Consider the following 57,671-nt stretch of genomic DNA (forward strand, 5'->3'; position numbering starts at 1 on the left):
ATCAAACTCTCAATTTAAAAGTTTACACTTTTTTAGTTGAAATAATTAATCTGCGCCAACTGTTAAGTTGGTTAGCAAGCTCATTACATACTTTTTAGTCTTACGACTAAATATTACTTTTACTAAAGTAATTGACTGGTTAAAATAAAATATTATTTCATTTCTTTACCTATTTCTCTGTTTAATTTTCAAAGACCAATTTGCTTTGTCATCATGTGACGACTTCTACTATAATACTAGGTTTTTCTTATTTTGTCAACTACTTCTTTAAAATAAATTTTTATTTAAAATCTATTAAATTGTAATTAACAGTTAGTTTAGTGTGCCACTTCTATGTGACGACAAGGAGTATTCTATCATATACATATAAGGTCACTTTTAACTTAAGTATATTCTAGTAAGATTAACTCTATTTTCCTACATATAGGTCTAAATAATTCAATATACCGCATTCGGATACGCATGGTAAAATGATTTAAATATTTGTAATATTGCTAACATTAAAAAATATCATCATTCAAGTATATACTTAAATGATGATAACCACTAAAATGATTCTATAAGAACTTCCATAACTCCGTCGCATACCATACCCTCCTCTATAACAGTAACAGATAAATTCACTTTTGATACAAATTCAGATAAAGGCATGGCTATGTGCCCACCACAATATTATTTAAATATATTTTATATGTTAACTACTAAAATGCTTTTCCAAAACCACAATTTGGATAAGTACATGTTTCACAATTTCTACATAGACCTCCATGAGCTAACTTCTTAATATCACTTCTAGTAGGCTTATCTCCTGCCATAATTCTTGGTATAATCAAATCAAAAATACTTATCTTATGATACATTACGCATCCTGGCAAACCAACAACAGGAATATCACCAATATATGCAAGCAAAAACATCGCGCCTGGAAGAACAGATGCGCCATAAGTTACAACTTTTCCTCCTGCTTTGCGAATGCCAGAAGGTGTTCTGTCATCTCGGTCTACAGACATACCACCTGTAACTGCTACCATGTCTACTTTTTCGAATAGTAACTGCTTAATAGAATCTGCAATCATATCATCATTATCATCAGATATTATTTGATGAACAACTGTGCTTCCCAATAAACCAAACTTTTTATCTAAAATAGGACCGAAAGCGTCTTTTATTCTTCCATGATAAATTTCGCTTCCTGTAGTTACGAGACCTACCTTAAGTGATTTTAATGGTGTTACTTTAATAATCGCATTATCCAAACATACAGTTTCCGCTGTGCTTACGATTTTTTCACGTATAAACAGTGGTATAACCCTTGTGCCTGCCACTACCTGTCCTTGTTTTACTACTTGATTTTTGTGAAGTGTAGCAAACACAACCTCCTCTTGATCAATAAGTTCCATAAGCTTGTCCACATCAATTTGAAGCAGACCATCATACAATGCTACTAGCTCAATTTTGCCCTCACCTTTAACTTTAAGTTCAATGCCTATGCCTGCCGCTGCTTTTGCTATTCTAATTGCTGCTTCATCCTCATGTACCCCATCATCTTCCAAGTTAATAACGAACAAATTTTCTTTTCCCATCTCAAGAAGTACTGGGATATCTTGCTCCTTAACCACATACCCCTTTTTAAATCGGCTTCCCTTATATTTCCCGGGAATAATTTGTGTCATATCATGTACTAAAACCATACCTACAGAATCATAAACGGAAACTGTCTTCATATTTGTTATCCTCCTATATTTTCTATGGCATACTTTTTCAAAGCCACATTTTTTTTGTTATTCAAAGTTAAAATCCATCAGATTTCTCTGATGGTAAAAATATTCTAACATACTAGACAATACCATATTTTTTCTAAAAATAAGTGTTTGAATTTTTTACATATGTTTTATAGTTATATACTTGCATATGCTCCATCCCAAACTATTTTCTTATAATTAATTGGATCAGTATCTCCCTCTGTACTTATTACAAGTATTTTTGAATCTTTATTTATATTTAATTTCTTAGCTATTTCTTTTAAATTACTATCTCCTAAAATCAAGCTCACCATTCCCAAACAAACTGCGCCAGATTCTCCAGATGTAACTTTAGGATCTCCCTTTAATGGATTCCCAAGTATTCTCATACCCCTCGCTGTTACATAATCAGGACAAGAGATATACATATCAGCATAATCTCTTAAGATTCCCCAGCTAACAATATTAGGTTCTCCACATGCAAGTCCAGCCATTATTGTTGGCATATATCCTGTCACTGCATGAGCTTTTCCATCTCTTTCTTTAACAGAGTTAAATATACATGCTGCTTCGTTTGGTTCAACTATAGTAGTTATTGGTCTATCTGCGCCAAATTCAGCTGCTAAATATCCTTGTATACTTCCAGCAAAAGAACCTACACCTGCTTGCAGAAATACATGAGTAGGAATATCTCCTTGCTCTTTTATCTGCTGCAACGCTTCATCTATAAGTGTTGCATATCCTTGCATAATCCAAGTTGGAATATCTGTATAACCTTCCCATGCACTGTCTTGTACCATTACTCCATTATGCTGATGCGCATATTTATTTGCGAGTCTTACTGCATCATCATAATTTAAATCTGTTATAGAAGCTTCTGCTCCTTCTTTTCTTATATTATTTAGTCTTACCTCTGATGACCCTTTTGGCATAAATACTACTGATTTTTGTCCTAACATCTTTGCTGCCCAGGCAATTCCTCTACCATGATTACCATCAGTTGCTGTAACAAAGGTAATATCTCCCAGTTTTTCTTTGATTTCTTTAGACCTAAGTTTTTCAAAAGAAAGCTCAGAAATATCCATATTTAATTTGTCTGCTAGGTATTTACCAACAGCATATGAACCACCCAGTACTTTAAAAGCATTTAGTCCAAATCTATAAGATTCATCTTTCACCCATATATTACCGACTCCTAACTCTTTAGATAATTCCTTTAAACTATGAAGTGGCGTTACTTTATATTCTAAAAAGCTTTTATGGAAACTTCTAACCTTTTTAACTTCTTTCTTATCAATAAATTCTACAGATGCTTTCTTATTATCTACTTTTCTCGAATCTTCATTAGTAATGTATTTTATTGATTCTACATCTCTCATAACAACCTCTCCTATACAATGTATTTTATTATAAAATCATTTTCTTATAATTTTACCAAATATCATTTTTTCTGCTAAATTAAAATATTCATCTAGATCAAATTTGCCCTCATCAATAAGATATTGCAAAGAAGCTCCTAACATTAAGGACACAGTTAAATATGGCAACATGTCCAAATACTTTTGATCTGTGTCTTCTATTTGATCACCTTTACTTAAAACCTCTCGAATACTCTCACGCCAAATTTCAAACGTATTTTGAAACTTTAATCTTATTTCTTCATTCACTGTTCCTTGAACCCAATAATCAATTTGTGTATAATCAAATTTTTTCTTGTTGAGAATATCATTTTTTTTCTGATCAAAAAAGCCTCTAATATTTTGGTTTACAGTTTTATTTTCCAAACTAATATAATTTTTACGATCATTAGAAAATTCTTCTTGCATCTTATCTAAAAGAGAAATCAATATATCATTTTTTGATGTGAAATGATAATGTAAATTCGATTGACTCATATTAGCCTCCTGCGCAATCATACGCATACGAGTACCACTAATCTTCTCTTTCGACACGATTTCCATTGCAGCATCAAGTATCTTTTGTTTAACATCATTAGACATAAAATAATATCCTCTCTCTCTTGTAATATTTAAAATCGTAAACAAATTTATAATTTTTCTTGCTTTAAATGTTTCAATATTATTATATAATTTTCCAATTTTAATTACAACTTTATTTCCACCACTAAGGCACGATTTTATAATTTTACACAAAAGGAAGTAAAATATATCTTAGAAGGAACAATACGGCAAGTATATATACAATTGGACTCAGTTCCTTTTGCCTACCTGTGGCTATTTTCATTATTGGGTAGAAAATCATAGCAGCTGCAATTCCATTAGCTATACTATAAGTAAAAGGCATTAGTGCTATAGTAAAAAACGCTGGAAGTGCTTCTGTAAAGTCATCGAAATTTATATTTTTAATGGTAGACATCATTAAAACGCCTACTATCACAAGTGCTGGTGCTGTTGCCTGCCCAGGAACCAATCCAACAAGGCCTGAGAAAAATAGTGATAGAATAAACAATACTCCTACTGTTACTGAAGTAAGTCCAGTTCTTCCTCCTTCTGAAACGCCAGCTGTAGATTCAACATATGTTGAAACTGTACTTGTTCCTAAGAAAGCACCTGCAGTTGTTGCTACTGCATCACACAAAAGGGCTTTTTTCATTCTTAGCACCTTACCATTCTCGTCAAGCATCCCTGCTTTTGTAGCAGTTCCAACAAGTGTTCCAATAGTATCAAAAAGATCAACTAAACAAATTGTTATAACAACCATAAAAACGCTAAGAATAGCACCACCTACCGAAGTACCTCCTTTTGATAAGAGACCACTAAAATCAAATGCTGCAAATGTAGGAGCAAGTGATGGAGGTGCACTGAAAACATGTATATTTGCAAGGGATGTAATTCCAAGTGGAATACCTATTATTGTGGTTGAAATTATTCCAATAAGAATTGAACCCTTAACCCCTCTAGCCATCAATATACCCGTTATTGTAATTCCTATTATAGTAAGAAGCGTCCCTGCCTTTGTAAAGTTTCCAAACCCAACTAATGTTGCTTGATTTGCAACTATTACGCCACCAGATTTAAGTCCAATAAGAGCTATATATAATCCAATACCTCCAGATATTGCATACTTTAGATTTTGAGGTATCGCATCAACTATCTTCTCTCGTATCGAAGTTACTGTAATAATTATGAATAATATTCCTGACATTAATACGCATGATAACGCCTGATGCCAAGTAAATCCTAGTGTTAAACATACTGTATAAGTGAAAAACGCATTAAGACCCATCCCTGGAGCCTGAGCAAAAGGCAAATTAGCATAAAATCCCATTATAAATGTACCAATAGCAGCTGCAAGGCAAGTAGCTACAAAAACAGCTGATACTATTGGGTCAGTACCTACAGTAAACTTTGTAGCTGCATCACCTATTGCGTTTGCTGAGTTCATACCAGCTAGTTTTAGAATATTAGGATTAACAAATATAATGTACGCCATTGTAACAAAAGTAGTGATTCCAGCAAGTATTTCTGTCTTTACATTCGATTTATTTTCCTTCAAATGAAAATAAGATTCCAAAAATGAAGATTTCTCTTTAACTATATCGATTTTCATAAAATAACCCCCAAAATTATAATTTATTATCGATTTTTAAAAAAAACATTCCGGTTCTTCTATTTCTCTGCCAGCTACATATCTTACTTTAATGTTTCTATCGTCCCCAGCATAAATAAACCTTTGTAACCTTTCTTCTATTGAAAATGCTTTAAAAGTTGGCATACTACTGTCATCAATAACTAGAGCATCAAATGCGTATCCCTCTTCAAAACTACCCACTTTCCCAAAAAATTCTCCTCCACCTTTTGTTGCAAGATAAAATAATTCTGCTATGTTCAAAGGCTTATCTACTCTACCACTTTCAATCCATTTTATATTTGACACCTGCGCAGCACTTACTATTATATCCATCATTGATAATGAATTTCCTGCTGATATATCACTTGCAAGGCCTACTTTAACTCCTTTTTCAAGCAATTTTCTAATAGGCGCATTGCCACTTGCTAAATTACAATTTGAACTAGGACAATGTGCTATAAATACCTTTTTTCTTGCCAAAAGTTCTATTTCATCTGCATCAACCAAAACACAATGAGCCATTATAGTAGGTACATCTCCAAGTAATCCAACTTCATTATAGACACTCGTATAGTTTTTACAATTTGGGTGAAGTTCTTTAACAAAACTTATTTCACCATAATTCTCACTCAAATGTGACTGTATAGGAGCATTATATTTTTTCGCAAGAATTCCAAGATTTTTTAAAAGATCAAAACTACAGCTTGGAACAAATCTCGGTGTTACTATAGGTTTTACTAACTCATATTTGTTTGTGTATTCTTTAAGTATTTCCTCTGTATCACGAATTGACTCCACTGCTGTTTCTGTTAAATCTTGTGGAGAATTTCTGTCCATATTAACTTTCCCTACATATGCTGATAGGCCAGCTCGCGCAAACATATCCATTAGTAACTTTGTTGACTTTTTATGGATTGTAGCAAAAACACATGACCTTGTTGTTCCAAATTTCCACAATTCTCTTATTAAAGATGAGTATACTTTTTTAGCATAACTAATATCTACATATTTAGCTTCCTCAGGAAAAGTATACTCTTCAAGCCATGGCATAAGTTCCTTATCGAGTCCAAGTCCTAAGTTTGCAAACTGTGATGCATGCAAATGTATATCTACAAATCCAGGTATTATCATTGCATTCCCATAATCTATTACTTTTAAATCACTAAATTCTTCATTAAGTTTTTTATAAACACCTTTTACAAGATTGCCTTGCACTACTATATATCCATTCCTAATTACCTCATATTCACCAAATACTTTAGTAAATATGATATTTCCTTTAACTGCATAATCAATGCGCATTAAAAGCCCCCCACTTTAACTACTACTTAAATAGTGTATTCCCTACTTATTTATCTTTCTAAAAATATATTTACCAAGAGGTTCTTTTTCAACCAGTTCCCCATTAGAAATTACTTTATTTCCTCTTAAAAACTCATGTAGTACTCTACCCTGTTGCTCAAATCCTTCAAAAAGATTGTAATCTACCTTTTGAGTTTGATTAACAGCTGTAATATATGATTTAAAATTAGGATCCCAAACTACTATATCTGCATCACTTCCAATAGAGATTGTTCCTTTTTGTGGAAACATTCCAAATGTTTTTGCTGCATTAGTTGAAGTTATTGCAACCATTTCATTTATACTTATCTTGCCACTTACTACTCCATAAGTATAAATTAGCCCCATTCTATTCTCCACACCTGGCGCTCCATTTGGAATTTTTGTGAAGTCGTTAATTCCAATATCCTTTTGCCCTTTGTAATTAAAAGAACAATGATCTGATCCAATAGTTTTTATTTCTCCCTGGCTTATGCCTTTCCACAATGCTTCCTGATCATAATCTTTTCTAAGTGGAGGTGAGATCACAGATTTTGCTCCCTCAAAACTATCACTCTTTTCTTCTCCATAACATGAATCATTTAAAAGTAAATACTGAGGGCAAGTTTCAACAAAAACTTTTACTCCTCTTTTTTTAGCATCAAGAATACTTAGTAAACCTTCTCTTGAACTTAAATGCACAATATATACTGGTGTATCCATAATCTCTGAAAAATTTAAAAGTCTTGTTATAGCTTCTCTTTCAGCTTCAACAGGTCTAGTCTTAGCATGGTAGTAGGGAGTAGTATGATTCTTAATTTTTGCTTCACTTATAAGTTCATCAATTACATCTCCATTTTCACAGTGAAAGCATATCAATGTTTTGGTTTTTCTGCTTTTATTAAGTGCTTTTAATATTACTCCATCATCCACTTGAAGATTACCCTTGTAAGCCATATATAGCTTAAATGAAGTTACTCCTTCATTGATCATTTCTTCCATTTCAAGTGCTACTTCATCATTCCAATCGGTGATACCCATATGGAAACCATAATCACAGTAACAAACTCCAGCAGATTTTTCATGTTGTGCATGAAGAGCCTCTTTTAAAGACCCTCCCTTATTTTGAGTTGCATAATCGATTATTGTAGTAGTTCCACCAACAATTGCAGCTTTTGTTCCACTTTTGAAATCATCTGCTGTTGTCATAGTGCCCACATTTAAAGCAAAATGTGTATGAGTATCTATTCCACCAGGAATAATATAACAACCATGAGCATCTATTATTTCGTCATCTGTTTTTCCTAAATCACTACCAATTGATCCAATTTTATCGTTTTCTATTCGCACATCTGCATAATAAGCATCCACTGCAGTTACGACTTTACCGCCAATGAGCAAAATACCCAAAAATAAGACTCCCTTCTTAATATACTGTTGTAACTTCTTTTACTATTTATTTAATGTTATAACTGTTCCTGTCTTTCCATCCAAGGCATCAAGTGCACTATAAAGTGAAGTAATTATTGCCTTATGTGATGGGCTTGATTTTGCAAACGCAATAGCTGCCATCATTTTTGGAAGCATTGAGCCTGGTGCAAAGTGACCCTCCTGCATATACTTCTGTGCCTCGAGTACTGTAATGCAGTTAAGGTCTTTTTGACTTGGCTTATTATAGTTAATTGATACCTTTTCAACTTCTGTAAGTATTAATAAAATATCTGCATTTATATCCTCTGCAAGCTTTTCAGCTGCTAAATCTTTGTCTATAACCGCCTCAACGCCCTTAAGTGAACCATCTTTTTCCAGTGTTACAGGTATACCACCCCCCCCAGCAGTTACACAAATAGTTGTATCAAGTAACGTTTCTATAGTTGAGAATTCTACTATTTTTTGAGGAATAGGAGACGCTACCACTCTTCTAAATCCCCTACCTGAGTCTTCCTTCATTATATAACCTTTTTCACTCTCAAGATTCTCAGCTTCTTCTTTTGTGTAAAAAGCTCCTATTGGCTTTGTTGGATTTTTAAATGCTATGTCATCTTTATCAACAATTACCTGGGTTACAATAGTTACCACAGGTACATGCTTATTAACTTTAAGCAATGCATTTCTTAATGATTGCTGTATATGGTATCCTATATAACTCTGGCTCATTGCACCACAAACATCAAGAGGCATCGGTGGAGTAACACTTGCAGAAGACTCAAGTGCCATTACTATTCTTCCAACTTGAGGTCCATTTCCATGAACTATTACAAGTTTATACCCTCTGCATTTTAACTGAGCTATATACTGCGTGGTTTTATCAATTACTTTTAACTGCGCCGCGGATGTTGCAGGCGTTCCTACTTTTTGGAGTGCATTTCCACCTAAAGCAACAACTAATAAGGTTGGTTTCATTTTATATTCCTCCAAAAATTATTTTTTAATTATTTTGTTCATATAAGTTTTAGGTATTAATGCATACATTGCTGCACACTTAACTAATTCATCTTTCCATGTTTTTTCATTTGGTGCATGTGCTTGATCTTCATGTCCTGGTCCAAATCCAATACAAGGTATATTGTATCTACCCATTATTGAAACTGCATTTGTGGAAAATGTCCATTTATCGACTAATGGCTCCTTATTAAAAAGGCCAATATATGATTCTACAAGTGTTTGGCAAGCAACATGCTGCTCTGGCAAAACCCAAGTTGGGAAATAGCACTCCGTTGGATAAATAAGCCCGGTGTATGATGGTCTTTCATAATTGTACATTTCCACTTCAGCTTTTGCTTCTTTTACAGAAGGTAGATCTTTTATCTGCGCAATGGCATATTCCCATGTTTCTTTATCAGTAAGTCTTCTGTCTATTGAAACTGAACATCCATCTGCCACAGCGCATCTTGAAGGTGATGAAAAGAAGATTTCAGATACTGTTAACGTTCCTTTTCCAAGGAAAGCATTATCAATTAATCTCTCATTTAACTCCTTTAATTCATTAAGTATAGGTGCCATTTTAAATATAGCATTATCTCCTCTTTCTGGTGCGGATCCGTGACAGCTAATACCATGTGTTGTAACTTTTATTTCCATGCGTCCTCTATGACCTCTATATATATTACAAGAAGTTGGCTCAGTAATTACTACAAATTCAGGTATTATTTTGCTCTCATTTATTATATACTGCCATGCTAATCCATCACAATCTTCCTCTTGAACTGTACCTGTAACTATTAATGTATAATCATCTTCAAGATGAAGATCCTTAATAATTTTTCCTGCATAAACCATAGAAGCCATTCCGCCTTCTTGATCAGATCCACCTCTACCACCTATCACTTCATCGTCCTCACACCCTTTATATGGATCATTTTTCCATAAATTTATATCACCTATTGAAACCGTATCGATATGTGCATCCATAGCAATAATATGTTTTCCATGTCCTATATAGCCTAATACATTTCCCATAGGATCTATGTCTACCTTATCAAATCCAACCTTTAACATTTCTTCTTTAATTCTCTCAATTACCTTTTTTTCATTAGAGCTTTCACTTGGAATTGCTATCATATCTCTTAAAAACTTAAACATATCCGATTTATTTCTTTCTGCTACCTTTAAAATCTCAGCCTCATTTATAATTGCTCCCATTGATAACCTCCAATATTTTTTTATATTTTAACTATTTATTCAAACTATTTTAATCAATAATTATATTGCTTTCCATACCTTAAAAGCGCTTCCAGACATCACTTGCAAGTTCTCTACTTCTTGCCATAATTTTTTCTTCATCAATGTTAACTAATTTTCTATTTTCCATAACAACCCTGCCGTTAATTATTGTTGTATCAACAGATCGTCCATTAATACCAAAGAGCAAATGACTATTAATATTATTTTCATTAATTGGTGTTGGAGAATTGTAATCTACTACTATGACATCTGCCAATGCCCCTTCTTTTAAAATACCAACTTTTCCATTAATAAATCTCTCGGTAATTATTCTATTGTTATTAAATAGAATATCCGGAATTTCATTCCATGCAACTGTAGAGTCGCCTTTTACGTGTTTATGAATAATATTGGCTACTTTATAAGATTCCATCATATCTGATGTATATCCATCTGTACCAAGCCCTAATAATATACCCTTCTTGTACATTTCAAGAATAGGAGCAACGCCTACTGCATTTCCCATATTAGATTCAGGGTTATGAACAACTATTGTATTTTTTTCTTTTAACAAATCCATTTCTTTTTCTTTAATGTGAATACAATGTACTGCTATTGTCTTATCACATAAAACACCAGCATCATACCATCTCTCTACAATGCCTTTGCCATACTTTTGCATGCAGTCCTTTGCATCTTCAATACCTTCTCCAGTATGAACATGGAATCCAGAATTTAAATTTGCTATTGAATCTAAGCATTTATATAAAGTTTTGTCCGATATAGTCATTGATGCATGAAGTCCAAACATTCCTTTGATCATATCATCATTTTTATTATTACAATACTTAATAAAGGCTACATTTTCTGCAATACCTTCATCGCATTTTTTTTCTCCATCCCTATCCGAAGTTTCATAACATAAATTACTTCGAATTCCTATTTCATACGCCGCATCTGCAATTTTAAATAAGCTTCCAGTAACAGCATTCGGGCTTGCGTGATGATCAAAAACAGTTGTAACTCCATTTCTAACTTGATCAATCATAGGTACAAGCGCACTATAATAAACATCTTCTAAAGTCAATGTCTTATCAAGTCTCCACCACAAGCCTTTAAGTATTTCAGATAATCTTGTTGCTTTCGGACTGTCACTCGCCATTCCTCTAGCAAAAGTACTGTAATAATGCATATGAGTATTTATAAAACCTGGCATAATAAGTTTGCCCTTGGCATCAATAAACCTTGCCTCACTATACTTATTTCTAAGATCCTTAGATATTCCAATTTCAACAATCTTATTTTCTTCAATAGCAATACAACCATCCTCAATAATTGATTTAGCATTATCCCTTGTTATAACTTTTCCTTTCCCAATTAATAGCATACCTTTCCACCCCCACTATATAAAATTTAATACTAAAGTATATACTCATAGTTATTTATACAAGTTTTAATCATACTAGACATTTCTTTAGAAATAGATGTTTTCTGCCCAATAGTATGGCTTATAATATTGTCGTCTTCAGTTCTAACTAGGCAAACACCTTTCCTTAAGTCTTCAATAAAGAATCCTTTGTTTTCACTATTCTCAAAGTCTTCTTTGCTCCAGAAAACCGTTATTTTATCCTTGTATGGGTTTCCCTTGTGAGGACAAAATATACCACAGTTACCACACTCATTACACATACCATCTAAATGTATAATTTGGTGAGTCGAAGCAAAATCTCCCTCTACCTTAACGACTATATTTGCTCTATTAGGGCAAACATCCACGCACAACTCACATATACTGTTACAAGATAAACATCTTTTTGACTCTTTTTCATCTAATTTTGGATCTTTTAATATACCCTTTCTGTTATATATAACTTTTTTATCAACACAAGAATCTTCCAACTTAAAATCTGAACTTAGCCCCTCTTTTATAAGAATATCTTTTGCAACTGTTTTTGCATCTGCTATTGACTTAACAATTGTAGCTGGACCTTTTTTTAGATCACCAATAACATATACATCTGAAATATTTGTACCTAATGTTTCGTTAACAATTGGGAAATTCTTAGCATCCAAGTTTATGCCATTTTCTCTTAACAAATCACTATCAATTTTTTCACCTGTTGCAATAATAACTGTATCTGCATCTATCATTATCATTTCTCCAGTACCAACAGGGGCTCTTCTTCCCGAATTATCCATATTACCTAACTTCATTTTTTCACAAGAAAGTAGACCATCCTTGATAGAAATTGGTGAAAGCAGTTCTTTAAGTAAAATGCCTTCTGAAATAGCAAGTTCTATTTCCACCTTATCAGCTGGCATATATTCTTTAGTCCTTCTATAAATAATTGAAACTTTTTCTACACCAGTCACTCTTTTAGCCACTCTAACTGCATCCATTGCGACATCTCCGCCACCAATGACACAAACATTTTTTCCTATTGATACATTTCCGTTTTCCTTCTTACATTTTTCTAAAAATGAAATAGCATTAATTGCTTTATTGCCCTTATCATCTAGTGAATTTTTTCCAGGTTTCCATGCCCCTATAGCAAGCACTACATAATCATAATCTTTTTTAAGTTTCTCTAATTCAAAGTTTTCATCAATGTTAAATTCAAATTTAACACCTTGACTTTTAATCATTTCAAAGTCTTTTTTTATCATTTCATAAGAAATTCTAAACTCAGGTATAACATAAGTAACTGCTCCTAATGCGCTTTCCCTTTTATCCCTTACGGTCACGTCCACGCCATTTCTTCTAAGAAAAAGTGCTGTAGAAAGTCCTGCTGGACCGGCTCCAATGATCACAACTTTTTTGTTAGTTTTTATATCTGCTGGCTTAATAGCTGCTGTGAATTTATCCTGAGCATTTAAAACAGCAACCTTTTTCAAATCTCTAATTGAAACAGATTCGTCATAATCAAGTCTAGTACATTTATTCTGACACTTATGATTACAAATAGTCGCTGTAATTGCTGGCAGGGCATTATCTATGGCAATTACTGAAAAAGCCTCATCATATTTCTTTTCTCCCACCAATGCTACATATTGTGGAATTTGTTGGTTAATTGGACACCCTATACTGCATGGTGCTATAACACAATCATAAATTGGAAGCTTCGTATCAAGTTTCCTACTCTTTACAAGACGTAGTTCTTTGCGATAGTGCTTATCAGTAAGTGCTTGCTTAGCTAAATTCTCCAGCACTTTTATATTGATTCCTGAGAATTCACCATCAATGTATTTTTCTACTTTCTTAGCCATTTGTGTTATTCGATAGTAGCCACCTGGCTTCAAAATGGAAGTTGCAAATGTTATTGGTCTAATCCCTGTAGACAAAATTTTATCTACATTAAAAAAGTCTGCTCCACCTGAATAAGAAATTTGTAAATCGCCATCAAATTCTATAGCTAATTTACTTGCTAAAGAAATAGATAATGGAAATAGCGCACGCCCTGACATATACATTTCCTCTCCTGGCAATTCGTTATTATTAATGTTAGCCGGAAGTGTATTGGTTAGTTTAACCCCTATTTCTAAATTTAGTTCTTTTGCAAGCGTTTTTAAACGCCTTAACATTGAGACGCCATCTAAGTACTGCAGGTCATTTGTAAAATGTTCTCCATTTAGAGATATATAATCATAACCCATAGTATTTAAGGTTTCACGAACAAACTTTTCGCCAAGAAGTGTTGGATTCATTTTTATATAAGTATAGAGCCCCTTGTCTTTAAGAAAATAAGTAGCAATCCCCTCTATATCGCTCGCAGGGCATCCATGCATAGTAGATATTGTAATAGATTTACAAATAGTATGTGAAATTCTGTCCAAATCTTCCTTTTTAAATTCTGAAAACATGTCCATATGAGAAAGAAGGGTTTGTACGCATTCCTTCCAAATCTTTGTAGAAGATGCATCACGCATCCCTTCAATATAAGCATCTATTTTAGCTGATTTTATTCCACTTAAATTATATCCTACACTCATATTAAACATGAAATCTCTTTCGCCTGAAAATTTAAGTTCTTTCATCAAAACATGAAGTAAAAACCATGCTTTCACATATTCGTCAAATGCTTCTGATACCTTTAGTTCCGTAGACCACTCTACATTGTATCCCTCATCTTGTGCGTTGATACATGGTTTAGCTACTGTTATATCTTCACCATCAATAACCTGTACCGTTTTTAATTCAATAAACCGACTTCCAGTTAAATATGCACAAACAATATTTTGTGCTAATTGAGAGTTTGGACCTGCTGCAGGGCCAATTGGTGAGGTAAGCTTTTCATTAAACAACGTAATTGTCTTTCCCGTTTCATTATAATAAAATTTATCTTTACGCACGCCGAAAATAGATTCCTTTGTCTCTAATTCTTTTGGAATCCAAGTAAGCATTTTTTCAAAAGGAACTAATCTCATCTTATCACTCATAAAAACACTCCCCTAATACATTTTTATTATGTTACCTTACCCCAAAAATCTTCCGTTCTTAGAATTTAAAAGTGTATCTAGTGTTTTCTGTGGGCTTTTAACCTTACTTAAGAATATCATAGCAGCTATTATATAAGGTTTATAGCTAGCCTCTTTATAAAGTGGTGTGCGGTAACGATCAAATACGGAAGCTTCAACTTCTCCAACTTCGCAACTAACTCCAGAGATATCAGCTGGTAGACAGTGAAGATAAAGTGCTTCTCCATCCTTTGTTGTGCTCATAAGTTCCTCAGTGCATTGCCAATCACTATGTTTAGCATTTTGTGCAAGTAATTCTTTTTCAAGTAAATCTATACCAGCCTGGTCACCCTTTGCATATAAATCTGTACGTTTTTCCATAGCAACAAAAGAAGCCCAACTTTTAGGATATACTATGTCCGCGTCTTTAAATGCTTCTTCCATAGAATTTGTTTTTGTAAATGAACCACCAGATTTTATTGCATTTTTCATTGCAATTTCTTCGACTTCACTCATAACTTCATAGCCTTCTGGGTGTGCAAGAACTACATCCATTCCAAAACGAGTTAATAATCCAATTACACCTTGAGGAACTGAAAGTGGCTTACCATAGGATGGAGAATATGCCCAAGACATAGCTATTTTTTTGCCTTTTAAATTTTCAATACCTCCAAATTTATTTATAATATGAAGAGCATCAGCCATACATTGAGTAGGGTGATCTATATCACATTGTAAACTAACAAGCGTTGGGCGTTGCTCTAAAATCCCGTCTTTATAACCATCTTGTACAGCACTCGACACTTCACGCATATAAGCATTGCCTTTCCCAATATACATATCATCACGGATACCAATAACGTCAGCCATAAAAGAAATCATATTAGCAGTCTCTCTTACCGTTTCACCATGAGCAACTTGAGATTTTCCTTCATCAAGATCTTGAACTTCAAGTCCTAAAAGATTACAAGCAGAGGCAAAACTAAATCTTGTACGAGTAGAATTATCACGAAATAACGAAATTCCAAGTCCACTATCAAAAATCCGTGTTGAAATATTTTCTTCTCTCATTTCACGAAGTATATCAGCCACTGTAAATACTGCCTTAATCTCATCGTCTGTTTTTTCCCAAGTCAATAAGAAATCATTATTGTACATGTTTTGATAATCTAATTTTTCTAAACTTTCCATTAACACTTTGATGTCTACCATAAATATCACTCCCTATTATAAATAAATAAACCAAAAATGTAATTTAAAACCAACTGACTAGTTGATCTAATTTTATTATAAAGCCCCCCTCTTGTCAACGATCAATTGGCTACATATTATGGATCTTTGTGCTAATCAAATCTAATCACTTCTATTACGATTATTAATCCTTTAATTGACTTTTAATTACTTTTATAATTTTTTATGCCCCAAACAACTAAGATACTATCCTCAGCATAATCCCTAAAATTTTCCTTGAAATCTTTGGCAATTTATATTACAATTTATAAATAAAATAAGGGGGTGTCAATCTTGACAATACCTACACAGAGTGATAATTCTGAAAAAAGACAAAAGACAACAGGTGGCATAATTGTTGCAACAGGTTGGACATCAGGAGAAAATGAACCACATCCATTACTAAAAATGGGTTCAATCACTGCAGTAAAAAGGATTGTTCTAACCTTTCAACAAGTTGGAATATCCCCAATTGTGATTGTTATTGGATACGAGGCTGAAAAAATTGAACATGACCTGGCTGATTATGGCGTTATATTTTTGCTTGATGAGAAGTATGAAACTTCACAAATGTTTGATTCTGCAAAAATCGGACTATCTTATTTACTAAATAAATGTGATCAGGTAATATTTAATCCTGTAAGCATTCTTATGTTTACACCTGAGACCATAAAAAAAATGATGGAGTGTGGAAAAAAATTGCTTTCACCATCTTATCATGGAAAAACTGGCCATCCCCTTTTAATATCTTCAGAATTAATTCCAAAAATATTAAAATACAATGGAAATACTGGAATGCGTGGTGCAATTAAAAATATTGGGGTTGAAAGGCAATGGATTGATATAGACGATGAAGGTATTCTTCATGATGCGGATGATATTGATCGCTCAAATCAACTTTTAAAAAAACATAATCAACTTATTTTGCATCCTTTTGTTAGAATAAGCATTGAAAAAGAATTTATGTTTTTTAATTCTAAAACAAAATTACTTTTGATTTTAATAGAGGATACACAATCTGTACGGAGTGCATGCAAACATATTGCATTGTCTTATAGTAAAGCATGGAATATGTTAAACGAGCTAGAACATGAATTAGGTTATACAGTAGTTGAAAGAAAACATGGTGGCAAAAATGGTGGCAAAACCTATTTGACAACGGAAGGCAGTGCATTTTTAAAAAAATATCAGCAATTTGAACAGAATGTACGCAAGTACGCAAAAGATGAATTTATAAGATTATTCTAGATTTCAGAATTTTATAAAAACCAAGTTCTTTTCACAAACAATTTGATAAAAAATCACCTCTGCTTTATAATGAATCTTATAACAAATAAGTATTTTTTTGTAAATGGGAGGTTGTTTATGTTTACCTTAAATGTCAATGGCAAAGATTCAGTTTCTAATACGGACAAACCTTTATTGTCTTATTTAAGAGATGATTTAAGAATTACTTCTGCAAAAGATGGTTGCAGTGAAGGTGCCTGCGGAACGTGTACCGTTTTAATAGATGGAAAAGCGGTAAAAGCATGTGTACAGAAAGTTTCTAAATTTGTAGGAAAACATATTCTAACAGTTGAAGGCTTAAGCCCTCACGAAAAAGAAGTTTATGAACATTGTTTTGCAGAGGCTGGTGCAGTTCAATGTGGTTTTTGCATTCCTGGAATGATAATTTGTGCAAAAGCATTACTTGATACCAATTTAAATCCAACAAGAATAGATGTGAAAAAAGCAATTAATGGCAACATTTGTCGTTGTACTGGTTATAAAAAAATTGAAGAAGCTATTTTAATGGCGGCAAAATATATAAGAGATAATCTTCAAATACCGGTCTCTCCAAGTGAATTGAAAATGGCACAAAGATTTAAACGTGTTGATGCAGCTGAAAAAATAAATGGAACAGGCATTTTTGTAGATGACATTGAATTACCTGGTATGATTTATGCAAAAGCCATTCATTCTAAATATCCAAGAGCTATTATAAACAAAATTGATATTAGCAAAGCCGCGGCTCACCCAGACTGTGTGAAAATTTTACTAGCTAAGGATGTTCCGAGTAATGTTATTGGGCATATAAAACAAGACTGGGATGTACTTATGGCTGAAGGTGAAACTACCAGGTATGTAGGAGATGCACTAGCACTTGTAGCAACATACCATAAAGATAAACTAGATGAAGTATGCCAATTAGTTGAAGTTGATTACACCGAGTTGAAACCGATTACGTCACCAACAGATGCTTTAAAGGCGGATTCACCTTTAATTCATGTCGATGGAAACATCATGAGCCGTGCTATTCTTCAACGTGGAAATGCAGCAGAGGCAATTAAAAATTCTAAATATGTAGTAACAAAAAAATATCGAACGCCACCTCAAGAACATGGATTTATGGAGCCTGAGTGTGCAATCGCTATGCCTGAAGGAAAGGATGGAATCTTGCTATACTCAGGTTCACAGTCTGTGTATGATGAACAACGTGAAATATCAAATATGCTTCAAATTCCTCAAGATAAAGTACATTGTCATTCCCAGCTTGTTGGAGGTGGATTTGGTGGCAAGGAAGACATGAGTGTTCAACACCATGCAGCATTAATGGCATGGCATACTAAAAAACCAGTTAAAGTCAAATTCACAAGACAAGAAAGTTTAGATTATCATACTAAGCGTCATCCAATGGACATGGAGTTTACTCTAGCATGTGATGAAAAAGGTTATTTAACAGCAATGAAAGGTTTTATTATAGCGGATACAGGTGCATATGCATCTCTCGGTGGACCTGTATTAGAGAGAGCATGCACACATGCAGCTGGACCATACAATTACCAAAATATTGATATTTTGGGTATGTCAGTCTATACTAATAACGTTGTTAGTGGAGCTTTCAGAGGATTTGGTGTAACACAAAGTTGCTTCGCTACTGAAAATAATATTAACCTACTCGCAGAGATGGTAGGTATTACGCCTTGGGAAATCCGTTATCGTAATGCAATACGTCCTGGTCAAGTATTACCAAATGGTCAAGTAGCAGATGAAAGTGTCGCTATGGCTGAATGTTTGGAGGCTATTAAAGATGTATACGAATCAAGTCCATATGCAGGTCTTGCTATAGCATTAAAAAATAGTGGAACAGGTGTAGGCAACAAGGACATTGGGCGTTGCATTTTATCCATCGAAGACGGTAAAGTTCATATTCGAACCTCTGCTGCATGTATGGGGCAAGGTATTGCAATAATGTGTACTACTGTGCTTTGTGAAACAACTGGCTTAGATCCTGCTCTTATTATCCATGAAAGAGCGGATACTGTTCGTACCCCTAATGCAGGAACTAGTACTGCTTCTAGGCAGACCGTAATGACTGGAGAAGCTATAAGGCGAGGGTCTGAAAAATTGAAGATAGAATTAGATAAGGGATTAACGCTTAGTGATTTGGAGGGACAAGAATTTTATGGAGAATATTCTGCAAAGACAGATCGTATGGGTGCTATAAAAGAGAATCCAATTAGCCATGTAAGTTATAGTTATGGAGCTCAAGTTGTTATCCTAAATAAGGACGGAAAAGTTGAAAAAGTGGTTGCGGCATTTGATGTTGGAACACCAGTTAATATCCAATCTGTTGAAGGACAAATTGAAGGCGGCATAGTCATGGGCCTTGGATATGCAATGACTGAGGAATTTAAAGTTGAAGAAGGTTATCCTAAAACAAAACTAGGTACACTAGGGCTTATGAGAGCAAAGGATGCTCCAAAGCTTGAGGTTATTCTTGTACATGCTAAAGGAAAAATCCCTGAAACTTATGGAGCCAAAGGTTGTGGCGAATTATGTTTGATTCCAACAGCTCCGGCATGTTCCCATGCTTATTACAGATTAGATGGCAAATTACGTACACAACTACCATTAAAAGATACATTTTATAAAAAGTCGAAGAATAAATAATATAGAATAAAGAATATAAATAAGCATAGCATTTAGAAAGTGAGGCATGCAATTGGAAACTAATGGTATCATACTGGTTGCTGGTTTATCAAGTCGTATGGGAGAATTTAAACCACTTTTAAAGATAGATGGTAAAACTATGATTGAACACAGCGTTGATAGCATGCTCTATTCTGGTGTAAATCAAGTCATTGTTGTCTTAGGATATCGAGGTGAAGAAATTGAAGTTCTACTGAAAAGTAAATATGATACCTCTAGGTTAGTATTTACACATAACCTAAAATATGCAGAAACAGACATGTTAGCCTCTGTAAAAATTGGAATCGCGGCACTTAATAACTGTGATGCATTTTATCTCCTTCCAGGAGATATGCCAGCAATTGATACTAAAACCTTTCTTGAGGTTAAGGAAACCATGGTAAAGAGTAATGCTATGATAGTATTTCCTACTATTGATGGGCACCGTAAACATCCACCCTTGGTTTCACAAAGTTGTATAAATTATATACTTCAGTTTCAAAATGATGGTGGTCTTCGTGAGGTATGGAAATTTTTCGAAAATGAAATAAAAACAGCTCCTGTTGATGACTACGGTTGCACAATTGATGCTGACACAAAAGCAGATTATCATAGGATTGTTAACTACATGGAGAGTAAGAGTAATTATAAAGTTTGAGGTGTTTATACAAATACCTATTAATTAAATGTATAGGAGGAACTAAATGGAATCTATTAGTAATTCTGTAAAGAAAAAAGACCATGATACAAAAATAAACGGTCGTGCACTTTATGTAGATGATCAAGTTATGGAGGGTATGAATTATGGTAGACTATTACACTCCGCAAAGGCAAAGGCACGTATAACAAATATTATTCTTCCTGAATTACCAAAGGGTTATTTTATTGTTGACAAAAATGACGTACCAGGTATAAACCTCGTTCACATTGTTCTTGATGATACTCCTGTTTTTGCCAATGATACAGTAGAATATGTTGGTGATCCGATTTTGATGGTTGTCGGTCCAGATTTAAAAAAAGTAAATAAAATATTAAATGAAATTGTTGTTGTATATGAAGAACTAGTACCAATTCTTGACATGCTTAAATCTGATACTGTTTTTTTTAACTATAACTTTGAAAAAGGAGATATAGATAAGGCCTTAAAAGAAGCTGATCATGTTTTCATAGAGACTTTTCAAACTGGTTACCAGGAACAAGCATATCTTGAAACACAAGGTATGATTGCTTATCCTCATGATGGACGAATTACCGTACGTGGTTCTATGCAGTGCCCCTACTATATAAAAGGTGCAGTTTCCAAAGCAATGGGTTATGAAGACAAGGATGTCCAAATTATTCAAGATGTTACTGGTGGTGGATTTGGTGGCAAAGAAGCGTTCCCATCAATTCTAGCTTGTCAAATTGCTGTAGCCGCAAAAAAAGCAAACAAACCAGTTAAAATAATTTTTGATAGACGAGAAGATATGGAATACACTTCAAAACGGCATCCATCTATTAGCACATATAAAGTAGCTATTAAGGACAATAGAATTACTGGTATGGATGTTGATGTTATGTTTAATGGTGGAGCATATACCACACTTTCGGCTGTTGTTTTGCAGCGAGGTTTAATTTGTTCAAATGGTGTATATCGCATAGATAATCTTCGCGTTGCTGGGCGTGCTATGAAGACAAATACTGTACCTTGTGGCGCATATCGTGGCTTTGGTGCACCTCAAACTTTTTTTGCAGTAGAAATGATCATGGATCATATCTCAAAAAAAATGGAGATTGATTCCCTTGAACTTAAAGAAAAGTATATGGTTAAACAATATGATTCTACTTCTACAAGTGGCAAATATCATTTCCATGTGCCCCTACCTGAAATGATAGAGCGAATTGATGTTCTTACTGATTACCGTGCAAAACGAGAATTATATAAGAATCAAACTGGCAGATATCACAAAGGGATTGGTCTGTCTATGTATTACCATGGATGTGGTTTTACTGGTAGTGGAGAGAGAGATTTAATTAAGGCCGTTGCTAAAATCAGGAAAAACAAGGATGATACAGTAGACATTCTCGCAAGCAACGCAGATATTGGTCAAGGCTTAAAAACTACCTTCTGTAAAATTGTTGCGGATACCCTAGGAATTTCTTACGATAGGGTATTAAATATTAATCCAGATACAGATCTTGTTCCAGATTCAGGTCCAACTGTTGCAAGCCGCTCGCTAATGACCGTTGGAGAATTACTTAAGCGTGCAGCGAAGCGACTTAAGACGGAATGGAAATCCGGAGAAGAACAAATTATAGAAGAACATTTTGTTGAACCTGATTTTGTAATCCCTTTTAGTATAGAGAAATTCAGAGGAGATGCATATCCAACCTATTCATGGTCTGTTAATGTTATTGAAGTAGAAGTAGACACACTTACAGCCACTACAGAAATTCTTGGAGCATGGGGTATTTTTGATGTCGGTGTTCCGATTGATATGAATATAATACTCGGACAGATGCAAGGTGGATTCCTTCAGGGTATTGGTTATGCCTCCATGGAACAAATGGATTACAATGATAAAGGCATGATTCGTAATAATAATTTAAGTGATTATACAATACCAACATCCGTTGATGTACCAAATCTTGTGACTGAAATAATGAATAATCCATATACCCACGGCCCATATGGAGCAAAAGGTGCAGGAGAACTTCCTCTCGTTGGAGCGGCTCCAGCTTATGTTGAAGCAATGGAAAATGCGCTTTGCGAAAACCTATATAAAGCTCCATTTACAACAGAAGATACCATGAAAGTACTACAAAGGGGGCTTAAATAATGATAAAGTTTATACTTAATGGAAAAGATATTACATCCATTGCCAATGCAAATCAGAGATTGCTGGATGTACTTCGAAATGAGTTTCACATAACTGGAGTAAAATGTGGCTGCAAAGAGGGAGAATGCGGTGCTTGCTCTGTCATTCTTGATGGGAAATTGGTTAACTCTTGCATGGTAGCTATGGGCAGCATAGAAGGAAGTACTGTTATTACCATTGAAGGTTATCGCGAAACAAAACGTTTTGATGTTCTTAGTAGCGCATATTCATCTGTTAGTGCTGTCCAATGTGGATTTTGTATTCCTGGGATGATACTAGCGTCTGAATGTATACTTGTCAAAAATCCAAATCCCACTGAAGCAGATATTCGTGATGGGATTTCTGGAAATCTTTGTAGATGCACCGGATATAATTCAATAGTTAATGCAATTGGTATTGCAGCAAAGGAGGGGAAAGGATTATGGTAAATAAATATCTACCAACATCGCTTAAAGTAGCATTAGACATCCTTGCAACTGAAGTCGTCACTCCTTACGCTGGAGGTACGGATTTAATGATTAAACCAGATGAAAATGTAAACTATTTGTTTCTTAATAAAGTAACTGAGATGAAAAACATTGTAGAAGATGATAAGTATATCCGTATTGGTGCTGCCTGCAGCTTTACTGATATTATTGAAAATAAACTTATACCTAGCATTCTAAAGGAAGCATCAGCAGAGATTGCAGCGCCAGCAATCCGTAACTTAGGTACTGTAGGTGGTAATATTTGCAATGGATCTGCTAAGGCTGACAGTGCATTAATCTTTTTCTTGGCGAACTCTAAATTACGTCTTGTAAGTAACAAAAGTGAGCGTGTAATTCCAATTACTGAATTCTATCTAGGTAAAAAAAAGACTTGCATTCATTCTGATGAACTACTAGTTGAAATTCTTATGAGTAAAACAGGTCTTAATAATTATTATTATAAAAAGGTCGGTGCAAGAAATGCTTTGGCTATCGCGAGAGTATCTTTTGCTGGAGTTCTTAATGTACAAAATGGTAAAATTTCTAGCTGCTCTACTGCATTTGGTGCAGTAAGTGATGTTATCGTAAGACGGGCTGATATCGATGTTATGCTTGTTGGCAAAACTATTGAAGAAGCTAAAATTGTAAAAGAAGATTATCTTAAAAAATACGATCAGGAGATTGTTCCTATCAAAGGTAGAATTTCTGCTGAATATAGGAAAACTGTATGTATGAATTTACTTCGTGACTTTCTTGAAAGCAATGGAATTTAATTCGTAATATTAATAACCTTAGCACATTTAAACACAAATTCAGTTTACAAATATATTTATTTTATTGATTAATTGTAAACTGAATGTTGCTTTACTATAATAAAATCAGCCTAATTAATTAGAATGAAGGTGGAGAGATTAACGTTTTTGTTATTGCCATGTAGTTAATGTGTAAACAATACACTCTTTTAACATTAAAAATTCATATCTTATTAGGGGGTTATATCCATGTCAAAAGTAAAAAACGTAGACATTGTAAAGATAGACAAAGTAAATGAAATGCTTCCAATTGCTCAACTTGCTACGCTAGGCCTTCAACATGTCCTAGCGATGTATGCAGGTGCAGTTGCTGTGCCTCTAATTATTGGTGTTGCTGTTGGTTTAACACCAGCCCAACTTTCATTTCTAGTGGCTGCTGACTTATTCACTTGTGGTATTGCGACACTATTACAAGCAATTGGAATAGGATCCTATGTAGGAATTAGGCTACCCGCAATTTTAGGTTGTACCTTTGCAGCTGTTGGCCCACTAATCATTATAGGAAAAAGTTTAGGAATGCAAACTGCCTATGGCTCAATAATGGTCGCCGCAATCATAGTTATACTTATTGCACCATTATATGGTAAGATACTAAAGTTTTTTCCGACTATAGTTACGGGCACTGTTGTTACAATGATTGGTCTTTCCTTAATTAATGTTGGTGTGACTAGTATTGGTGGTGGTTCTCAACTTCTAGGATCAAAAAATTTCGCAAGTCCAAGAAATCTTCTACTTGCTGGCTTTGTAATGATCGTAGTTCTTCTTTCAAATAAATATTTCAAAGGATTTTTTCAGGCGATTTCTATTCTAAATGGAATAGTTTTAGGAACTATAGCCGCATCATTTATGGGAACGGTCGATTTTTCACAGGTTGCAAATGCAAAGTGGATAAGTTTAGTACATCCTTTTAACTTTGGTTTGCCTAAATTTGATTTAGGTTCGACAATTATGATGACTTTTGTAATGCTTGTAGTAATGATTGAATCAACAGGAACATACCTTGGTATAGGTAAAGTCTGTGGTAAGGATATAACACAGAAAGATATTGTACGTGGACTTCGCGCAGAAGGAATTGCAACATTTTTAGGTGGCATATTTAATTCCTTTCCTTATACCACATTCAATCAAAATTTAGGACTTTTGGCACTTAGCAAAGTAGTAAGCCGTTTTGTTGTTATCGCTTCTGGTATCATTCTTATTGCGCTTGGCTTGATTCCCAAATTTGCAGCCTTAGCTACAATTGTTCCTCAACCAGTTATTGGAGGAGCTACGACTATAATGTTTGCAATGGTTGCAGTAGCCGGAATACAAATGCTTGCAAAAGTAGATTTTAGTAGAAATTCAAATATGTTAGTTGTTGCCTGTTCTATTGGGATAGGCCTTGGAATTACTGCTGTACCTACCTTATTTGAACAAACACCTACAATTTTTAAGTCTATATTTAGTAGTGGCATAGTTTCTGCTTCAGTAGTTGCGGTGTTACTTAATGCTTTCATGAATCACGATGATAAAAATGCTCACACCGATATAAAACTCTCTGAAACAAATTTGGATGCATGATTCTAAAATTTCAATGCTAGTAACTGAAAGATATGGATAACTTATATTAATAAGTTATCCTCTAAAATGAAGTTCAAAATATTAACTAGCAAGCATCATTCTATTATAGATATCTTATAACTATATTTAAATTCTTGTCCACTAGTTAATAAAACAGACCCCTCCTTCTCCTTAAATTCACCAGTAAAATCTTCATAATCAGCATGTCCAAACCAGGGTTCAATACATAAAAATGGTGCCCCCCCTTTTGGTGCCCATATTCCCATATAAGGAAATCCTTTAAATTCTACTGATACAGACTTCTCATGATTTTTAGATTTTATAGTTATTTTATCAGATTTTAAACCATCAAATACTAAAGCATCATCTTTGAATAATTCTTTTGAAAGTAACATAATATCAGTATCCTTTAAACCTTCTTTCCTATTATGTGAATAATAACCATCTTTAGTTATTTCCATTATGTCACTTGTTTCTTTCTCATTAAATTCAAGATAATAGTCTTCTATTTTTTCATTTTTTTCAATAGGACACATAAAAGCGGGATGTGCACCTATTGAAAATGTTATATCCTTATTATCTAAATTTTTAACATTGTATGTTACCTTAACAACATTTTCTTCAATTGTATAATTAATAAACAAAGAAAATTTATATGGATATATTTTCATAATATCCTCAGAATATTTTAATTCAAAGGTAATTGAATTTTTAGTTTGTGATACAAATTTAAAATCTGATATCCTACCAAATCCATGAGATGGCAGATCATATATATTCTCATCAATCCTATATTTTGAACCTACTAAGTTTCCGACTATTGGAAACAAAATTGGTGAATGATACTTCCAATATCTCGGGTCTCCATTCCAAAGGTACTGCGTTCCTTCTTTTTTCCCAGTAATTGAATGTAGTTCTGCTCCATGGCTACTCGCTGTTATTTTAATTATTGAGTTTTCTAAAGAATAAATCATCAAATACTTCCTTTCTTATTTTATTCCTTTATTTATAAACTTTATATTCTTCCCATATGTTCTCTAAAGTAGAAAACGTACTTGAAATTTTTTCTTTTTCTCTTAATCCAACAGCTATGATTAACGCATTTATCACACTGAATGGCGCTACTAAGGAATCAACAAAGGAAGTCATATTACTTTGTGCTATTAGAGTATAGTTAGCCTTCTCCGCTAATGGAGATAATAAACTATCTGTAATTACTATAATATTGGCATTTTTGCTTTTAGCAAAGTCTAAAGCCTCAATTGTCCTCATTGTATATCTAGGAAACCCTATACCAATCACTATGTCTTGTTCATCAACATTAAGCAACTGCTCAAATATGTCACTAACGCCATATGCAACTACCTTAACATTATCTAAAATAAAATTTAAATAAAAGCCTAGGAATTCAGCTAATGAAGATGAGTCCCTTAGCCCAATTATATATATTTTTTTAGCTTTAAATAGTGAATTAACTATCTCATCAAAAGTTTCATAATTTATATTTTCTAAAGTAGTTTTAATGTTTTCCATATCAGCCTTTAATACACTCTTTAGTGCATTTTCTTGGGTCATGTAATCATTAGATAATTCAATTCTTTGCACAGTTGTTAATTTATTTCTAATTAATTGTTGAAGAGATTTTTGTAGTTTAGGATAACCACCAAATCCTAACTCGCTTGCAAATCTTACAACAGTTGATTCACTAACTCCTATACTTTCACCTAATTTATCAGCTGTCATAAACGCTGCTTTATCATAATGTTTTAGAATATATTCGGCTATCAGTTTTTGACCTTTACTTAAACGCGGGAGTTTAATTTGAATAGTTCTCATCAAATCTTGTTTACTATTTTCCATAATCAGTTCAACCCTTTCTATATCAATTCCAACTAACTAAAATAAAAAATATTCAATAGATAATAAAATGGAATTTTTATTTCATTTTATCATCTATTGAACTCTGTTTCAATAAACTATTCATTTTATGTAATCTTTATGTATTTATTATTATAACTAGCTAAAGCCATTAAAACTATTGCTACTTCATCCTCTTGTATTGTTAAAATAATTTTACTATGCTAAAATTACATTGGCAATAATTCAATAAAAAAAGAGGTGAATTACATATGTTATACTCAACTGGTGAAAAACCTGGTAATGGAAAATATGTTTGTAAAATTTGTGGTCAAAAGGTAATATTAGATGATACTACTGATACTTTACCTCCCTGCCCTAAATGTAAAAAAACAAACTATAGAAAACTTTAATACAAATAATTTATCTTACATATATATACGCACAATGAATATTCGAAGACAATAAACAATGAACATTAAAATGGCGGTATCTCTTTAAATGATTAAAAAATCATTTAAAGAGATACCTTTTTTTTATTTACTATAAATTAAAGTTTAGCAAAAAAATCTGATAATAAATTAAGGCTGCTAAACAAATATTCAAAATGGCTATTTTTAAAACTTACTAAAATAAGTATTGTTGCCATTTTATTATTTTAGTAAGTTTTAGTAGACTTTAGTTGATTTTTAGTTGGTTTTGTTGTATACTACAATTATCAAATAAATTATAGGAGGGTTTGTATTGTTAAATTTTGATGACTTATGGTTGGTAAGAACCAATCCTGAAAACATTAATAGATTAAAAGAGTTTTTAGAAAATGACATAATTGCAATAGGTTGGAGTAACTTAATTGACTTAACGGATATGCCTAAAAACACTCTTCTTAAAGAGCTTGCTAGGAATAACTATTCCTGTTCAAATGTGAAGCTCGGCGTTATCAATCAGTTTGTAAACAATATTCAGGTTGGTGATCTATGTATTATCCCTTATGGAGATAAGATATATCTTGCAAAAGTTACAAGTCCATATTATTATGATTCAACTAAAGTAGCTGAGGGTTATCCTCATCAAAGAAAAGTTGAATTTATTAACAAGGATAATCCTATTAGTAGATCTAGTTTACCGGAAGCTGTTCGAAAATCATTAGGCGCACAAAATTATGTTGCACATTTAAAACATCGTATAGATGAATTTAAGGCGTTTTTAACTGATATGGAAACTACTACCGACAATATTGATTTACATGAAAGCTTGATAAAGTTGCTACCATTAGCTCTAGAAACTATAAAAAACGCTATGGAAAGTGATGATGTTCAGAGAAGATTTGATGCATCCATTGAAGTGCTTAAATTAATACAGAAGTATGAATAAACCTTTTAAAATCACTAACAAAAGAAAAATAATATACGCGAGGAGACAAATATTTTGAAACTTATTTGGAGGAGAATGTGGAAAAAAAAGTCCCTAAAAATGGAACTTAAAGCTGCCAAAAAAACTGATTTAAAAAAGAATCTTACATCAACTGACCTTGCAGCACTTGGAATAGGTGCAGTTCTTGGTACGGGAATATTTGTTTCAACAGGTGTTGGTGCTCATATGGCAGGCCCGGCAGTTGTTTTATCATTTATTGTAGCTGCAATAACAAGCGGACTTTGTGCCCTTACTTATGCAGAACTTGCTACAATGTTTCCAGTAGCAGGTAGTACTTATACATATTCATATATTGCTTTTGGTGAAATTATAGCCTGGATTATAGGATGGGATCTAATGCTTGAATATTTAGTCTCCTCCGCTGCAGTTGCATCCGGTTGGTCAGGAACCTTTGTAGGGCTGTTAAACTCTGCTGGACTTGATTTACCTAAAGCAATATCTGTTGGACCATCGGCCGGTGGGATTATTGATTTACCAGCCGTTCTAATAGTTGGCCTTGTAACATGGATATTATTTATTGGCATAAAAGAAAGTGCTAAGCTAAATAACGTCATAGTCTTAATTAAAATTGGTGTAATTATTTTATTTATAGTACTTGGTGTATTTCATATTAGTGTAGCTAACTATAAGCCATTTTCTCCTTTTGGATGGAAGGGTGTAATGGCAGGGGCTTCTATAATGTTCTTTGCATATATTGGTTTTGATGCGGTATCGACAGCGGCTGAAGAAACTATAAATCCAAAGAGAGATGTACCTCGTGGACTTGCTATTTGCCTAGGAGTTGTAATTGTGCTTTACGTTGCAGTTGCAATTGTTATAACAGGCATGGTTCCATTTAAAGAAATTAGTCAAAATAATGCTATTCCAGATGCATTAAAACAGTTTGGTATCAACTGGGGAGCTGCTCTAGTTGGAACAGGTGCGGTTATAGGAATGATTTCCACATTACTTGTAATGCTTTATGGACAGATTAGAGTATTTATGGTTATGTCAAGAGATGGGCTACTTCCAAAGGTATTTTCAAAGGTTCACCCAGTTCACAAAACACCTACACTTTGCACAATAATTACAGGTAGTATAGCTGCTATTATGACAGGACTTTTGCCTCTAGAGGAAATAATAAAACTATGTAATATAGGTACATTATTTGCCTTCATTCTTGTATCTATCGGTGTTATAGTACTAAGGAAAACTATGCCAGATGCTGAAAGAAAGTTTAGATGTCCTTGGGTACCTTTTATCCCTATCCTAACTATACTTGCTTGCGTTTATTTAATGACAGCATTACCTCTAGAAACATGGATTAGATTTATAATTTGGTTATCACTTGGGCTAGCAATTTACTTTTTATATGGTAGGCATCATAGTATACTCCAACATAGTAAACCAAGACAATATAGTGATACAAATTAATAATATTAAAATCTACATTTATTAAAAAATAATAAGTATTTAAAATTTGAAGGAGGAAATAATTATGGTATTTTCAAGTTGGTTTAAAAACAGAAAAATAGAAATACAAAAACAAGCAAAAATTAGGACTGCTAAAAAAGTAGCTATTGGAGCAGTAGCAGGAAGTCTTAGCGGATTGTTAGGTGGTTTACTTTTTTCACCAAAATCCGGTAAGGAAAATAGAGAGGATATTGTTAAGTCATCAAAAGATATTACAAACAATATAAAAGAGAAAACTACAGAACTTAAAGACACCATCGACAGTAAAGTTACAGATGTTAAAAGTAGTGTAACAGAATCTAAAACAAAAATTTCTGAATACTTAAATGGGAAAAAAAGCTCAAAAGATAATGCTACTGATGACGAAATTTCATCTAAATAATATTATAAAATAAGTATTTAATTAAGAGATTATAAACATTAAAACACCACATTCTTATATGAGTGTGGTGTTTTTATATTATCTATTTTGATATTATCTCTATACCATCCTCAGTTACAAGAATTGTATTCTCCCATTGTGCTGAAAGAGCTCCATCAGCTGTATATGCAGTCCATCCATTATCTTCATCAATGAATATTTTACTACTTCCAACATTTATCATTGGTTCAATTGTAAATACCATTCCTGGTGCTAAAATCATATCTGTTCCTTTAGTTCCACAATGAGAAACAAATGGGTCCTCATGAATCTGTAATCCAACTCCGTGTCCTCCAAAATCCCTAACTACTGAGTATCCATTACTCTGTGCATATTCTTGTATCGCTGCTCCTATATCTCCTAAAAAACCCCAAGGTTTCACTGCTTCTAGTCCCTTATTTAGACACTCCTTAGTAATTTCTACTAACTTCCTAGCTTCATCACTTACTTCTCCAATCATAAACATTCTTGATGCATCTGAATAATACCCATTAAGTATAGTAGTTACATCAACATTTATAATATCACCATTTTTAAGTATTACATCTTTACTTGGTATTCCATGACACACTTCATCATTTATTGATGTACAAAGACTTTTGGGAAATCCCTCATAATTAAGAGTAGCTGGAATTCCACCTCGAGATATTGTATATTCATGAGCTAGTGTATTAATATCTTCTGTAGTCATTCCTGCTTTAATAGTCTCACTAACTAAATCTAAAATACCATTATTTATTTCAGCACTCCTTCTTATTCCCTCAATTTGCTCTTTATTCTTAATAAGCTTTCTTTTGGGAACTGTGCAACATTGTTTCTTCAAAACCTGTAGTTTTTTATCAAAATCTAAATGACACTCATTATATTTTAGTCCACTTTTACACCAACATTTATCATCATTACTTAAAATCATTATACACTCTCCTATATTAATATTTTAACTATGGATATGATTATCTATAAATCACTCCAATTAATCTATCATCTAATAATTCTACCATGAAAAAGCAATCATATACCGTCCTATCCTCAAAAAAACTTCTTAGTTAGCGTGTACCATTCTCTTAACTTACTACTCATCACTATTATTATATTGATTAAAATACATGTTATAATATTTGCCTTTTTTATTTATAAGCTCTGCGTGATTTCCCATCTCTATAATTTGTCCATCATCTATAACCATTATTTTGTTTGCATCTCTTATAGTACTTAGCCTGTGAGCTATAATAAAACTCGTTTTACCCTTCATTAGCTTGAGCATAGCTTCCTGTATTCTAAGTTCAGTTCTAGTATCAACACTACTAGTGGCTTCATCCAATATTAATATAGATGGATTTGTAAGTATTGCTCTTGCAATAGCTAAAAGTTGTCTTTGTCCTTGGCTAAGATTACTTCCACTCTCAGAAAGTAATGTCTCATACCCCCTTGGAAGCCTCCTTATAAATTCATGTGCATTTGCCATTTTAGCTGCATTTTCAATTTCTATATCCGAGGAATTTAGATTGCCATATTTTATATTTTCTTTGATAGTTCCTGTAAAAAGATAGGTATCTTGAAGCACTATACCAAAACATCTTCTAAGGCTATCTCTTGTATATTCCCTTATATCAACGCCATCTATATATACTACTCCACCTGTAACATCATAAAATCTTGTAAGCAAATTTACAATTGTAGTCTTACCTGCCCCTGTTGGACCCACAAGTGCTATACTCTCACCAGGACGTGCTTCAAAACTAATTTCTTTAAGAATGTTCACATCTTTTCTATACCCGAAATACACATTACTAAATTTAACATGTCCCTTTGATTCATTAAGCTCCTTTGGCTCTTTTACATCTTCTGTTTCTTCACCCGTATCTAGTATTTCAAATACTCTTTCAGCTCCAGCAACAGCAGATTGCAGTGTATTAAATATGTTTGCCAAATTATTAAGTGGCCGTACAAATTGCCTTGAATAACTTAAAAAGCTGGCAATTACACCTACTGTAATTATGCCATCTACTGCTAGAACTCCACCTACTCCAGCTACTGCAGCAAATCCGATATTATTTATAACATTCATAATTGGCATTAGGAATCCAGAATATATTTGAGCTTTTAATCCAACCTTGCACAATCTTTGATTTATTTCATCAAATTCTTTCACTGTTTTATCTTCATGATTAAAAGCTTTTACTATATAAACTCCAGATATAGTCTCTTCAATTTGTCCATTTAGTTTTCCAAGTTCCATTTGTTGAGATTTAAAAAGCTTTCCTGTCTTTTTAGTAATGGAGCGAGTTAACAGAAATACTAAAGGTACTGTAATTAAACTTGCTAAGGTTAATATAGGGCTTAAAATTATCATCATAATAAATGACCCGAGTATAGCTATAATCCCTGACATTAATACAATCGCAGATTGAGAAATAGTAGAACTAACATTATCAATATCATTTGACAATCTACTCATAATATCTCCATGACTATTTGAATCAAAGAAAGCCATTGGGAGCTTTTGGAGTTTTAAAAATAAGTTATTTCTCATAGTTTTAACTATTCTTTGACTAGAACTTGCCATGGCAAATCCCTGAAATAAACTTATAGCCGCATCTGCCAAATAGGATACTAATAAAACAATTACTATTATGCTTAGTAGATTGAAATCTACTTTTCCATTATTAGATGACATAGCATTTACGGCTTGCCCTATAAGATATGGACCTATTAGTACAATAGCCGAATCTATTATTATAAATATAAATATTATTATTAATGTTTTTCTTTCGCTTCCAAAATAACTCCACAATCTTCTTAAAGTTTTCCTGAAATTTTTAGGTTTTACTACAGGTGCCCTATTTCTTCCGCCTCTAACACCATTAAATGGCATAGAAACACTTTTATTATCATCCTTATATTTATTATCTGGCATCTACATCATCTCCTTTCCAATTTGAGAAAGGAAGATATCATTGTATATTTCACAATTCTTTAAAAGCTCTGAGTGACTTCCAATCGCTTTTATTTCCCCATTGTCTATTACTATTATTTTATCAGCGCTCATTACAGAAGTTATTCTGTGAGCTATTAAAATGCAAGTTAAATCCTTAGAATATTTTTTTAAGCTATTTCTTATCTTCACTTCTGTATCTGTATCAACCGCACTAGTTGCATCATCAAGTATTAGAATTTCAGCTTTTTTCACTAGCGCTCTCGCTATAGATATCCGTTGCTTTTGTCCCCCAGAAAAATTAACACCACCTTGGCCAATCTTTTCATTATAGCCTTCTGGAAGTTTATCAATAAAGTCACTAGCCTGGGCCACTTCTAGGGCTTCCTTAATTTCATCGATACTTGCATTCTCACTTCCCCATTTCATATTATCTAATATGCTTCCTGAAAACAGAAGTGCCTTTTGCGGTACTACAGCAATCTTCTCTCTTAATGACTTTATATCTAACTCCTTAATATTTATACCATTAACTTTTATCTCTCCACTTATTACATCATAAAACCTAGGTATTAAATTCACAAGAGTACTTTTGCCTGAACCAGTTGACCCTATTATTCCAACAGTTTCTCCCGGGCTACAACTAAATGATATGTCCTTTAATATGGGTTCTTTGTCTTTATTATATGAAAAATATACGTGCTTAAAATCAACTTTTCCTCTATTTTTAAAATCATCTATAATTTTCTTTCCATTAACCATACTATTTTTTTCGCAAAATACTTCGCTAATACGCTCTGAAGATGCTCTAGCGCGCACAAACATTGTAAAAACATTAGTTACCATCATAAGTGAGAATAATATTTGTGTCATATAATTTGTAAATGCTATTATTTCTCCTACATGCATACTCCCTTTGTTTACGTATATGCCGCCTATCCAAATCACCAATATAATACCAACATTTACTATAAGTCCAATTATAGGACTGAAAACCGATGTTATTTTCATAGCTTTAGTAGAAGACTTCGTAAGCAAGGCATTTTTGTCCTTAAATCTTTCTATTTCATATTCAAATCGATTAAAAGCTTTAACTACTCTTACTCCTGATAAATACTCCCTCATAACTCCATTAACGCTATCAAGAGATTTCTGCACTTTAATGAAATATGGAAATCCTATTTTCATATTAAAATATATAAGAATAGCTGCAATTGGTACAATAGCAAATAAAATCATAGATAGCTTTAAGTTTAGTCTTGCAGCCATTATAATACTTCCTATGCCCACAATTGGTGCTTTAACAAATATCCTCATAAGTCCATTAATAAAATTTTGAACCTGAGTTACATCATTTGTAAGCCTTGTAACTAGAGTACCTCCTTCAAATCTATCAACATTTTCAAAAGAGAATCCTTGAATTTTTTTAAATAAATCAGATCTAAGTTCTGCTCCAAGTTTTTGTGATACATTACTTGCCATAACATTACGAATACTTGCAAATATTGCTCCAAATCCAGCAATTATAAGCATAATAACTCCCATTTCAATTACATAATTCAGATCTTTATTTGCAACTCCTGTATCCACGATTTTTGACATAATCATTGGTTGCATCAAATCACAGAATGCCTCGAGTATTACAAAAAATACTGCTATGCAAAATCCTATACCATACTTATGAGCATATACCTTTAAATACCCCAAAGTAAATTCCCCCTCCTTTCGACATAAATTAATTATTCCACTCAACAATTTGAGACCTGTATAAATTATACAGCATATTATTATAGATTCCCACTGTATTATAAATCATGAATGCATTATTAACACATTAATCAGCTCCGCAGGAGATGATTTAACAGCTCTGCAGGAGATGATTTAACTAAAGCTTAATTAATTGCATTTAGTATAGAGACGTAAAAACCCGCAATATCCATTTCTGAATTTTACGGGTTTTAGAATTACTTCTAATTCACTTTGTTATAAATAAATTTATTTATTAGTTTTATTGTATTTCTCAATGGCACTATTCGCTGTCTTTGCTGCATTATCTAAGGCTTCTTGTGGCGTTTGTTTTCCTCCAAGCATAGATTCGATGTTTGTTTCAGTTGCAGCTCTTGCTTCTGGGAATACACCGAGTAATGCTCCTTTTGAATCAGGAGTAGATGCATGTAATTGGTCTATAGCTGTTTGAAATTGTGGGTATTTAACTAAATTATCCTTAACCTCTTTAAGATTATAAGCCTGTTTGTTAACAGGAAAATATCCAGTATTTGCATTCCAATACGCTTGCTCTTTAGCTGATACCATGAACTTTAGAAATTCCCACGATGCTTGCTGTTTTGCTTCATCTTTTTTATCCATTATCCAAAGAGACGCTCCTCCTATAGAAACTCCACCTTTATCAGTACTATTAACTTTAGGTAAAAATCCTGTTCCTACCTCAAACTTCTTATTTACGCCAGTTAAAACTGAACTTAGAGATGCCGTTGAATCTAAGTACATTGCTGTATTACCAGCCATAAATGCATTCTGAGTATCCTGGGTTTTACGTCCGAAGTTTCCTACATCACCCGAATCAACTAACTTTTTCCATTCATTTAACACAGTTAGTCCACCACCATTTTTGTTGTATTCAACTGTTGTTGCAGCTCCGGTTCTTCCGTTACCATTGTTTGCATAATTTTTGCCTTGCTTAATCATAAATTGTTCAAAAAACCAAGCATATATAGGCATTGCATATCCATATTGAGTTACTTTACCTGACGCATCCTTTTTTAAAAGTTTCTTTGCCATAGTTTCAACTTCTGTTAAAGTTTTAGGTGGAGTATTTGGGTCAAGTCCCGCAGCTTTAAATGCAGTTTTATTATAGTAAAGTATTGGTGTTGAAGAATTAAAAGGCATAGAATTCAATTTTTTATTTACTGTATAATATGCGAGAAGATTTGGCTCAAGGGTAGAGGTATTATATTTTTCCTTATCAATAAAATCCTGAACTGGAACTATAGCCTTACTATCAATCATATATCTTGTTCCTATATCATAACACTGCATAACATCTGGGCCCGAATTACTTAACTGAGAACTTTTCAATTTGTTAAGTGCTGCATCATAATCACCTTGGAATTGAGCAGTAACCGTGATGTTTTTTTGAGAATCATTAAAATCTTTTACCAATTTATTAAGTGAAACTCCTAGGTTTCCCCCCATCCCATGCCAAAATGTAATGTTAACATGTTCTGCTTTAGCACCCGTTACGGTTTTAGAACTTGATTGCTTAGCCTCGCTACCACACCCACTTAACATTGAAGCTGAAATCATAACTGCAAGCATTGTTGAAACCAGTCTTTTTTTCATTAATAAATCCCCCTTGAAATATAGATATTTTTTATTATTAACCTTTAACTGCCCCTGACGTCATTCCATCAATTAGTTGTTTTTGACCAATTATAAATATAAATATAGATGGAATTATGATTATTATAATTCCTGCAAGCATCATACCAAATGATTGTACTTCTGAAGATTGAAGCATAGTCATTCCAATTTGAACTGTCCTCATCTCTGGTTTACTTGTTATAAGTAAAGGCCACATATATTGATTCCAAGTTAATAGGAACATATAAATTCCTAGCGACCCAATTATAGGTTTTGAAATAGGCATAAGAATTTTAGTTAAAAACTGAAGCCCAGTGCACCCATCTATGATTGAAGCTTCTTTAAGTTCTATAGGAACTGTTAAAAAATATTGTCTCATCATGAAAATTCCCATAGCTGATGTTAAATATGGTAATATGAGCCCTGTATATGTATCTAGTAAATTTAATGAACTTATTGTCAAATAGTTAGATATAATAATTGCCTCTCCGGGAACCATTACTGTAGCAATTATTATTATGAATAAAATTTTTTTACCTTTAAATTCATAAAATGCAAAAGCATAAGCGCTAAGACAAGAAGTTATTATTTGCCCAACAGTTACAGCTGTCGCTACTACCAAACTGTTAAATATAAACCTAAATATAGGAATCGCCGCAATTACCTCCTTATAGTTACCAAGAAAAAAGCTCTTAGGTAAGAATTTTGGTGGCATAGTATGAATTTGATCTGTCGTCATAAATGTTACAGACAGTGCATATAAAATCGGAGAAATAATAAGTAATCCGACAGCAAGATTTGTTAAAAGTAAAATTATATTGCTTTTTTTATTTTCCATTAAGAGTAATGCACTCCCTTCTTTTCATAACTAAATTGAAACATTGCTATAACAAACATAAGAATAAATAATATAATTGACTGCGCAGATGCGGTATCAAACCTACCATTAAAAAACGCTTCTCTATAAATAGAAAATACCAATACATTTGTTGAATTTCCAGGTCCACCATTCGTTAATATATTTACTTGTCCAAATGATTGAAATGCATTCATAATATCCATAAATACCATAAAAAATAATGTAGGTGATATCATTGGAATAATAATTTTAAATAATTTTCTAAAATATCTTGCCCCATCAATAGATGAACTTTCAAGTATTTCCTTTGGAACATTCTTTAGACCCGCTAAAATAAATATAAAGTTTACTCCTATATTCATCCAAATGGTTACAAACGCAACAGATAAGAGAGCCCAATGTGGGTCTATTAACCACCCAATGCTTGTTTTTAAAATATTATTAAGCATTCCTATACTTGGGTGGAAAATTATCCCCCAAATAATTGATGCAGATGCTGATGATACTGCTATTGGAACAGCAAACATTACCTTTGATATTCCAATTCCTTTTACTTTATTGTTTGCAAGTAGTGCTAAAAAAAGACCAATAATTACGGATGGAATAGTTGTAATAAAAACAAATTTCATTGTCACAACTAGGCTATTTATAAAATCTGCTGAAGTAAATATCTCTACATAGTTTTGAATACCAATAAATTCTTGAAATCCTCCATGAGCATTTGTTAAACTAAAACTCATATATAAAGTTTTAAAAAACGGATAATAAACAAACAGTCCAAACAATAATAAACTAGGAAATAAAAATGCATATGGTTCTAATTTTCTTTTTAAACCTATCCTAGTTTCTTTTGATTCCAGTTTGATTACTTCTTTTTTCGTTGAAATAATTTCACTCACTATATTCTCCCTTCTAGTTCATATATTAATTTATTACAATTACTATTGTAGATGCTTTATGTTAAGGAAAAAGGTAATTATTGTTAAGGTTAAGTTAAGTGAATTTTTACAAGTTTTAAAATATAAAGAACCCCATTGTTTTATTAAACAACAGAGTTCTTGTATATGACTAGCATAGTATTTACTTTTTAATATTTGTTAAAACTTTCTTTAATTTATCCGGATAATTAGTAATTATCCCGTTAACTCCAGCTTCAATTAACTTTTTCATAGATTCTTCACTATTCACTGTAAATGGATTTACTAAAAGGCCCTCTTTTTTTGCGTCATCAATAATTTTCTTATTAATTGAAATATAATATGGATGTAACGCATCTGCCCCAGTATATTTACAATACGCTTCTGGATGATAAAGTCCAGCCATGTATAAAAGCCCTGTTTTTATTTCTTTAGAAATCTCTTTGCAATGTACCATAGAGTAATGGTTAAAACTAGATAATATTACGTTGTCTTGATAATTATATTTATAAATCATCTCTATAAGTTTTTCTTCAATGCCTGGATATATAACTTCACCATTTTTTATCTCTATATTTAATAATATGTTATTTTCTTTAGCTAAAATAATTAACTGCTCAGCAGTAGGTATCGTTTCATTATTATAATTATCATTAAACCAAGAACCAGCATCTAATTCATTTAAATCAACAAATCTAAAATCTTTTACAAGTCCCGTTCCATTTGTGGTTCGGTCTACATTCTCATCATGAATAATCACAAGTACTCCATCCGAAGTCATCTGAATATCAGTTTCAATACCAGTAGCCCCAAGTTCAATTGCTTTTCTAAAAGAAAGCATTGTGTTTTCCGGAAAATAGCCACTAGCACCCCTATGTGCATAATTGATCACCATACAAATACCTCCCATTATATTCTCACTCTTTTAGTATAAGAAATTACTAGAATAAATATTACTATTTTAAATTCACTTATAATTACATTATAAATTAACATTGTTACAAACATATTAAAACAATGTTAATTAAAAATATACTTTATTAAATTTCAAGCAATAGGAGTAATAAAACGCCAAACAGATTCATAGATTTTTTTCCACAAACCACGCTTAGAATAAGTTTCAATATCAAATATTGTACAATCTTTGATATCATTTAAAAATGTATCACGACATTTAATTGCAAATTCATTATTATAAATAAATGCATTAATTTCATAATTAAGACTAAAACTTCTAATATCAATATTTGCAGTTCCTATTGTTGAAACGTGATCATCAATAACAAGTGTTTTGGAATGAAGAAACCCTGAATGCAGATATACCTTTACTCCATACTTTAAGAGTTTTGCCACATTTAATAATGAAACAGCATAAATAGGTTTTTTATCTGGTATACCAGGAAGCATTATTCTAACATCAACACCACCAGCAGCTGCCATCCTTAGCGCATCTAATATAGTTTTATCTGGAATAAAATACGGCGACTGAATATATAAATATTTTTTGGCAGTTGTAATCATCTTAACGTAACTATCTTTTATAGAGTCATTTCTACTACTAGGCCCACTTGAAAGTATTTGGACTCCTATATTTCCTTCTTCAATAGGATCATAAAAACTTTTTAATAACCTTTCATCAAACTTTAATTTAGCCCTATTTATCTTTCTAAAACTTTGATTTTGCAAAAAAACCAAATCAGACCAAAACCTTGTTTGAAATGAAAGTACACTGTAACCAGTCAAACGTATGGTTGTATCCCTCCAAGGTTTATTTATTTTTTTCAAACCGAAATATTCGTCACCCACATTAATTCCACCAGTATGAGCAATTTTACCATCTAAAATAACTATTTTTCTATGTAATCTATAATTTACAAGCAATAAACTTTTTATAATAGATGGCAAAAATCTGTACACATGCCCACCAGCTTCTTTTAACTCCTTAAAATCACTCATATGAGTATGTAAAGACCCAATCCCATCATATATTAAAGTTACTTTCACTCCCTGGCTTGCCTTTTCTTCTAAAAGAGATATAAATTCTTTACCTATCTTATCTTTTGCTTTAAAAATATAATACATTACTTCAATACTTTTTGTAGCATTTCTAATATCTTCAAAAAGCATAGAAAATGTTTCCTTAGCATTTAATAAAAGTTCTACTTCATTATTTTGAGTAAAATAACACATTATATTTTTTGAGTTCATAGTAATCAAATCTCTGTATTTTTCAGTTTCTACTTCTCTAAATTGTATTTTATCCGTATCAATATTATGAATATGTTGCTCTAGCACTTTATTGTACTTTTCTTCTATTTCGCCCATACCATACTTTTTTGACATGATACGCATTTTATATTTACTACCAACCAAGAAATAAAAAATAAAACCAACATAAGGTAAAAAAAAGAATACTAAAAGCCATGCAAATATAACTCTCGTATCACTTTGTTTTATAAAAATTAGTTTCAAAACAGACATTATATTAAACACATATATAAATATTAAAAAAATAGTTGATAAATCCATGTTGTCCCCCATAAGTATTATATTTTAGGTGATTAAGTTCAACCTATTTAATAACTATTATACTTCAACTAACATGATAAATATTATAAAATCTTATGTATATTAAATAATATTTTAAAATAAGCCACTTCTGAGATGAAGTGACTTATTTATTACTCTTAATAGGTATTATAATAATAATCAAAGTAAGGATCATAAGGATAATAATTATAATAATATGAATTAAGATAATAAAAGTAGTTAATATCTGGATAATATTTTTGTCCGTAATATCCTCCATGTGCTTGCCACACCTTAGGTCCATGCCAACCTCCAGGTCCATGTCCACCTCCAGGTCCATGTCCACCTCCAGATCCAGGTCCTCCTCCAGGTCCAGGACGATATCCTCCTTCGTCTTCAAAATCTTCACTAGTATAGTCTGGCATCATTTGATCCTGTAACATATAAGTATCATCACATATTTGTGGGCAACATTTGCAATAATTATATGTTTGTACTGGTTGTAATGGACTTAACACTTGATGATTTATTTTGTTCATATAAACTCTCCATAAAATTAATTACAATATTATAGTATTCAAACATACCCGAAATGTAACCATCGTTTTACTCTAATACTAATTCCTGAATAGATTTCCCTGGCGGTACTATTGGATATACCCCCTCTTCTTTATCTATTACACAATCTATAAGCATAGGCCTTTTTTCCTTTGTTACTATTTCTAGTACATTATTTAATTCATCTGTACTTGTAACTCTATATGCTTCAATACCATAAGCCTGTGCAAGCTTTACATAATTTACTTCATCACCAATATCTGTTTCACTATATCTTCCATTGCTAAACATTCTCTGCCACTGTCTTACCATTCCTAGGGTATGATTATTCATAATCACAGTAATTATAGGAAGCTTATACTTCGATATAGTTTGAAGTTCATTGCAGCTCATTCGAAAACTTCCATCCCCGGTTACTAGTAGTACCCTTTTGTCTAAATTACCCATCTGACTTCCAATTGCAGCCCCTGATCCAAACCCCATTGTTCCAAGGCCTCCTGACGTTATAAATGTTCTAGGATACTTGAATTTCCACATTTGAGCAGTCCACATTTGATGTTGTCCTACATCAGTTGTGACAATTGTATCTTCCTCAAGAGCTCCATTTAAACATTTGAGCACATCAACATGCGTAAAATTGTTTTCTTTTATATTTACATTATTTGTTACCTTAAAATTCTCTATCTCCTCCTGCCATGACTTCCTATTCTTTTGCTCCATATGAGAAATTAAATTTTCTAGTATTGTATTCATATCTCCCACCAAAGACAAGTCTACTATCTTGTTTTTATCTATTTCTGTTTCATCTATATCAATCTGAATTATTTTTGCAGATGGTGCAAATTCGTCTCCTTTCCCAATTACCCGATCACTAAATCTTGCACCAATTGCTATAATTAAATCACTCCTTGTCACTGCTAAATTTGTCTCACGAAAGCCATGCATTCCCACCATTCCAAGAGATAATTTATGATCTCTTGGAATGGTGCCAAGTCCCATTAATGTATTTGCCACAGGAATATCGCAAAGTTTCGCAAACTCACAAAATTTCTTTGAGGCATTAGCTGTTTTAATTCCACCACCAGCATAAATTATAGGTTTCTTTGAATCCTGAATCATAAGAACTGCCTCTTGTATTTTTTTCATCTCTATATTAATAGTTGGTGTTTGTATTTTATTTTCTTTTTCTAACATTTTATATTCCGTTTCACTTAAGAATATATCCTTTGGGATATCAATAAGTACTGGCCCCGGCCTTCCACTTTTGGCTATTTCAAATGCTTCTCTTATAATACCTGCTAATTCTTTTTCATCTTTTACAATGCAACTGTGCTTTGTAATAGATAAAGTTATTCCCATTATGTCTATTTCCTGAAAAGAATCACGTCCAAGCAAACTCCGTGCAACCTGTCCTGTAATTACAACCATTGGAATCGAATCCATATATGCCGTTGCTATTCCAGTTATAGTATTCGTTGCACCTGGACCTGAAGTTACAAAACAAACTCCAACTTTTCCTGTGGACCTTGCATACCCATCTGCTGCATGAACTGCCGCTTGTTCATGGGCCGTTCTAATGTGAGTGAAATAATCAAGTTCATCGTATAGCGCATCATAGAGTGGAATCACAGCTCCACCTGGATATCCAAATACAATATTTGCCTCTTGCTCTTTTAAACACTTAAGTACTATTTGAGCTCCATTAAGTAACATGTTATCACCTTCTTTTTAGTTTTTTAATTAAATCATCACCTTCGGTGCTGCAAACTCACCTTTAACCTCTTCAATTTCATATACATTTATAATTTTTCTAAGCTGCATCATCGCTTGTTCTATCCCTAAATTAGAGTATTCCTCTATTGTTATCCTTAAATCTGAATATCCATCAATTTCAACTTCTGTCATTACTAATCCTTTTATTTTAAATTCTTTTCTCCTTAAAGTGTTTGTAACTCTTACTAATGCGTCTATACCATGTTCCACCTTTGCACTTATAGTTTTATACATTACAACTCCCCCTTTTACTCGCAAATAAAAAATCTTCCATACCTATAAACATAATTGGTTATGTTTATAGGGACGAAAGATTCGTGGTACCACCCTAATTCATAATTCAAATCAATGAATTACCTCATTATTTTTACAGCTCAGGAGTGATTATTACATATCTTTAAAACATCAACTCTCAGCAAACGTTGACTCTCTGTGGTTTTAAATATGATATTTTTATCTCCTTCATAGCTTTATCCATTATTTTATTTTATTTTTTATACCTATAGAATTTAATTATTAAATCATCTCCTGCGGAGCTGCAATATTAACGACTTCTTCTATTTACATTTATACTTACCTAAGAAAACTTTTTTTAAAATAAAAAGTTTTCATCCCTATAAACACATATATATATGTTTATAGGGACGAAAACTTTCGTGGTACCACCCTAGTTCATAATTCAAATCAATGAATTACCTTATTATCAGCTCAAAGAAATCAAATTCAAAATCACAAAATCTCTTTAAAACCTAGCCTTATAACGGTGGCATCCGTCCATGTTTACTTTATTTCAACTAAGAAGCTCTAGAGTGATATATTTGTTCCCACATAACACCAATTCTCAAAAATTATTGGTTCTCTGTAGTTATGCTTTGGAATTTTTTTCTCCATCATCGCTTTATAAATTTTATTTTAAAACTAATCTTAATACATATAATATTCTAAATTCACACAATTGTCAAACAATTTCGTATGTTTCTATAAAATTCTTTTATTCTTATTACCTTTAAAACAAACAGCCAGTTAATATGATTTAATATCATTTCAACTGGTTATTTTGGCGTGTTTATTATTTATTATTTTTAATTGGAAAATAAACTTCAGGTGTTTTATCGTTAATAATTTTAAATTCATATCCATTATCTTTATAAAACTTTATTACTCTAGGTAATGCCTTACACGTGTTTTTATGCATATAGTCACAATGCATAAGCAGCATTATAGGATGGTCCCTAACTGTGGTTTTAGTTGCTTCTCTATATAACTTGTCAGGAGGAGTATTACAATTGACTCCATCGGACATAACAGCATTCCAATCATATACTTTAAAATTATACCCATGAAGTTCTTCTAAAAAACCTTTAGTTAAATGTTTGCTACTACCCGAAGGAAATCTTATTATTGTTGGTTTAACTCCTATAATAGAATTAATTTCATCCTGAGATTTAAGCATCTCAGATATAAATCCTTTTCTACTCGAGTATATTTTCTTATATGTGTGGGTATAAGTATGCAGACCTATACTATTACCCTGCGTATATATTCTTTTTACCATATCCTCATAGCCTTTTATTTGATTTCCTATAAGAAAAAAAGTAGCATTTACACCATTTACTTTAAGTATATCCAGAACCTTATCTGTCATAACACTTGGTCCATCATCAAACGTTAAATAAATTACTTTTTCATCATTTTTACTTAGTGTAGAATAAGCCATTGCTGTTTGGCTCCCTAAAAAACAAGCTAAAAATAAAAAAATTGTGAACATAGTTAAACTTTTCCTCTTCATATTATACCTCCATAAATATAGTTAATCTTAAAAATATATATACATTCTTAAATTATTGTTACCTAATCTAGGCTAGATTAATCTATATCTAAACATTAAAATTAATTTTTTAAAATAAAAAAAGAACAGTTCAACACTGTCCTTTTCTCATTTTATTATTTCTAATGTGAAGTATCTATTGCAACTTTAAATCCGGCTGCAGTAACTGGTACAGCTGTATCATAAGATACTGTGCTAACTACTTTTTGCTCAGTTGATATTTTTTTGACTTGTGGTACAGTTAAAGTAATAATCTTTCCAGTTGAGTCTAAATCAACTGCTGTAGGTACTACTTTTATTGCAGATCCAGTTCCAATTGTCTGATTTACGGCAAAATCGGAAACTTCTGGTTTTACAACTAAAGGATTATTAAATGTTAATGTTATTGTGCCATTAACAGCCTTTATTTCACCAATTTGAAGATATACCACCCGTGCTGCTATTTTAGCATTTTCATTATTTATACGAGATTGTAAATCGTCCTTTGTTAAGGTATCTGTTACCACCCCAACTGCAACCTGGGCTATTACGCCCAATGCATTGGCACGAGTTATCTGAGGTTGCGAGTCTATTGGTGCTAATTCATATGCTCGTACCATTTCATTTACATTTGAAATAATTGCATTTTCATCTCCAGCAGCAAAGTTAATTTCTTTAGTAGCATTCTTATAAACTACAGCTGGTATGCAGCTAACATCCACCGCTAGTCCAGTTATATTATTAATCCAGTTTCCACCAAATTCTTTAACATAAACTACACTACCTACCTGTATTTCCTTAGTGATTTCTGCAAAATTTACTGGACTATTAGCATAATTCAAGTCAAAAGCTTTACTTCCTATAACAACAGTACCATCTGCCATTGCTGCATAAGCTGACAAGGATGTCGCTCCAGCTATTATTAACGCAGCAAATAATGAATTTATAATTTTTTTGTTCATATATTCAACCTCCATTTACTTTATTTAATTTTGATATTATTAAACTTTCCTAAAATACGCCATCATCGATAGCGCTTTAGTTCTATTTCTCTATACCAAACATATCGATAATATATGGAGCTTTACTGTTTCTATTTTGATCTATTTCATAAGAAATAACAGACAATTTATTTGCATCTACAGTTATACTTTCAAAATTTTGTATATTACTGCGTTCTGGTCTGCTTAGATCACCTGTGGCTGCCCCATAAATAGCTGCATGATTTTCATCTGCTTTATCAAATAGACCATAAAATTTAGGATCATAACCATTTGCATTAGGGTCTGAAACTATTGACTTATTTTTGTAATAAACTTTTGGACCTGCTGTTCCTGGAATTAAATAAACAGGTGCACCAGGATTTTGTACATAATTAACATTATGGCCTTGAAAACTTTCTGTTTTTAAAGTTTCTGTTACTGCTGTACTATCTGCTTTTATTGGCTTACTTCTAGCATAAATATGGTCGTGACCCTGAAGAACTAAATCAACTCCTAATTTTGCAAATATAGGTGCGAGTGTTTTTCTTGCTCCGCCAGAACCTGCTAAATCAATATCAGTAGCATGATTTGATGTGCTATAAGGTCCTTTATGCATATTCACAATAACCCATTTTGAACCAGCTGCTTTTGCATCAGTAATATCCTTTTTCAACCAAGCAATTTGAGCTGGAGTGAGATTATTGTTTCCTGTTGAAAGCCCATTTTCTGCTGTTTCATTGCAATTAAGCATTACAAAATGTGCATTTGAGTAATTATAAGAATAGTAAACACCAGTACTTATGTCAGAACCCGCTGCAGGAGTCAGATCAAAATGGTCTGTAAAAGAACCTTTATATTCATCGTGATTTCCTGCAATAGGAGCTATAGTTGTATTTAGAAATTTTCGCCCTATATTATTAAATAACCAGTCCCATTCATATTCTACGTTTCCCTTATCAACAAGATCTCCACTTATTTGTATAAACTTTGAATCTGGAACAGTATCAAGAGCTTTTTTAAATGTACTAGCTGCAAGAAGTCCTTCATCATATTCCTTAGCCTGTGGGTCTGCAATATCTATGTACGAAAAAGCTCCACTTGTTGAAGCTGTTTGGAATGTACCTGCACTCCAAAGACCTAGCGAAGCATCACCAACACGGTAGAAGTAAGTTGTGTTCGCCTTTAACCCAGTGGCCTCTGCTTTATGCAAATACTCTAGTTTTGAAGTTGTTGTTCCAGTTGGTGTAGGCGCATCTGTTTTATTACTTGGAATTGCACAACTTCCTACAATATTAATAGCCTTAGTAAAATTAGGTAGTGGATTAGTTGAAGTTTGTTCAACTACTTGCAAATCGCTAGCAATTGATTTTCTCGAAGTATACCAAGTAAATCCTTTCTCAGTAGTTGAATCTTTTAAAAACGTTACCATCACCTTAGTAATAGCTCCTATTGGAGCCGCTTGATCAACAGTTGCTACTCCAGTGGTTGCTGCAAAAGCGACCGTATTTACTCCATTACCCAAACCAAAACTAACACCAATTGAAAGAAATAGACTTAAAACTTTTTTATTAAAAAATTTCATCATTACCCCCCTAAATTTTTTCTTTTTTATCTACAATTATAAGAATAACTGTTTAAAGTTAATAACTCATAAAGGTTAGGTTAAGTTTATGTAATTATTGGAAGACAACTTAAAATAAAATACTTGTTTTTTTAGAAATAAGATAACAAGTTAGTGTATAATATCTTATAAGGTTCAAAATAATATGTACTTTAAATAAAAATAGGTGGTGTTAATAAATGAAACCTGTATTAATGTTTATAACCGACTGGTGTCCTTACTGTAAACAAGCACATTCTATTATAGAAGACTTAAAGAATACTAATCCAGAATATGCAAACATTGAAGTTAAAATAATTGATGAAGAACGTCAACCAGAAATAGCTAAACAATACGATTACTATTATGTTCCTACCTTTTATGTAGATGGGGTTAAGATACATGAAGGCGTGCCATCTAAAGATATTATTCGTAAGGTATTCGACGAAGCTTGCAAGTAACCCTACTTGCAAATTAGTAGATAATTATATGTTATTAGTAGCCAGAAGTCGGTTACTTAGTTACCGATTTCTGTTTACTAATAGTATTAGTAAGTATTTTTAAACTATCAATATTTATTTCTCCAAATACTGATTTATCATTTCTTACTGCAGTTCCAAAATGATATGCAGGTGCCTTTGTTTTTTCCATAATATCTTTAATATTTTTAATATTTAAACCACCCCCAACTATCACGTTAATATGTTTCGATTTCTCTACCATATTTTTGATAACTGGAATGTTTGTAAGTATATCACCTTTTCCACCTGATGTAAGAACGTTTTTAATTTGGCCATAATTTGCTAAAACATCTATACCTTTAACCGGTTCTAACAGCTCATCAATAGCCCTATGAAAGGTTACATCAATGCCATCACATGCTTTTAAAAGCTTCTCTAAAGAAGGCACACATATCTCATTCTTCCTATTTAAAACCCCAAATACCACACCATTTACATTTAGCTCTTTTGCAATTATAATATCTTCTACCATAATCTCAATTTCCTCATCTGTATATATAAACGATTTCCCGTGTGGTCTTATCATAACATTTACTGGTATCTTAACACTTTGCACTGCTCTTTTTATGAGAGCATAGCTGGGCGTCAAACCTCCTTCGGATAATGCACTAATAAGCTCTATTCTATCAGCCCCACTTTCTTCAATTCTTTTTACATCCTCTATTGTCGCTGCAATAATTTCAATCATTTTTTAGTCTCCTTCGTGAAAATATACTCTATATTATATCTATTTGTTATTTTACCATATATAATATATTATTGAGTTAATATTTCTATCCTGTTGCGAAAGAGTACACCTATCCTCTATAGGTGGGTGGTGAATTCCGTCTAGCTTAGGGCAGTTTATAAAGCTAAATTCATTACTTATAAGTATAATATTAATACAGAATATAGTCATGATTTTAGCTATATACGGACATAATATCATTATAATATACTTGTGAAAGGAGGAGTCTCAATGCCTCAAAATTCAAAAAAAGAAGAAAAGGAAATCTTGTACGGAGTTCAAAAGCAACAACTTAAAGATTTGTCAGCTAAGGAATATAAAGCACTTAAAGAACTATGTTTTTTATCCAAAAACATGTACAATGTAGCATTGTACAATATACGTCAACATTATTTTACACAAAATAAGTTCCTAAATTACATTAAAAACTATCATGTTTGCAAAACTAATGAAAACTACGTAATACTTAATAGTAATTCAGCCCAGCAAATAATGAAAATTGTAGATGCAAATTTTAAGTCGTTTTTTGGATTACTTAAATTAGCAAAAGCAGGTAAGTACAAATATAGCGATGTTAGAATGCCAAGTTATTTACCTAAAGATAGCTTATTTGAAATTGTATTTTGTGAATTCAATGTTACTACAGATAAATTTGCAGTACCAATGTCTGCTGCTTTCAAAAGTCTTTATGGCAAAATTGAGATTGCGATGCCAAAAAATCTAAAGAGTAAATTAATTAAAAAAATTATAATACTACCCAGAAACGATGCAAGGTTCTTTGAAATCCAATGGATATATGTAATTGAGGAATTCAAAGGTAGTTTAAATAAAAAAAATACACTTGCAATTGATTTAGGAGTAGACAACTTATGCACTTGCACCACAAATTCTGGCAAAGCTTTTATTATTGATGGTAAAAAGCTTAAATCAATAAACCAAGGTACAAATAAGCGGAGTTGCAAATTGCAATCAATTAAAGATAAACAAAATATCACACGCACTACTAAAGCCCAAGGAAACCTTTGGAACAAACGAGGTAATAAGGTTAATGATTATCTCGCTAAAACTGCAAGGCTAATTATTGATTACTGCATAACTAATGATATTGGCTCGCTTGTGGTAGGTTCTAACAAAAACATCCAAAAGGTTGTTAATCTAGGCAGAGTTAATAATCAAAACTTTGTTAATATACCAATTGGTCAGTTAAGGGCAAAGCTTAAATATCTAAGCAAACGATATAAGCTTGTATTCATAGAACAAGAGGAAAGCTATACTTCAAAAGCTGATTTTTTAGCAACTGATAATATGCCTGTTTATGACGCCCTAATTAAAAGAACTTATATTTTTAGTGGCAAACGAACCTCTAGAGGACAATATAAATCGTCAATGGGAATTATATTAAATGCTGATATAAATGCTTCTCTTAACATAATGCGAAAAGCAGAAATAAAGAACATTTGCTTAATGTACAACGAGTATATGAATCCCAAGAGGATTAAGATAGCTTAAATGCAAGCTGGGAGCATAAAGCTTACAGTGTAGGGCGTCCTTGGACACGCCAAAAGGAATAAGGCTTCCTACTTAGATAGGTTTAAAAGTAATAGCAAACTTCTTTATAAATAAGAATCTCCCACTTCTAAAGTGGTGAGAGGGTTCAAAAACGACACTTCATTAAAGGGAGAGATTTTATTGATTACATATATTAATAATAAAGTACATGAATTTAATGACTTAGAAAAAGCATTTTCTGAAGCTCCAGATACAAAAGAAGTGTTTTGGCTTAATATCAGCAACCCAACTGCTAATGATTTTAAATTTTTGAAAAACAAATTTAATTTCCACCATTTAACTATTGAAGATTGTATGCATAAAGCTAAAAGGTCTAAAATAAACGATTATAATGATTATCACTTTTTAATCATTTCCACAACAGATAATAATGTTAGCAATGCCTTTTCTTATAACAATATATATATATATATTAGTTTGAATTATATTATAACAATACATTATGGTGAAAACAGATCCATAAAAAAGATTATGAATGACATAAACAATGGGCTCGCTATTGTATCTAATGGAAGTGATTTTGTTTTATATAATATACTTGATGATGCAATAGACCAATTGTTTGTTGTAACCGATAAAGTAGAAGAGAAAATCAATATTTTAGAAGAAGAATCCATGAACAATCCTATTCAAGATACACTTAACAATATTATGAAAATTAAAAAAACCGTAATTAAGCTTAGGCGAGTCGTTTCTCCACTACGAGAGGTTTTAAACACTCTCCTTCGCCATGATGATATTATAACTGAAAAATATAGAGTATATTTCACTGATATATATGACCATGCACTTAGAATATATGATTTAATTGAATCTGACCATGAAATGGTTACATCTTGCCTTGAGCTTTATTCTTCCCAACTATCAAATTCCATGAATAAAGTTATGAAAGTCTTAACAATAATTACTACTATTATGATGCCACTTACAATAATCACAGGGATTTATGGAATGAATTTTCAAGATATGCCCGAGTTACATTACAAATACGGCTATTTTATTACTATATTTATAATGTTTTTCATTTCTTTTTGTGAAATTATATATTTCAATAAGAAGAAATGGTTATAATAAATAATAAAAAATTGGTACAAGCAATAAAAAATAAATTTATTGTTTGTACCGATTTTACCACTTAACTTCTTTATTAAGATTTTTCTTCTTTTCCACCGCTAATGCAATAACAATTGAAACTACCGTTCCGCCCCAAACTGTTCCACATCCGATTATCATCATTACTATAGCACTTGTTGACATAAAGTTCCCTCCAATTATCTATTTATAGAGTCTTCTTCATTTACATCATTATTTGTTAATGAACTTTTCACTTCTTGTGATTTTGAAGTCCATTTTTTTCTATACAATACAATTGATGCCCCTATCATTAGGACTACCGTTCCCCAACCAAAAACAATACTTGAAACTATTTCAACTTTGCCTTTACTAAATAATTCAGTAATTAAATTGAACATATTTGTTACCACAACCGCTCCGAGTAATAATGGCGTAAAATATTTCAATAAATAGTCCCACCATATTCCGACTTTGAAGTCTGAATGCGCATTTGCTTCCTGCCTAAGTTTACTAGTTCCATAAAAATAACTAATTAAAATAACTTCTACGAGTCCAAGTCCTGCTATTACAATATTTCCTACATAAGCATCAACTATATCTAATATATAGTTGAATCCTGCATAACTTGCAAAACATGCACTGCCACAAAACCCAACTATAGAAATAATTGAAACAAGCTTTTCGCGAGAAATATCAAATTTATCTAAAGCTGCAGTTGTAAATGATTCTAGCATTGAAATACTAGATGATAAACCTGCAATAAATAGACAAAAGAAAAATAAGAAACCTAATAACCCTTGGACCACTACATTTGTTGACATTGTTGAAATAGCAATTGGAAATGCCATGAATGCGACACCTGCACCTGTACCAAATGATGTGAATTTTACACCCATACTATTTACTAAATGACCTAATGTTGAGAATACTAACACACCTGCAATAAGATCAAAACTTGCATTAGCTAAAACTGTTATAACCGCACTGTTTACGATATCTGCTTTCTCATTTAAGTATGAACCATATGCAATCATAACACCTACAGCTAAAGTTGTAGAGAAAAACACTTGTGCATAAGCTGAAACCCAGATACTAGGATTTAATATTTTTGAGAAATCTGGTTTGAAGAGTGCTTCGAGTCCTATTGCAGCACCGTCTAAATTTATTGCATTAATCATAAATATAATCATTAAGACCATTAACATAGGTGTAAAAAACATCGACATTTTTTCTATTCCGCCAGAAATCCCCTTTTTAACAATCAGCCAGTTGCAAATCCAGACTACAATAACCGCTATTAAAATATAAATACTAATACCAGCACCCAAATCTAATGCATTTTTCGCACTTCCTGTAACCATGCCCATTATAGGTCCTGGGTTTGATAGCCAGTTAATAATACCAAATGCATGTCCTAATGAAAAAACCATAAAGACAACAGCCACAGCAATAATAGTAGAGTAATACGTCATAACAATAATTGGTACCATTACTTGAATCCACCCAATGATTTCTAATTTCTTTTTTAATTTTGCAAATGCCTTTACTGATCCTCCACGGATTTTTCTACCATAAGCGTACTCCATAATCATTAATGGTATAGCGCAAGTTATAAGTGCTACAAAATATGGCAAAAGGAATGCTCCTCCGCCATTTTTATAAGCTTGAAATGGGAATCTCCATAAATTTCCTAAACCAATTGCAGCTCCAGCTGCTGCAAAAATAAATCCTTTCCTGCTTTTCCAATTTTCTCTCACTGAGCACCTCCTCATTCGTAATATACTAATCTTCCTTTATAAGTATCAATACTTTCCTGTGTAATTACAATTCCATAAATCTTATAATTCACTAATATACATTATACATCCTTAAACTATATTTTACATACTTAATATAATGTTCTACAGAAATCTAAAAATATACCTACAGCTTTTATTATCAACAAAAATAGAGCCCATTTCTGAGCTCCTTTCAAATAATATTTCCTAAGCAATACTTCTTGTGAAAATCAGAGGCAATCATCGGTTTCCCTATTAGATACCCTTGAATAGACTGACATCCAAGTTCTTTTAATGTAAGGAATTCCGTTTCTGTTTCAATTCCTTCTGCAATAACTTTAATATCCAAACTATCTGCAACCGCTAATATAGCTTTAATTATAGCTATATTTTTAGAGTTGTTATCTAAATTTATTATAAGTGATCTATCTATTTTTATAGTATCAATAGGAAGTTTGCTTAACCAACTAAGGGATGAATAACCTGTACCGAAATCATCCATTGAAATTTTTATCCCTTTGGATTTTAACTCTAAAAGGACTTTTATTATTAAATTAATGTCCTCCATAGCCTCATCCTCAGTAATTTCAAGGTTTAAATACTTAGGATCTAATGATTGATTACAACATATATTCATTACTAATTGAACAAAATTTGCTTGTATTAATTGTTTATATGAGGTATTTACGGATACACTAAAATTCTTTGAACCCGAATTTTGCCATTTTTTACACTGAACGCAAGCATTATGCAGCATCCAATTATCGATTTCTACCATTTTACCTATTTTCTTTGCTATTGGAATAAATTCTATAGGTTGAATAACCTTATCTCCACATTTCCACCTTATAAGAGATTCAGCACTTAATACTTTCATTAATTTCAAATCTATAATAGGCTGATAATACGTTATAAATTCGTTTTTCTCCATAGCGCTTTTTAAGTTCTTTTCCATTTCTAACATGTGTCTATTGTTAGAACTCATGATGTTATTATATAGACGATACCCATGGCCACCACTATTTTTAACTTCATACATAGCTAAGTCCGCATTTCTTATTAAAGTGTCTACATCATTTCCGTGCTGTGGAAATAAACTAATACCAACACTTGCACCAATATATAGTGACTCTTCATTGTATATATAAGCGCTACTTAATATTTCCACAATTTTTTCTGCAATTTTTGTTGCACCTGCTGCTGAAATTAAATCTCTTATAATTACAATAAATTCATCCCCACCAATTCTACTTACTATATCCTTTGATTTTGCAATATTATTCTCCAATCTCTCTGCCACCTTTGCAAGAACCATATCTCCTACCTGATGACCAAAACTTTCATTTATAGCCTTGAATTTATCTAGAGTTATAAAGAAAACCGCTAAATTTTCATTTTTATTTTTGAGCAAATCTCTAATGTTCTCTAGCAATTTTTTTCTATTTGTAAGCCCTGTAAGAGCGTCATAATTTGCAAGTGATACAATAGTTTCATCCGATTTTTTTAGTCTTTGGAACATATCGTTAAATTTAGATCCAAGTTCAGAGATTTCATCGTTTCCTTTTAAAATTATGCTTGGAAATACATCATAAGAATTGTGTACATTCTCAACTACTGAGTTTATAATTTTAATTTTTCTCACAACAAATACGTGTATTAATATAAAAATACTTAAAGAAAATATTATTAAAGCAACAAGCACAATTAAAAAATAGAAATCCAATGTATTTTGCGCCTTTTTAGAAACATTTCTTTCTGATGTAATCTTCACGAAAAAAGAAGGTTTTGAAAATATATCGTTAATTAAGCCATAACTACTAATAATTTTTTCATTACTTACTTTAACAAATTCATTTTTTCTTATAAAGTCGTTGTTTAAAATTAATTCTTTATCATAATACGCTATTTCCGTTTTAATTCCCGTATTTTGGTTAAGCTTATCCATTTCCTCTTTATCATAATATTTCGCGAAAATCAAAAAACCAGGACTATGACCTAAACCGGATTTTTTTGTAATTCTTTGAGCAGATATTAAAATTGGGTATTTACCATATAAAGAAATTCCCTTGACATTTTTTGTATTATTATCACTTAATAGTTTATCAATACTTGAGGTTATATTTTTAGCAAAAGCCAACGTAAACATTTCCTTTGTGTCTTCTTTCGTATTTTTTTTATAAATTATGTTCCCCTGATTATCAGTAATGAAAATAAAGTTTATTTTTGCCTCAGCCATAGAGGTTGTATCTTCAAAATTATCTTCTATATACTTATTATTTCTGTTATTCACATAATTATAAGTTTCATCCCATCTTGCATAATCTAAATTTACATCATTTATATTATCCAGATCATTTTGAATATAATTAATGACAACCTTAGTATCCTTAAAAGCTTTATCAATTTCCATATCAGTGAAACTCTTTAGTAAAAATAGTTTTGAAATTATATAAAGAAAACAAATTAAAATTAAGCTTACTAATAATACTATTCTAAATAATTTCGCTGAAAGTTTCATATTTATCACCCATTCCATAGTTATTGCCTATTAACATAGTTTTAATCTTTTCCCCGCGAGTCATTACATATTACATGCAATCACTTCAAACCTCTTATAATTCTTATATCGGTTATATAAGACAAAACTTTATGTATTACCCCCACATGTGACTTTAATAACCCTAATATTATTTATTATGCAGTTCTAATGCTCAAAATAATTTAAATTACTTGTGGTAATAATAATAAATATATATTATATTTTACTAGGAGATGATAAAATTGAAAGCAAATGAACTTTTAAATTATAAAAACTGGGTTGTAGTTGGTGATGTATTAAATCAATCAAAATATGCTTATAAAATATTACTTTCTTTAAAAATAAGTGAATTTAATGTGGTAGGTGTAAATCCATCTGTTGAAAATAAAAGCGTTTATAACAGGCTAAGCGATATACCCTACAATGTAGAAGTTTTAGATTTATGCATTAACCCCTATAAAGGCATCAAAATCCTTAAAGAAGCTCACTCGTTAAAAATAAATAAAGTACTCATTCAACCAGGGGCTGGAAGTCCTGAAATACTTGAGTTTTGCAAGATAAATGGAATACACGCAATAGAGGGATGTGCACTAATAGAATTATCAAAAAAATGAAATAAAGTATACAATAAAGGAAGTGAGTATTTAGTGGAAGTGTCTATTTACAATAAGCACACTTTCACTAAAATAATACATGGAGATAAAAAAAATTAAGGGAAATACATTCTGTATTACTACTGGTATGACATATATACCATTTTATAAAATTAATGAAAAAGAAATAATTATGTTGGATTCTGGATGGGCAAAAGGGCAAAGACAAGGAATTGATGAACTACTAGAAAAAAATAACTTTAAGGTAGTTGCCATAATATGCAGTCATGCTCATGTTGACCATATAGGTAACAATGCCTTTTTTAAAAATAAATTCAATTGTATAATCGCAATGCCAGCCTACGAAGCTCTTGTTTGCAGTTCAGTAATAAATCTCAAACTTTATTACAGTAACCAAAAATTATCTGATGTTGCGTTGCATTTTGGTCATATGGTTTGTCAAACAGATATTATGATTTTTGATAATCAAAACTCGATATGTGTATGTGGCACTACATTCAAAATTCTTCATACGCCAGGGCATAGTCCTGCACATATATGCATAACTACTCCAGATGATGTTGCCTATATTGGAGACGCACTTATAAGTCATGAAGTCATGAATGGCTCTAAAATGCCCTATGCCTATATACTCACAGAGGATTTGTTAAGCAAAGCAAAACTTTATGACTTAAAATGCAGCAAATACATAGTG

The 57,671-nt window shown here is 32.3% G+C and carries 47 protein-coding genes and 2 other annotated features (1 of these 49 running past the window's edge); of the genes, 16 read left to right on the plus strand and 31 right to left on the minus strand.

Going from position 1 to position 57,671, the window contains the following annotated elements; translation table 11 throughout:
- Positions 1-701 precede the first annotated feature (701 nt).
- The 11 genes from KPL44_RS18225 to ygeW form a co-directional block, all read right to left on the minus strand.
- A complete protein-coding gene (locus KPL44_RS18225) occupies positions 702-1,724 on the minus strand; it encodes a molybdopterin-binding protein (RefSeq protein WP_216253052.1) in 1,023 nt (340 codons plus the stop codon).
- 173 nt (positions 1,725-1,897) lie between these two features.
- Positions 1,898-3,121: a diaminopropionate ammonia-lyase gene (dpaL, locus tag KPL44_RS18230; protein WP_216253053.1), complete on the minus strand. Its 1,224-nt coding sequence runs from the start codon at positions 3,119-3,121 to the stop codon at positions 1,898-1,900.
- Positions 3,122-3,157: 36 nt separating this feature from the next.
- Positions 3,158-3,895, minus strand: a complete 738-nt coding sequence (locus KPL44_RS18235) for a TetR/AcrR family transcriptional regulator (protein ID WP_253201844.1) — start codon at positions 3,893-3,895, stop codon at positions 3,158-3,160.
- Positions 3,888-5,312 carry an NCS2 family permease gene (locus KPL44_RS18240; protein ID WP_216253055.1) on the minus strand — a complete coding sequence of 475 codons (1,425 nt, stop codon included), beginning with the start codon at positions 5,310-5,312 and terminating at the stop codon, positions 3,888-3,890. The genes KPL44_RS18235 and KPL44_RS18240 overlap by 8 nt, the downstream gene beginning before the upstream one ends.
- A gap of 36 nt (positions 5,313-5,348) precedes the next feature.
- Positions 5,349-6,635 (minus strand): guanine deaminase, encoded by a 1,287-nt coding sequence (guaD, locus tag KPL44_RS18245; RefSeq protein ID WP_216253057.1) that lies wholly within the window; start codon positions 6,633-6,635, stop codon positions 5,349-5,351.
- Between the two features lie 42 nt (positions 6,636-6,677).
- Positions 6,678-8,063: a dihydropyrimidinase gene (gene hydA, locus KPL44_RS18250; RefSeq protein ID WP_216253059.1), complete on the minus strand. Its 1,386-nt coding sequence runs from the start codon at positions 8,061-8,063 to the stop codon at positions 6,678-6,680.
- 42 nt (positions 8,064-8,105) lie between these two features.
- Positions 8,106-9,056 (minus strand): carbamate kinase, encoded by a 951-nt coding sequence (gene arcC, locus KPL44_RS18255; RefSeq protein WP_216253061.1) that lies wholly within the window; start codon positions 9,054-9,056, stop codon positions 8,106-8,108.
- 18 nt (positions 9,057-9,074) lie between these two features.
- On the minus strand, positions 9,075-10,295 hold the full coding sequence (locus tag KPL44_RS18260) for a YgeY family selenium metabolism-linked hydrolase (protein WP_216253069.1): 1,221 nt from the start codon (positions 10,293-10,295) through the stop codon (positions 9,075-9,077).
- A gap of 79 nt (positions 10,296-10,374) precedes the next feature.
- Positions 10,375-11,703, minus strand: coding sequence for a putative aminohydrolase SsnA (gene ssnA, locus KPL44_RS18265; RefSeq protein ID WP_216253071.1), 1,329 nt, complete (start codon positions 11,701-11,703; stop codon positions 10,375-10,377).
- Positions 11,704-11,735: 32 nt separating this feature from the next.
- On the minus strand, positions 11,736-14,753 hold the full coding sequence (ygfK, locus tag KPL44_RS18270) for a putative selenate reductase subunit YgfK (protein WP_216253073.1): 3,018 nt from the start codon (positions 14,751-14,753) through the stop codon (positions 11,736-11,738).
- A 36-nt stretch (positions 14,754-14,789) separates the two neighbouring features.
- Positions 14,790-15,983 (minus strand): knotted carbamoyltransferase YgeW, encoded by a 1,194-nt coding sequence (gene ygeW / locus KPL44_RS18275; RefSeq protein ID WP_216253074.1) that lies wholly within the window; start codon positions 15,981-15,983, stop codon positions 14,790-14,792.
- 312 nt (positions 15,984-16,295) lie between these two features.
- Here ygeW and KPL44_RS18280 point away from each other — a divergent pair, with 312 nt between their 5' ends.
- The 7 genes from KPL44_RS18280 to KPL44_RS18310 all read left to right on the plus strand — a co-directional run bounded on the left by KPL44_RS18280 (position 16,296) and on the right by KPL44_RS18310 (position 25,649).
- Entirely contained in the window at positions 16,296-17,249 is a 954-nt protein-coding gene (locus KPL44_RS18280; protein ID WP_253201845.1) for an NTP transferase domain-containing protein, read from the plus strand.
- A gap of 117 nt (positions 17,250-17,366) precedes the next feature.
- Entirely contained in the window at positions 17,367-19,934 is a 2,568-nt protein-coding gene (gene xdh, locus KPL44_RS18285) for a selenium-dependent xanthine dehydrogenase (RefSeq protein WP_216253077.1), read from the plus strand.
- A 52-nt stretch (positions 19,935-19,986) separates the two neighbouring features.
- Positions 19,987-20,610 carry a nucleotidyltransferase family protein gene (locus KPL44_RS18290; RefSeq protein WP_216253078.1) on the plus strand — a complete coding sequence of 208 codons (624 nt, stop codon included), beginning with the start codon at positions 19,987-19,989 and terminating at the stop codon, positions 20,608-20,610.
- A 46-nt stretch (positions 20,611-20,656) separates the two neighbouring features.
- On the plus strand, positions 20,657-22,771 hold the full coding sequence (locus KPL44_RS18295; protein WP_216253079.1) for a xanthine dehydrogenase family protein molybdopterin-binding subunit: 2,115 nt from the start codon (positions 20,657-20,659) through the stop codon (positions 22,769-22,771).
- Complete coding sequence (locus KPL44_RS18300) at positions 22,771-23,238, plus strand: (2Fe-2S)-binding protein (protein WP_216253080.1); 468 nt, start codon at positions 22,771-22,773, stop codon at positions 23,236-23,238. The genes KPL44_RS18295 and KPL44_RS18300 overlap by 1 nt, the downstream gene beginning before the upstream one ends.
- Positions 23,232-24,050 (plus strand): FAD binding domain-containing protein, encoded by an 819-nt coding sequence (locus KPL44_RS18305; RefSeq protein WP_216253081.1) that lies wholly within the window; start codon positions 23,232-23,234, stop codon positions 24,048-24,050. The genes KPL44_RS18300 and KPL44_RS18305 overlap by 7 nt, the downstream gene beginning before the upstream one ends.
- Before the next feature lie 228 nt (positions 24,051-24,278).
- On the plus strand, positions 24,279-25,649 hold the full coding sequence (locus KPL44_RS18310) for a nucleobase:cation symporter-2 family protein (RefSeq protein ID WP_216253082.1): 1,371 nt from the start codon (positions 24,279-24,281) through the stop codon (positions 25,647-25,649).
- Positions 25,650-25,744: 95 nt separating this feature from the next.
- Here KPL44_RS18310 and KPL44_RS18315 read toward each other — a convergent pair whose 3' ends face one another.
- Together KPL44_RS18315 and KPL44_RS18320 are read right to left on the minus strand one after the other, a co-directional pair.
- Positions 25,745-26,623, minus strand: coding sequence for an aldose 1-epimerase family protein (locus tag KPL44_RS18315; RefSeq protein WP_216253083.1), 879 nt, complete (start codon positions 26,621-26,623; stop codon positions 25,745-25,747).
- A gap of 28 nt (positions 26,624-26,651) precedes the next feature.
- Positions 26,652-27,509 (minus strand): MurR/RpiR family transcriptional regulator, encoded by an 858-nt coding sequence (locus KPL44_RS18320; protein ID WP_216253084.1) that lies wholly within the window; start codon positions 27,507-27,509, stop codon positions 26,652-26,654.
- Between the two features lie 269 nt (positions 27,510-27,778).
- Here KPL44_RS18320 and KPL44_RS18325 point away from each other — a divergent pair, with 269 nt between their 5' ends.
- The 4 genes from KPL44_RS18325 to KPL44_RS18340 all read left to right on the plus strand — a co-directional run bounded on the left by KPL44_RS18325 (position 27,779) and on the right by KPL44_RS18340 (position 30,774).
- Entirely contained in the window at positions 27,779-27,919 is a 141-nt protein-coding gene (locus tag KPL44_RS18325; protein WP_171296409.1) for a zinc ribbon-containing protein, read from the plus strand.
- 331 nt (positions 27,920-28,250) lie between these two features.
- On the plus strand, positions 28,251-28,880 hold the full coding sequence (locus tag KPL44_RS18330) for a hypothetical protein (RefSeq protein WP_216253085.1): 630 nt from the start codon (positions 28,251-28,253) through the stop codon (positions 28,878-28,880).
- A gap of 75 nt (positions 28,881-28,955) precedes the next feature.
- On the plus strand, positions 28,956-30,353 hold the full coding sequence (locus tag KPL44_RS18335) for an amino acid permease (protein WP_216253144.1): 1,398 nt from the start codon (positions 28,956-28,958) through the stop codon (positions 30,351-30,353).
- Positions 30,354-30,417: 64 nt separating this feature from the next.
- Positions 30,418-30,774: a YtxH domain-containing protein gene (locus KPL44_RS18340; protein WP_216253086.1), complete on the plus strand. Its 357-nt coding sequence runs from the start codon at positions 30,418-30,420 to the stop codon at positions 30,772-30,774.
- 82 nt (positions 30,775-30,856) lie between these two features.
- Here the strand turns inward: KPL44_RS18340 and KPL44_RS18345 are convergent, their stop codons facing one another.
- The 14 genes from KPL44_RS18345 to KPL44_RS18410 form a co-directional block, all read right to left on the minus strand.
- The gene (locus KPL44_RS18345; protein ID WP_216123894.1) at positions 30,857-31,726 is read right to left on the minus strand and encodes a methionyl aminopeptidase; all 870 of its coding nucleotides are present in this window, start codon (positions 31,724-31,726) and stop codon (positions 30,857-30,859) included.
- A gap of 159 nt (positions 31,727-31,885) precedes the next feature.
- The gene (locus tag KPL44_RS18350; protein ID WP_216253087.1) at positions 31,886-33,730 is read right to left on the minus strand and encodes an ABC transporter ATP-binding protein; all 1,845 of its coding nucleotides are present in this window, start codon (positions 33,728-33,730) and stop codon (positions 31,886-31,888) included.
- Complete coding sequence (locus KPL44_RS18355; protein ID WP_216253088.1) at positions 33,731-35,455, minus strand: ABC transporter ATP-binding protein; 1,725 nt, start codon at positions 35,453-35,455, stop codon at positions 33,731-33,733. It abuts the gene before it with no gap.
- Between the two features lie 288 nt (positions 35,456-35,743).
- A complete protein-coding gene (locus KPL44_RS18360; RefSeq protein WP_216253089.1) occupies positions 35,744-37,108 on the minus strand; it encodes an ABC transporter substrate-binding protein in 1,365 nt (454 codons plus the stop codon).
- A 37-nt stretch (positions 37,109-37,145) separates the two neighbouring features.
- A complete protein-coding gene (locus KPL44_RS18365; protein WP_216253090.1) occupies positions 37,146-37,967 on the minus strand; it encodes a carbohydrate ABC transporter permease in 822 nt (273 codons plus the stop codon).
- The gene (locus KPL44_RS18370; protein ID WP_331702794.1) at positions 37,967-38,887 is read right to left on the minus strand and encodes a carbohydrate ABC transporter permease; all 921 of its coding nucleotides are present in this window, start codon (positions 38,885-38,887) and stop codon (positions 37,967-37,969) included. Before KPL44_RS18370 ends, KPL44_RS18365 begins: the two co-directional genes overlap by 1 nt.
- A gap of 181 nt (positions 38,888-39,068) precedes the next feature.
- Positions 39,069-39,800, minus strand: a complete 732-nt coding sequence (locus KPL44_RS18375; RefSeq protein WP_216253091.1) for a glycerophosphodiester phosphodiesterase — start codon at positions 39,798-39,800, stop codon at positions 39,069-39,071.
- Between the two features lie 152 nt (positions 39,801-39,952).
- Complete coding sequence (gene cls / locus KPL44_RS18380) at positions 39,953-41,434, minus strand: cardiolipin synthase (protein ID WP_216253092.1); 1,482 nt, start codon at positions 41,432-41,434, stop codon at positions 39,953-39,955.
- Positions 41,435-41,592: 158 nt separating this feature from the next.
- Positions 41,593-41,973, minus strand: coding sequence for a hypothetical protein (locus tag KPL44_RS18385; protein WP_216253094.1), 381 nt, complete (start codon positions 41,971-41,973; stop codon positions 41,593-41,595).
- Positions 41,974-42,040: 67 nt separating this feature from the next.
- Positions 42,041-43,705, minus strand: coding sequence for a biosynthetic-type acetolactate synthase large subunit (gene ilvB / locus KPL44_RS18390; RefSeq protein ID WP_216253096.1), 1,665 nt, complete (start codon positions 43,703-43,705; stop codon positions 42,041-42,043).
- A 27-nt stretch (positions 43,706-43,732) separates the two neighbouring features.
- Positions 43,733-43,999, minus strand: coding sequence for an ACT domain-containing protein (locus KPL44_RS18395; protein WP_216253098.1), 267 nt, complete (start codon positions 43,997-43,999; stop codon positions 43,733-43,735).
- A gap of 65 nt (positions 44,000-44,064) precedes the next feature.
- Positions 44,065-44,240, minus strand: a binding site (T-box leader).
- A 162-nt stretch (positions 44,241-44,402) separates the two neighbouring features.
- Positions 44,403-44,668: a binding site (T-box leader), on the minus strand.
- 166 nt (positions 44,669-44,834) lie between these two features.
- Positions 44,835-45,554 (minus strand): polysaccharide deacetylase family protein, encoded by a 720-nt coding sequence (locus KPL44_RS18400; RefSeq protein ID WP_216253101.1) that lies wholly within the window; start codon positions 45,552-45,554, stop codon positions 44,835-44,837.
- Between the two features lie 161 nt (positions 45,555-45,715).
- Entirely contained in the window at positions 45,716-46,534 is an 819-nt protein-coding gene (locus KPL44_RS18405) for a hypothetical protein (RefSeq protein WP_216253103.1), read from the minus strand.
- A gap of 82 nt (positions 46,535-46,616) precedes the next feature.
- Positions 46,617-48,137, minus strand: a complete 1,521-nt coding sequence (locus KPL44_RS18410; RefSeq protein ID WP_216253105.1) for a purple acid phosphatase family protein — start codon at positions 48,135-48,137, stop codon at positions 46,617-46,619.
- 218 nt (positions 48,138-48,355) lie between these two features.
- Between KPL44_RS18410 and KPL44_RS18415 the strand changes: the two genes are divergently transcribed.
- Positions 48,356-48,616: a thioredoxin family protein gene (locus KPL44_RS18415; protein ID WP_216253106.1), complete on the plus strand. Its 261-nt coding sequence runs from the start codon at positions 48,356-48,358 to the stop codon at positions 48,614-48,616.
- A gap of 52 nt (positions 48,617-48,668) precedes the next feature.
- Here the strand turns inward: KPL44_RS18415 and KPL44_RS18420 are convergent, their stop codons facing one another.
- On the minus strand, positions 48,669-49,364 hold the full coding sequence (locus KPL44_RS18420; RefSeq protein ID WP_216253108.1) for a copper homeostasis protein CutC: 696 nt from the start codon (positions 49,362-49,364) through the stop codon (positions 48,669-48,671).
- 270 nt (positions 49,365-49,634) lie between these two features.
- Between KPL44_RS18420 and KPL44_RS18425 the strand changes: the two genes are divergently transcribed.
- Positions 49,635-50,912 (plus strand): RNA-guided endonuclease InsQ/TnpB family protein, encoded by a 1,278-nt coding sequence (locus KPL44_RS18425; protein WP_253201846.1) that lies wholly within the window; start codon positions 49,635-49,637, stop codon positions 50,910-50,912.
- 180 nt (positions 50,913-51,092) lie between these two features.
- On the plus strand, positions 51,093-52,043 hold the full coding sequence (gene corA, locus KPL44_RS18430) for a magnesium/cobalt transporter CorA (protein WP_216253110.1): 951 nt from the start codon (positions 51,093-51,095) through the stop codon (positions 52,041-52,043).
- A gap of 57 nt (positions 52,044-52,100) precedes the next feature.
- Here corA and KPL44_RS18435 read toward each other — a convergent pair whose 3' ends face one another.
- The 3 genes from KPL44_RS18435 to KPL44_RS18445 form a co-directional block, all read right to left on the minus strand.
- Complete coding sequence (locus KPL44_RS18435) at positions 52,101-52,229, minus strand: methionine/alanine import family NSS transporter small subunit (RefSeq protein ID WP_216253112.1); 129 nt, start codon at positions 52,227-52,229, stop codon at positions 52,101-52,103.
- 14 nt (positions 52,230-52,243) lie between these two features.
- Positions 52,244-53,803: a sodium-dependent transporter gene (locus tag KPL44_RS18440; protein ID WP_216253114.1), complete on the minus strand. Its 1,560-nt coding sequence runs from the start codon at positions 53,801-53,803 to the stop codon at positions 52,244-52,246.
- Between the two features lie 214 nt (positions 53,804-54,017).
- On the minus strand, positions 54,018-56,234 hold the full coding sequence (locus KPL44_RS18445; RefSeq protein ID WP_216253115.1) for an EAL domain-containing protein: 2,217 nt from the start codon (positions 56,232-56,234) through the stop codon (positions 54,018-54,020).
- A 371-nt stretch (positions 56,235-56,605) separates the two neighbouring features.
- Between KPL44_RS18445 and KPL44_RS18450 the strand changes: the two genes are divergently transcribed.
- Positions 56,606-56,977, plus strand: coding sequence for a CoA-binding protein (locus KPL44_RS18450; RefSeq protein ID WP_216253117.1), 372 nt, complete (start codon positions 56,606-56,608; stop codon positions 56,975-56,977).
- A gap of 79 nt (positions 56,978-57,056) precedes the next feature.
- Positions 57,057-57,671, plus strand: partial view of an MBL fold metallo-hydrolase gene (locus tag KPL44_RS18455; protein ID WP_216253119.1) — the 5' portion only. The gene runs 279 nt beyond the window's last position; the window shows 615 of its 894 coding nt (coding positions 1-615); the start codon lies at positions 57,057-57,059; its stop codon lies off the right edge, out of view.

The sequence above is a fragment of the Clostridium sp. DSM 17811 genome (genome assembly GCF_018861905.1).
GTDB classification, from domain to species: domain Bacteria; phylum Bacillota; class Clostridia; order Clostridiales; family Clostridiaceae; genus Clostridium_AD; species Clostridium_AD frigoriphilum.

Bases quoted from the DNA above. Each gene is read 5' to 3' on its own strand.
- KPL44_RS18260 (WP_216253069.1), bottom strand. From the start codon at position 10,295: ATGGGAGCAATTATAAATGAGGCTGAGATTTTAAAGGTAGCAGAAAGA.
- KPL44_RS18335 (WP_216253144.1), top strand. From the start codon at position 28,956: ATGTGGAAAAAAAAGTCCCTAAAAATGGAACTTAAAGCTGCCAAAAAA.
- KPL44_RS18445 (WP_216253115.1), bottom strand. From the start codon at position 56,234: ATGGAAATTGATAAAGCTTTTAAGGATACTAAGGTTGTCATTAATTAT.
- KPL44_RS18310 (WP_216253082.1), top strand. From the start codon at position 24,279: ATGTCAAAAGTAAAAAACGTAGACATTGTAAAGATAGACAAAGTAAAT.
- KPL44_RS18410 (WP_216253105.1), bottom strand. From the start codon at position 48,137: ATGAAATTTTTTAATAAAAAAGTTTTAAGTCTATTTCTTTCAATTGGT.
- KPL44_RS18225 (WP_216253052.1), bottom strand. From the start codon at position 1,724: ATGAAGACAGTTTCCGTTTATGATTCTGTAGGTATGGTTTTAGTACAT.
- KPL44_RS18295 (WP_216253079.1), top strand. From the start codon at position 20,657: ATGGAATCTATTAGTAATTCTGTAAAGAAAAAAGACCATGATACAAAA.
- KPL44_RS18340 (WP_216253086.1), top strand. From the start codon at position 30,418: ATGGTATTTTCAAGTTGGTTTAAAAACAGAAAAATAGAAATACAAAAA.
- KPL44_RS18345 (WP_216123894.1), bottom strand. From the start codon at position 31,726: ATGATTTTAAGTAATGATGATAAATGTTGGTGTAAAAGTGGACTAAAA.
- KPL44_RS18375 (WP_216253091.1), bottom strand. From the start codon at position 39,800: ATGGTGATCAATTATGCACATAGGGGTGCTAGTGGCTATTTTCCGGAA.
- KPL44_RS18365 (WP_216253090.1), bottom strand. From the start codon at position 37,967: ATGGAAAATAAAAAAAGCAATATAATTTTACTTTTAACAAATCTTGCT.
- KPL44_RS18435 (WP_216253112.1), bottom strand. From the start codon at position 52,229: ATGTCAACAAGTGCTATAGTAATGATGATAATCGGATGTGGAACAGTT.
- KPL44_RS18395 (WP_216253098.1), bottom strand. From the start codon at position 43,999: ATGTATAAAACTATAAGTGCAAAGGTGGAACATGGTATAGACGCATTA.
- KPL44_RS18240 (WP_216253055.1), bottom strand. From the start codon at position 5,312: ATGAAAATCGATATAGTTAAAGAGAAATCTTCATTTTTGGAATCTTAT.
- KPL44_RS18385 (WP_216253094.1), bottom strand. From the start codon at position 41,973: ATGAACAAAATAAATCATCAAGTGTTAAGTCCATTACAACCAGTACAA.
- KPL44_RS18300 (WP_216253080.1), top strand. From the start codon at position 22,771: ATGATAAAGTTTATACTTAATGGAAAAGATATTACATCCATTGCCAAT.
- guaD (WP_216253057.1), bottom strand. From the start codon at position 6,635: ATGCGCATTGATTATGCAGTTAAAGGAAATATCATATTTACTAAAGTA.
- KPL44_RS18425 (WP_253201846.1), top strand. From the start codon at position 49,635: ATGCCTCAAAATTCAAAAAAAGAAGAAAAGGAAATCTTGTACGGAGTT.
- ssnA (WP_216253071.1), bottom strand. From the start codon at position 11,703: ATGCTATTAATTGGGAAAGGAAAAGTTATAACAAGGGATAATGCTAAA.
- KPL44_RS18305 (WP_216253081.1), top strand. From the start codon at position 23,232: ATGGTAAATAAATATCTACCAACATCGCTTAAAGTAGCATTAGACATC.
- KPL44_RS18400 (WP_216253101.1), bottom strand. From the start codon at position 45,554: ATGAAGAGGAAAAGTTTAACTATGTTCACAATTTTTTTATTTTTAGCT.
- KPL44_RS18420 (WP_216253108.1), bottom strand. From the start codon at position 49,364: ATGATTGAAATTATTGCAGCGACAATAGAGGATGTAAAAAGAATTGAA.
- cls (WP_216253092.1), bottom strand. From the start codon at position 41,434: ATGGATTTATCAACTATTTTTTTAATATTTATATATGTGTTTAATATA.
- xdh (WP_216253077.1), top strand. From the start codon at position 17,367: ATGTTTACCTTAAATGTCAATGGCAAAGATTCAGTTTCTAATACGGAC.
- arcC (WP_216253061.1), bottom strand. From the start codon at position 9,056: ATGAAACCAACCTTATTAGTTGTTGCTTTAGGTGGAAATGCACTCCAA.
- KPL44_RS18320 (WP_216253084.1), bottom strand. From the start codon at position 27,509: ATGGAAAATAGTAAACAAGATTTGATGAGAACTATTCAAATTAAACTC.
- KPL44_RS18325 (WP_171296409.1), top strand. From the start codon at position 27,779: ATGTTATACTCAACTGGTGAAAAACCTGGTAATGGAAAATATGTTTGT.
- KPL44_RS18415 (WP_216253106.1), top strand. From the start codon at position 48,356: ATGAAACCTGTATTAATGTTTATAACCGACTGGTGTCCTTACTGTAAA.
- KPL44_RS18350 (WP_216253087.1), bottom strand. From the start codon at position 33,730: ATGCCAGATAATAAATATAAGGATGATAATAAAAGTGTTTCTATGCCA.
- ygeW (WP_216253074.1), bottom strand. From the start codon at position 15,983: ATGGTAGACATCAAAGTGTTAATGGAAAGTTTAGAAAAATTAGATTAT.
- KPL44_RS18315 (WP_216253083.1), bottom strand. From the start codon at position 26,623: ATGATTTATTCTTTAGAAAACTCAATAATTAAAATAACAGCGAGTAGC.
- ilvB (WP_216253096.1), bottom strand. From the start codon at position 43,705: ATGTTACTTAATGGAGCTCAAATAGTACTTAAGTGTTTAAAAGAGCAA.
- ygfK (WP_216253073.1), bottom strand. From the start codon at position 14,753: ATGAGTGATAAGATGAGATTAGTTCCTTTTGAAAAAATGCTTACTTGG.
- dpaL (WP_216253053.1), bottom strand. From the start codon at position 3,121: ATGAGAGATGTAGAATCAATAAAATACATTACTAATGAAGATTCGAGA.
- KPL44_RS18405 (WP_216253103.1), bottom strand. From the start codon at position 46,534: ATGAACAAAAAAATTATAAATTCATTATTTGCTGCGTTAATAATAGCT.
- KPL44_RS18360 (WP_216253089.1), bottom strand. From the start codon at position 37,108: ATGAAAAAAAGACTGGTTTCAACAATGCTTGCAGTTATGATTTCAGCT.